The following is a 56116-nucleotide window of genomic DNA, read 5'->3' on the forward strand; positions in this document are numbered from 1 at the left end:
CTGAAGTATGGCCGTACGCGCCGTATGTCCCGTCCGGCCCGTTCATGACCCGGCCGACGGCCCGGTCACGCGGTTCGGCAAGGAGGTACCCCACCATGGCTCCCGCGACGCGTTGGCTGACAGTGCTTCCCACCGGACACAGCGAACTCCTGATGCGACAGGCCCGCTATGTCTCCTTCCGCCAGGACACCAGGATCTTCGAGGAGGGCGATCCGGCGGACCGGTTCTGGGTGATCCGCTCGGGCGCCGTCTCCCTGGACATGTACGTACCCGGCCGCCGGCGGGTGATGGTCGAGACGCTCGGGGTCGGGGACCTGCTCGGCTGGTCCTGGCTCTTCCCGCCGCACCGCTGGCACTTCGGGGCGGAGGCGTTCAGCCCGGTGCGCACCCTGGAGTTCGACGGGCACGCGGTACGGGCCATGTGCGAGGACGATCCGGCCCTCGGCTACGCGCTGACCCGCTCCATCGCGGAGATCCTCGCCCGCCGTCTTGAGGTGGCGCGTACGAAACTGCTCGACCAGTACATGCGACACGGCGGCCCCGGGCTGTGAGCCGCCGGCCCCGGGCTGTGAGCCGCCGCCGTACCCGCGCGCGGCAGGGCCCGTCCGGGCCCGGGGCGGCGCCTCGCGCGCCGTGGCGCTAGCCTGGGAGCCGGTGGTGGCCCGGCGGGCGACCACGCGGCGGTGGGGCCCGCCGTACCCGAACCGCGGAGACCTGCCGCCAACGGTCCCTACTTGCGAAGGAGCGCGCCCGCGTACGGGCGCCCGGCGAGTAGGAGACGTATGTCCAGGGAAAGCCCGCCGCCCCGAGTGATGGACGAGCCCGACGAACCCACCGGACCCGGTTCGGATCCCGCCGTGTCCGGGGCCGGCGCCGGGCCCCTGTCCAGGGGCGCGTCCACGGCCGGGGCCGGGCGGCGGCGCCCGCGGGCCGGCGCGCTGTGGCCGGTGGTGGCCGTCGTGTCGCTCGGCGGTGCGATCGGCGCGGCGGCCCGCTACGGGGCGTCTCTCCTGTGGCCCGCCGCGGCCGGCACCTTTCCGTGGACGACGCTGATTGTGAACGTGGCGGGGTGCGCGGTGATCGGCGTCTTCATGGTGGTGATCAGCGATGTGTGGGCCGCGCACCGGCTGGTGAGGCCGTTCTTCGGGACCGGTGTGCTGGGCGGGTTCACCACGTTCTCCACCTACGCGGTGGACATCCGGCTCCTGGTGGGCGCCGGCCGGCCCGCCGCGGGCATGGCGTATCTGGGACTGACGCTGGTGGCGGCCCTCGCCTCGGTGTGGAGTGCGGTGTGGCTGACGCGCCGCGTAGTCGCGTGGAGGCAGACATGAACGGGCTGATGGGCAGCGCCCTGCGGCTGACGGTCCTCATCGGCGAATCCGATGTGTGGCACCACAAGCCCCTCTACACCGAGATCGTGCACCGCGCGCACCGGGCGGGGCTGGCGGGCGCGAGTGTGTTCCGCGGGATCGAGGGGTTCGGCGCGTCCTCGCTGATCCATACGCAGCGGCTGCTGTCGCTGAGCGAGGACCTGCCGGTCGCGATCGTGATCGTGGACTCGGAGGAGAAGATCCGGGACTTCCTCCCACGGCTGGACGAGCTGGTCCGCGAGGGGCTGATCACGCTGGAGAACTGCGAGGTCGTCCGGCACGCCGGCCGGCGGGAGGCGCGGTGAACTGGCTGCTGGTCGTGGCCGGGGCCGCCATCGGCGCCCCGCTGCGTTTTCTGACCGACTGGAGCGTGCAGCGCAGATACGACAGCGTCTTCCCGTGGGGGACGTTCGCGGTCAACGTCGCGGGCTGTCTGATCCTCGGGCTGCTGACGGGCGCGGTCGCCGCCGGAGCCGCCTCCTCGCGGACCCAGCTGTTCGTCGGCACCGGTCTGTGCGGCGCGCTGACGACGTACTCGACCTTCAGTTACGAGACGCTGCGGCTCGCCGAGGACGGTGCGAAGCTCTACGCCGCGGTGAACGTCGTCGGCAGCGTGGTGGCCGGGCTGGGCGCGGCCTTCGCCGGGGTCGCCCTCGCCGGGGCGCTGTGGGCGTGAGCGGCCACCGGTACGGTGCGGTGGTGATCCCCGGGACGGCCGACGACGACGGCCCGACGGGTCCGCTCCGGACGGCCGATCGAGGAGTACGTACAGGCGATGCGCACAGCAGACGACACGGCGCCCCCCACGGTGGACGACGCACCGGTGATCCTGGGCGACGAGCCCGGCTCGTTCGCCCGGGGAGTACTGACCGACCGCCATCCGGCGCTGATCCAGCAGGTACGCGACGCCTTCCCGTGCACCCCCGCGCAGCACAGGGCGCTCGACGCGCTGCTGCGCTCGGTCACCGACGGGGTGATGGAGCCGCTCGCCCCGGACGCGCACGACCGCGCCCAGTGGGAGATCTGGGGGCGTGACGACGCCGGGGGCTCCTGGTTCGGCCGGTCCTGGTTCGACGTGCCGTTCCTGTGGGCCGAGAGCTACTTCTACCGCGTACTCCTCGACGCCATGGGCTACTTCGGCGACGGCCCCTGGCGGGGCGTCGACCCGTTCGCCCCCTTCAAGGACGCCGAGCTGCGCGGCCCGGCGGTGGACGACGAACTCGCCGCTCTCGACGCTCTCGCCGGACGGCCCGCCGACGAGCGGGCGCTCGCGCTGGCGCACGCCTCGCTCTGGGGAAACCGCGCGGACCTCGGCTTCCGGATCGCCTCGGGAGCCGTCGCCGCCGACAGCGGTACGGACCCGCGCCTCGTCGCGGACGACGGCCCGCTGCTGTGGTCGCTGCTGCCCGTCGGCGCGGCGGGCACGGTGCATCTGATCGCCGACAACGCGGGGCGGGAACTCATCCCCGATCTCGTGCTCCTCGACCATCTGCTCCACACCGAACGCGCCTCCCGCGCCGTCCTGCACGTCAAGCCGTATCCGTACTACGTCTCCGACGCGACGATGACGGACGTCATCGAGGGTCTGCGGCGGCTGCGCGCGGCGTCCGGCTACGCGGCCGGGACCGGCGAACGGCTCCGGGCCGCGATGGCGGACGGGCGGCTCGCGGTGCGCGCGCACAGCTTCTTCAGCGCGCCGCTGCCGTACAGCGCGATGCCCGGCGATCTGCGCCGGGAACTCGCGGGCGCCACCGTGACGATCCTCAAGGGCGACCTCAACTACCGGCGTCTGGTGGGCGACCGGTACTGGGCGCCGACGTCCTCGTTCGCCCGCCGCACCGCGTACTTCCCCGGCCCCGTGGCCGCGCTGCGCACCCTCAAGTCCGATGTGATCGTCGGCCTCGACGCCCGCACGCTGGACGGCCTGGAGGCGAGCGGGAAGCCGTGGCGTACCAGCGGCACGCACGCGCTCGTCCAGGCCCGTCGCTGACCGTCGCGCCGCCCTGTCCTGGTGGCGGGAAAGGGCCGCCGACGGTGTCGGCGGCCCTTCTGACGGCCGGTCCTGCGTCAGCCGCGACGAGCGTCCCGTCGCTCGTCAGCGTGGCGGACCGGTACGGCGCGGGGTGGCCGTCACTGTTCCCAGACCGGCAGCCAGATGTCGTTGTCGGCGCCGGCGCAGGTGTACTGGATCAGGGCGTTCCCCTTGCCGACACCGCCCTTGACGTTCAGACACTTCTGGCTGGACTTGACGACCAGCTCGTAGCCGATGCCCTTCCGTACGAACTTCCACAGGGCGTTGGCGTCGTCGCCGCAGGTCCACTGGATGACCTCGGTGCCGTTGGCGTTGCCACCGCCCTTGACGTTCAGGCACTTTCCGCTTTCCTTCGACGCGAACGTGTAGTAGCCGCCGCCCTTGGCGGTGGCCTCCCAGCGTTCGTTCGGGGTCCCCGACCAGGGCCACTGGATGACTGGCGTGCCGTTCGCGCTGCCGCCGCCCTTGACGTTGGCGACCTGGCTGGGGTTGGCGGCCAGACGCAGGCTGAGCTGCTGGACGGTGACCGCTCTGTCGCTTTCGGGCTGTGCCGAGGCGGTCGGTGTCATCGAGGCGACAAGCATCGTTCCCGCGAGAGCGGCGGCCGCGGCGGCCCAGTTCAGCTTGTATACCGACATGGCTTCTCCTGACACGATTCGGGCCGGACTGTCCGGCCCGGGGAGGAGACTGCCGGATGCCATCGCCGCGGAAGTGGGGCGGCAACGCCAAACCACCTCTTCGGGTGCTCGGCGTGGGCCGGACGAGTGAGACGACCGCATACACCCGCCCCAACCGCCCCAATCCGAACGCGCGTTGCGGGGTTCCCGTCAGGAAGTTCGCCGACCGCCGGTCAGCCGGGCCCTCATGACGGGGTACGCGGTGGACCGGCCGGCCGTCGGAGTGTCCCGGCGCCGCACTCGCCCGCGGGACCGGCGCGCGCACGCGTCCAGGCCTGGCCTGGCGTCAGGTACGGACCTTTGGCTCCATGCGCCCTTGACCGGCCATGACACAGCTCCTACGGTCCCTCGGGAGCCCGAAGCCATTGTCAGGTGCTCGTCAGTCGCGGCCGGGCCTCGCCCGGCCCGCGTGACGTTCCCGCCGTACCCACTCCATCAGGAGGGCCGTCCCATGGCACGCCACCCCCACACCGCCCGAAGGCTCCTGCCCCCCACTCTGACCGCCGTCGCCGCCGCGACCGCGGTGACCGCCGGTCTGCTCGCCTCCGCCGGCACAGGTAACGCCACGGCACAGACCGACAGCGGTATCGCGTCCGTCCCGTCGGCCATCCGGACGGTCTCGTCCGGCTGGACCGTGCCCTGGGGCCTCAGCTGGCTGCCCGACGGGGCGGCGCTCGTCACCGAGCGGGACTCGTTCAAGGTCTTCAAGCTCACGCAGTCCGGCACCCGGACCCAGGCCGGCACCGTGCCCAACGTCGTGACCACCGGCGGCGAGGGCGGGCTCCTCGGCATCGCGGTCTCGCCGAACTGGAACACCGATCACTACATCTATCTGATGCACACCTCGTCCAGCGACAACCGCATCGTCCGGATGACGTACGACGGCTCCTCGCTCGGCGGCTACACCGTGCTGGTCAGCGGCATAGCGAAGAACCGCTATCACAACGGCGGGCGGATCAAGTTCGGCCCGGACGGCTATCTCTACGCCACCACCGGCGACGCGCAGAACGCGAACCTCTCGCAGGACGCGAACTCCCTCAGCGGGAAGATCCTGCGGATGACGCCCGAGGGCAGGCCCGCGCCGGGCAACCCGTTCGGCACGCTCGTCTACTCCCTCGGCCACCGCAACCCCCAAGGGCTCACCTGGGACGCGCAAGGCAGGCTGTGGGAGGCCGAGTTCGGCAACACCCGGTTCGACGAGCTGAATCTGATCGAGCCCGGCAAGAACTACGGCTGGCCGGTCTGCGAGGGCAATTGCGGCACCGCCGGCATGACCAACCCCGCCCGGCAGTGGCCCACGAACGAGGCGTCCCCGAGCGCGGTCGCGTACGCAGACGGCGCGCTCTACCTGGCCGCGCTGCGCGGTGAGCGACTGTGGCGGATCCCGGTGACCGGTACGAGTACGGGCACGCCCGTCGCGTACTACGCCAGTCAGTACGGCCGGCTGCGGACGGTGGAGCAGATCCCCGGCAAGAACGCCCTGTGGCTGGCGACGACCAACGCCGACGCCAACGGCGGCGAGCCGGCCGGCGCGGACAAGGTGTTCCAGATCGACCTGCGGTAGCGGCACGGGCATAAGCGCCTCCCTCGGCCGGGCATCGGGCCGGGGGAGGCGCCCACGCCGTGATCACACGTGTGCTCCGTGCCGCTCGCGGGCCGGAGGGCCCGGCCCGAAGGTGGGAGGACAGCCCGACGGTGAAGGGAGCGCGGTGTGGCCACCAGGGCCGACGAGCCTGCGGATCCGGACGGCACCCGGGCACGCTGGCCGTCGAACGGCGCCGTACTGCTGTGGGTCGTGGGGCTGACCGCGCTGATCCTGGTGATCGGCCTGCTGACCGGCACCGGCGTACGCCTGGTCAGCCTGCTCGTCTTCCTCCCCGCGTTCGCCGCCGCCTTCTGCAACGTCCAGCAGACCGTGTTCTCCGCGTGCTGGTCCACCGCCGCGATGGCACTGTCCCTGGCCTACCATCCGGCGCCCGACCAGGGCGACGACATCGCGGCACTGACACTCACCGTGGTCTTCGGCGTGCTGAGTGTGCTGGGATGCCGGTACCGGATCGGGCACGAGAGCGAGATGCTGCGGCTGCGGTCGACCGCCACCGCCATGCAGCGGAGCATCCTCCGGCCGCTCCCGCTGCTCACCGACCAGGTGCTGATGGACGGTGTGTACGAGCCGATCCAGGAGGACAAACTCGTCGGCGGCGACATCTACGACCTGGCGGCCTCGCCCTACGGCACGCGCGTGCTGATCGGTGACGTCCAGGGCAAGGGGCTGCCCGCCATAGGCACGGCCTTCGCCGTGATCGGCGCGTTCCGCGAGGCGGCGTACCGGGAGACGACGCTTCCCGGTCTCGTGGACGCCCTGGAGCAGGCCGTCGTACGGCACAACGCCATCGCCGCCGAAGCCCGCGAGCCGGAACGGTTCGTGACCGCGCTCGTCCTCTGTATCGACGACACCCCGACCGTGCAGGCCATCTGCTGCGGACACCCCCGCCCGTATCTCCTCGGACCGGGCCCGGCCGTCTCCGTACTCCTCGACGAGGCCGATCTCCCGCTCGGCCTCGGCTCGCTGGCGTCCGCGGCCCGCACCGTCGGCCGGTTCGACTTCCCCTTCGACACCACACTGCTGCTCTGCACCGACGGCCTGACCGAGGCCCGCGCCCCCGACGGCACGTTCTTCCCGCTGAGGAAGCGTCTCGCCGAGGACGCGGAGCTGCCCCCGAAACGGCTCGCGCGCTCCCTCCACACGGTGTCCCGGGCCTTCGCCGCCGGGCATCAGCAGGACGACATCGCCGTGCTCGCGCTGCGCCGCGCCCCCGCGGCGGGCCGGTTCCCGGCGGGGTGACGCCGCGGGGCGTCCGGGGCGGGTCAGGCCGGCCGGCCTCCCGAGGCCGCTTGCGCGGGCTCGGCCGCCGGGGCCGCCGCCACCGGTCCCGTACGCAGGATCCGCGCGGCCGACGCCGCGATCGCGCAGAAGACCACGGGCAGGAAGAAGGCGAGGTTCAGCGGAATGAAATGGGTCATCGGCCCGATGATCGCGGGCCCGGCGAGCATGCCCAGATAGCCGAGCCCTGCGACGCGGGAGACATTCGCTCCGGCGTTCCCCTGGTCCGCGTGGCCCGCTGCGCTGAAGAGCTGCGGTACGGAACCGGACAGCCCGATGCCGAAGACCGTCCAGCCGGCCAGGGCGAGGGGAATCCAGGGGGAGAGCGCGACGACCGTCAGCCCGAGCGCCCCCAGGGCCGTGCCGTAACGGACGATCGCGACCGGGCCGAAGCGCGCGGCCACCCGGTCGGTGAGCAGCCGTCCGATCGTCATGGCGGTGGAGAACGCGCCGTAGGCGAGGGCGGCGGTGGCGGCGGGCGCGTCGAGGACCTCCCGCAGCCCGAGCACGCTCCAGTCGTTGGCGACGCCCTCGCAGAGCATCAGCATGAAGGCGAGCACGGCCAGCGCCCAGATCCGCGAGGGGGTCTTGGCGCGCGGAGGCTTCTGGTCCGCCGGGGACGGCTGCCGGTCCGCCGGGAACGGCTGCCGGTCCGCCGGGGACGGCTCACGCCCGGCACCGGCCTCGTCGGCCGTGGTCTCCGGGGCGTGGGCGGGCTCGGGCCGCAGCAGGGCCGGGGTGAAGAGTACGGTGACGGCCAGCCCGAAGACGCTGATGGAGGTGAGGGTCAGCGCCGCGCTCCAGTCCCAGCTGAGGGTCCGGGCGCCGACCAGCGCGGCCAGCACCCCGCCGACCGAGAAGAAGGCGTGGAAGGCGGACATGATGGGCCGTTCGTAGCGGCGTTCGACCTGGACGGCATGGGTGTTCATGCTGACGTCCAGACAGCCGTTGCCGAAGCCGAACACCAGCATGGCGAGGGCCAGCGTCCATGCCTCGGTGGCGAGGCCGGGCAGGATCAGCGCGGCGCTGCACAGCGCCGCGCTCGCGGGCACCACCTTCCGCGCGCCGAGACGGTCGGTGAGCGGCCCGACCAGTTGCATTCCGGCGAACGCGCCGCCGCCGAGCAGCAGCAGGAGCCAGCCGAGCACGGCATGGCTGATCCCCGCGCGGTGCTCCACGGTCGGGATGTGGACGACCCACATACCCATCACGAACCCGTTGAGGGTGAAGAAGCCGAAGGTGGCGATCCGGGCGGCGCGCAGTGATTTCTCCATGCGTGTTCTCTCCATGCGAGCGAACATAGCAAACACGGAATACGTTCGAAACATTGCCCAACAGTCGCTGATCATGTTCAATATGCGGTATGGCGAGCACAGAACGACTGAGGCGGATCACCGATGCCGTACGCGAGGCCGGGCAGCTGAGCGTGGCCGAACTGGCGGAACTCACCGGGGCCTCCGAGATGACCATCCGCCGCGATCTGGAGGCCCTGGGCGCCCAGGGTGTACTGGAGCGCTACCGCGGCGGCGCCAGAAGCCTGCTGCTGCGGGGCGAGGAGCCGCCCTTCGCGTTCCGGGCGGGGGAGGACACGGAGACGAAGCGGCGCATCGCCGCCGCGGTCGCCGGACTGATCGCCGACGGCGAGTCGGTGCTCATCGACAGCGGCACGACCTGCCTGGAGGTGGCCCGCGCCCTGGAACACCGGAGGCTGACCGTCATGCCGCTCTCCCTGCACGCCGCGAACGCGCTGACCGGTGCCCCCCGGCTGAAACTGCTGCTGCCCGGCGGTGAACCGCGTCCGGGCGAGCTGGCGTTGACCGGCCCGCTGACCGAGGCATCGCTCGCCGCGCTGCGTTTCGACACCGCCGTCATCGGCTGCTGCGGACTCACCTCCAAGGACGGTCTGACCGCGTACGACCTGGCCGACGCCGCCGTCAAGCGCGCCGCGATCGCCTCGTCCCGCCGGGTGATCGCCGTGGCGGAGGCCGCCAAGTTCTCCCGTACGGCGCTCGCCTTCGTCGCGCCGGTCTCCGCGCTCGACGCCATCGTGACGGACGGGACGGCCCCGGAGGAGGAGACGGGCGCGATGACCGCCGCCGGTGTGGTCGTACGGACCGTATGAGGGGCCGCCGGGCATGAGACCCGGCGTGGGCCCCGGCGTGCGGGGCCACCCGCGGCTTCCCCTGGGGAGGGCCCCTGGGCGAGGGCCCCCGGGTTCTCTGCCTAGAGCTGCCTGAGGTGATCGCGCAGGCTTCGGGCGACCTGCGCCATGAGGGCGTCGGCGCCGGGCTGCGTGCCGGCCGGGACGAGCGACTCGGTGAGAACGGCGATGGCGAACGCCTGGCCGTCGGAGTGCTCGACCACACCGATCTCATGACGGAGGTTGAGAAGGGTGCCGGTCTTGGAGGACCAGGTGGTGGCGTCGGAGCTGAAGTCCGGGGTGAGGCGGTGCCGTAGCACGTTGTGGGTCATGAGGCCGCGCACACGCCCGGCCACTTCGGGGTGGATCGCGGAGGGTGTCCACAGGGCCTGGAGCAGTTCGACGTAGGCGCGTGCGCTGCCGGTGTTGGCGCGGGTGGTGTCGAGCTGCGGCACCCGGTGGCCGCGCCCGCTGGTACCGGCGTCGATGGCGAGGGAGTGGGCGAGATGGGCCTCGGCGGCGTCGAAGCGTTCCACGGGGGTGTCGGACAGTTCGAGCATGCCGTGCCGGACGGTGAGGCCGCGGAGGCCGAGTTCGTGGAGGATGCCGGCGACCCGCGAGGGCGGGGTGAGGGCGAACAGCGCGTCGGCGGCCGTTCCGTCGCTCACGCAGGTGCTCAGATAGAGCAGGTCGTCGATCGCGATCCGGGCGGGGTGACGGAACCGGCTCAGCCCGGTGGGGCCCGGCGTGGTGATCCGTCCGGGCTGTACGTCGAGCGTCGTCGCCCCGTCGAGCTCGCCCCGCCGTACGCGCTCCGCCGTCGCCAGCGCGAGCGGCACCTTGACGAGGGAGGCGGCGGGCAGCTGGGTGTCCGGGTCGATGCCCAGCTCCTCCCCCGTGTGCAGATCCCGCACGAGCAGGCAGCCGTGCAGGCCGCCGTCACGCAGTTCCCGGCGCAGCTCGCCGAGCAGCGCCTCGGTGTTCACGCCGCCGCCCCCGCCGCGGCGCCCGCCCTGGTGCCCGCGCCCAGGAGACGGGCGAGAGCGTCGCCCAGGCGCGCTTCGATGTGCTGTGGATTGCCGTCCGCCGCGGCGGCGAGGGCGAACCCCCGGCTGAGCGCGATCTCACCGATGGGCCGCCAGTGCAGGGCGAGTTCCCCGGCCTGCGCGGGGGAACACAGCAACAGGTCGTGTGCGCAGAGGACTTCCGCCGCGGCGGTCGTCAGGTCGGCCGCGGCGACGAGCTGCGCGGGCCGCAGGCCCACGGCGTCGCGCAGTCGCGTCAGCGGGTCACGGATGTGCGGCACGTCGTCCTCCGGCTGGATCCAGATACGGCGGGCCGGGCCGGCGGAGGCCCGCCCCATCCGCAGCGTCTCGACGTACACGCGCTTGACGCCGGGATCCCGCGCACCGGCGAGCCCGAGCGGAACGGACCATGTCGCCTCGTCCGCGGGCACCGCGAGCACGGCGGCACGCACCTGCTGGGCGTGGATCAGCTCCCTGCGCTCCGCGGGCGCGGCGACGCGGAGATCGAGCGTGACACCGTACCCCCGCGCTTCGGCGACGAGACGGGCGAGACCGGCCGTGGAGCAGATGCCCGGCACCGCGAGCCGCCAGGGTTTGCGCTTGGCGGCGGCCGCCTCGTTCAGCAGCACCTCGGCCGACTGTACGAGCTGCCGGGCCGCCGGCAGCATGTCCCGGCCGAAGGGGGTCAGGACGGCGCGCCGTGACGTGCGCTCGAACAGCTGCTCGCCGAAGCGTTCCTCCAGCGCGGCGACACGACGGCTGGCCACCGACTGGGACATCCGGGCAGCCGCCGCTCCGACGGTGAAACTGCCGTGCTCGCTGACGCTGACAAACGCGTGACACGCTCCCACCAGATCCACAGGCCGCACTCTATGCCAGATCGGCATGGAACCGCGCATGAGCGTATTGGACCGCATGACAGTCCGGAGGTGAGGGTGGTCCCGGCACCGATGACCACGACCACGCACCGCGATGGGGCCGTGTCACCCCATCCCCTACGCCGTCCCCACGCGCCCAGCCGCGCGCGGGCCGGCCCCGGAGGTTTGGACCATGCAGTACACCCGTGCCCGGCGCGCCGTTCTCGGCGCGCTCTCCGCGCTCGCACTCGTCCCGCTCGTGGCCTGTGGCCAGGAGAGTTCCGCGGCCTCGTCGTCTTCGTCCGCCACGTCGTCCCCGTCCGCCACGGCGACAGGGCCGGGCGCGGCCACGAAGCCGTTCGCCGGCGAACTCAAGGAGCTTGAGCGCACGTTCGACGCGCGGCTCGGTGTGTACGCCATCGACACCGGCACCGGGCGCGAGGTCGCGTACAGGGACGGCGAGCGGTTCCCCTACGCCTCCACGTTCAAGGCGCTGGCAGCCGGTGCGGTGCTGCGGAAGTACTCCCTGGGCGGCATGGACCGGGTGATCAGGTACTCCAAGGACGATCTGGTCGCCAACTCTCCCGTGACCGAGCAGCACGTCGAGACCGGGATGAGCCTGAAGGAGCTGTGTGACGCCACCGTCCGCTACAGCGACAACACCGCGGCCAACCTGCTCTTCGACGAGCTGGGCGGCCCCAAGGGCCTGCAGGCCGTCCTCAGGGGGATCGGCGACGACGTCACCCTGATGGAGCGCCGCGAGCCCGAGCTGAGCCGGTGGGTCCCGGGCGACACGCGGGATACGAGCACGCCGCGGGCGCTGGCCGGGGATCTGCGCGCGTTCGTTCTCGGAGATGTCCTCGGCAAGGGCGAACGCGCCCGGCTCACGGAATGGCTGCGGACCAACACCACCGGGGACGAACTCATCCGCGCCGGAGTACCCAAGGGCTGGGTGGTCGGCGACAAGACCGGATCCGGCAGCTACCACGGCGCCCGCAACGACATCGCCGTGGTGTGGCCCCCCGACTCCGCCCCCATCGTCATGGCGATCATGTCGAACCGCCCCGGCAAGGACGCGCGGTACGACAACAAGCTGATCGCTGAAGCGACGTCCGTGGTTGTCGGCGCGCTGTCGTAGCGGGAGGCGCACGCCGCGGGCGCGTCGTCCCCGGGGCACTGCCGTACGGGCCCCCGTGCGCCGGTCATGCCGCGGATCGCGGGTCGGTGGCCCTCCGCCGCGCTCAGCCGGGGGCGCCGAGCCCGGCGTCCCTGGCCAGCAGAGCGGCCTGGACGCGGTTTCCGGCGTCGAGTGCCGTGAGGATCCGGCTGATGTGCGCCTTGACGGTGCTCTCCCGCATACCGAGCGCCGCCGCGATCTCCGCGTTGGAGCAGCCCAGCGCGAGCCGTGCCAGTACGTCCGTCTCGCGCAGGGTAAGACGGGCGAGCTTGGCGCGCGCCGCCAGCGCCGCGGGCCGTTCGGAGTGGTGGTAACGGTCGATCAGCCGGCGGGCGGCGGCGGGATGCAGCATGCCCTGGCCCGCGGCCACCACATGGACCGCGCGGATGATCTCCAGCGGATCGGTGTCCTTGAGCAGGAAGCCGTCCGCGCCCGCGGCGAGCGCGTCGTAGACGTACTCGTCCAGGTCGAAGGTGGTCAGCGTGATCACCCGCGGCGGGGACGGGAGCGCGCGCAGCCGGCGGGTCGCGGCGATCCCGTCCATACGCGGCATCCGGATGTCGACGAGCGCGACGTCGACATGGTGCCGGCCCGCCTGCTCGACGGCCGCCAGCCCGTCCGCCGCCTCGCCGACGACGGTCAGCTCCGGGTCGGTGGTCAGCAGATCGACGAGACCGAGCCGCACCAGGGCGTCGTCGTCGGCCACCAGGACATTGATCATGACGCCGCCGAGGACAGGTCGGCGGAGGCCACGGGCAGCCGGGCGGACAGCCGCCAGCCGCCCGCCGTGGCACCTGTGTGCAGATGGCCGCCCAGCGCGGCGACCCGCTCCGCCAGACCGATCAGACCGTACCCGCCGGGCGACGGCGTCGCGGGGGCCTCGGGTGCCTTGGGTGCGTCGGGTGCCTCGGGTGCCTCGGATTCCGGGCGGGCCTCCCCCGCGGGCCCGTTGACCACCTCGACCGTGGTGGCCGGCGGCCCGTAGTGCACACGCACCGCGACCGGCGCCGCGTACGCGTGCTTGCGGGCGTTGGTGAGGGCTTCCCGTACGAGCCGGTCCACCGCCAGCCGGTGGGTGGTGGAGGTGCTGCCCGCGTCGCCGGACACCGTCGACTCGATCCGCTGTCCCGCGGCCCGCGCCTCGGCGAGCAGCTCGGCCAGATCCTGGAGCGCCGGGGCGGCGACGGCCGCCCCACGGGTGCCGTCGCCGCCGGCCGCCCCGTCCGGTCCGGCGGGACGCTCGTCGGCGCGCATCGCCCCGAGCACCTCGCGCAGATCGTCCAGCGCCTGCCCGGCGGTGCTCCGCAGCAGGGCGATCCGCTCCACGGTGGCCGGGGGCATCCCCTCCCCGCGCAGCTGGAGCACCCCGGCGTGCAGCATGAGCAGGCTCAGCCGGTGGGCGAGTACGTCGTGCATCTCGCGAGCGATCCTGGACCGTTCGGCCAGTCTCGCCTGCTCCGCGCGGAGTTCGCGCTCCACGCGCAGTTGTTCCACCTGGTCCGTGAGCGCCTCCAGCAGCCGGCGCCTGCTGCCCAGCCACATGCCGAGCGCCAGGGCGAGACCGATGAGCACGGAATTGCCGAAGCTCGCGTTGGTCCAGTTGCTCAGCCGCCCTCCGGAGAGCGGCTGTCCCCTGGTCAGCGCGACGGCGAGCCACGGCAGCCCGGCGGTCAGGACGATTCCCAGACACACCCACACCTCGCGCAGCCTGCCGCGCGAGGAGAAGTGATAGAGCGTCACCAGCAACGGCAGCAGGGCGCCGAGAACCGCCGACACGAGCGCCGCGCCCGCCGCCGCGCGGGGATACCGGTGGCGGCCGAGGGCCGCGAACGACGCGATCACGGCCACCCACGGCGCGGGGTCGGCCAGCGTGTCGCCGGCCGACCGGTAGCCCTCCAGTACGGACATCAGGGCGAGCGCCACCGCCGACGGTGCCTCCACCCACAGCGGCATTCTGCGTCCGGGCTCGGATTTCACCTCGTCATCGTAGAGACGTCCGTACGCGGGGCGCCCCCGCCTGACAGCCATCGCCACCCCCGACTTTCGTCGGGGACCGCCGTCGCACAACAGCCGATTCCCCGGCGCCTGCCGCTGCCTAGCGTCGCCGGCATGGCTCTTCCATCGCCCCGTACCCCGCTGGTCCGCACCTCGCCGGCCGACACCGCACCCTCTGGCGCCGCACGCACCGGCGCGCCCCCGGCCGGGGGCGCGCGGGCCCGGCGAACGCCCGCCCGGCGGCTCGCCGACCGGGGGCTGTTCTTCGCGGAGACACTGCGGACGTTCCGTACGACCGGCGCCGTGACACCCAGCGGGCGCCCTCTCGCGCAGGCCCTCGCCGCGCCGCTGGCGGAGCGTACCGGGCGGCCCCGCGCCGTACTGGAGGTCGGGGCCGGCACCGGCGCGGTCTCCCGGGTGCTCGCCGGTCTGCTCGGGCCCGAGGACACCTTGGACCTGGTCGAGTCCAACCCGCGCTTCGCCCGCGTGCTCGCGGCCGATCTGCGTGCCGATCCCCGGTTCGCGAACCTGGGGGAACGGGTCGGGCTGATAGCCGCGCCGGTCCAGGAGCTGGACCCCGCGGCGCGGTACGACGTGATCGTGTCGGGGCTGCCGTTCACCAACTTCCACCCCGACGAGGTGTCCGAGCTGCTCGCGCGCTATCTGACCGCGCTCGGCCCCGGCGGCAGGCTGACGTACTTCGGCTACCGCGGCACCACGAGGCTGCGTGCGGTGTTCGGCAGCTCCCGGAGCCTGGCCCGGCACAGCGGAGTCGTGCATGTGCTCGACACCTTCCAGCGGGCGCATTCCGTCGGCTGCCGCACCGTCTGGTGCAATGTGCCCCCGGCGCGCGTCTGGCAGCTGAGAGCACCGGCGGACGGGATCCCGGGACCGGACAGGACCGAGCGACCCTAGCTCCGCGGGACGTCCTTGACGAACACGATGCCTTCACTGTCCGCCAGGTGGGCCGGGTCGAGCGGGGCGTAGCCGAACCAGGGGGATACGCGGGGCGCGGGCGGTGTGCCGCCGAGCGCGGCGGCCAGCCGGGGGGCGTCGATGACGCAGCGGTCCTCCGGGAGCGCGTACAGGAGTCCCTCGACGGTGTCCGGCGGCGGCGCGCCCACTCCCTGGTGCCGGATCGTGCCGAGGGCCGTGGCCACGACGGCGTACTCCTCACCGAGCTGTGCGCTCACCAGGGCACCGGCGCTCCACCACTCCAGCGGCATCGCGCCCATCCGCACCGAGCTCTTGGCCCGTTGGAGATGGCTGTTGTGGGCGTGGACCAGTGCCGGGCCCCGGGCGGCGAGGGCGAGGAGGTTGTCGGCCATCATCCGGCCCCGCAGACCCACCAGCCGGGTCATGCGGGCCGGTGAGGTGTCGGCCATCCAGTGGTGGTAGCGCAGCAGGCCGGTGGCGGTGCGCCCGTACAGGCGCGCCCGGTCCCAGGCGTCCCGCGATGTCGCCGTGATCAGGTGCGGCGTCTGCTCGTCGAGCAGCTCCACCAGATCGTCGGCGAGCAGCCGCAGTTGGCCGGCCTCGGCCGACTGCCCCGTGGACCGGGACGGGTCCATCATCGCGTCGGGATCGGTCCACCGGTCGTCGGCGCCGAGCAGCCGGTCGAGTGTGTCCGCGGTACAGGGGAGCAGGTGCGCGTCCACCCGGGCCGCGAGGTAGCCGTGGAGTGCGGTGAGGGCCTGCCGGGGACTCGCCGCGTGGGTCATCTCCAGCGGGCCGTCGAACCCGGCGAAGCGGAGCCGCTCGGACGCGGGCCGGCCGTCTTCCTCGGCGCGGACGTTGTAGGCGCGCATCCAGCGTACGAGCTCGCGGTTGGCCGCGGAGGCGCCCCAGCCGTGGCTGATTCCCCGCTCCATGACCTCGTCCAGGGTGCCCGTGCCCGAGGTGACGTACTCGTCCACGACCAGGCCCATCAGGCAGTCGCTCTCGATCGCGATCGTCCGGTAGCCCTCCCTCTCGACGAACTGCCGGAAGAGCTCGTTGCGCACGTCGAGCAGCGTGTCCTCGCCGTGCGTGGGCTCGCCCAGGGCGAGCAGCCGCGGCCGGGCCGGAAGCAGTTTCAGGACGGCGACGGCCTCGACGGCGTGGGCGGCGTCCTTGATGTCGGTAACCATGCCTTCAACGGTATCGTTGAACCTTCGGTGGAAACTTTTCCGCGATATTGTCGGTCCTGTGGCACGAAAGCTTCAAAACGAGGGTCAGCTCAGGCCGATCGACCTGGCGCGCGGGCACGGTCTGTCCACGCAGGCGGTCAGGAACTACGAGGAAGCCGGCATCCTGCCGGTCGCCGGTCGCACGGCCCACGGCTACCGCACCTACACCCCGCTGCACGCGCGGGCCCTGGGCGCGTTCCTCGCGCTGGTGCCCGGCCACAGCCACCGGACGGCGACGTCGATCATGCGGGCCGTGCACCGTGGCGCGGTCGACGAGGCGTTCCGTCTCATCGACGAGAGCCACGCCCAGCTGCTCGACGACCGGCGGACGCTTCAGGCCGTGGAGACCGCCCTCCGCGACCTGGCGCACACCGCCGTGTCCGAACCCGGCGCGGCGGTGTCCCGGCCCGGCGGCACGTTCATCGGGCCGCTGGCGCGGGAGCTCGGAATCCGGCCCGCGACGCTGCGGAAATGGGAGCGCGCCGGGCTGGTGCGCCCGCGCCGCGACCCGGTGACCGGGTACCGCGTCTACGACGAGGCCGACGTACGGGACGCGCGGCTGGCCCACCAGCTCAGGCGGGGCGGCTATCCACTGGAGCGGATCGCCCCGCTGATCGCCCAGGTGCGGGCGGCCGGCGGGCTGGAGCCGCTGGAGGCCGCGCTGCACGACTGGCACGGCCGGCTGTCCGCTCGCGCGCGGGCGATGCTGGCCGGGGCCGCCGAGCTGGAGTCGTACCTCCGCGAGCGCGAGTAAACGCGAATAAAGGGGACGATACGCCGGTCGCCGGCCCAGGAGACGTGCGCGGGCCGCCGACCCGGGAGGGTACGCCCGGAACACGTACGCCCGGGACACGTACGCCCGGGACACGTACGTACGTCGTCGAGTCCCGCTCGGGTGCCCGCTTGCCGCGGGTCGGCGTGCGCCGCAGGCTGGGGTTATGGCTGTTCCCGCGTCCGCCGCCCCCGCCACGGAGACCTACGGCGGCTGGGCCGTCGGGACCCCGGGGCCGGTGAGCACCGGGCGGCCACTGGTCCGTGTCAGCCGTCCCGTGCCCGCCCCCGGGCCCGGCGAACTGCTGCTGCGGGTGGAGGCGTGCGGCGTCTGCCGTACGGATCTGCATCTGACCGAGGGCGATCTCGCCCCGCACCGCCCGGCGAGCATCCCCGGCCATGAGATCGTCGGCCGCGTGGCCGCCGCCGGCGAGGACGTGACGAGGTTCCGCACCGGCGACCGGGCCGGCGGGGCCTGGCTGCGCGGGACCTGCGGCACCTGCCGCTACTGCCGGGCGGGACAGGAGAATCTCTGCCCGCGCTCCCTCTATACGGGATGGGACGCGGACGGCGGCTTCGCCGAACTGGCCATCGTCCCCGAGGCGTTCGCCTACCGGCTGCCGGAGAACCAGGACGCCGCGCACCTCGCGCCGCTTCTGTGCGCCGGGATCATCGGCTACCGCGCGCTGCGCCGCGGCGCGCTGCCGCGCGGCGGGCGTCTGGGGCTCTACGGATTCGGCGCCTCCGCCCATCTGGCCGCACAGGTGGCGCTGGCCGAGGGCGCCACGGTCCATGTCCTGACCCGGTCGGCGGCGGCACGCGAACTCGCCATGGAACTGGGCGCCTCCTCGGCCGGTGACGCCCGGGACCGGCCGCCGGAGCCGCTGGACTCGGCGATCCTGTTCGCTCCGGTGGGTGACCTCGTACCGGTGGCGCTGGAGGCCCTGGACCGGTCGGGCACGCTCTCGATCGCCGGAATCCATCTCTCCGACATTCCGGTGCTCAACTACCAGCGCCATCTCTTCCAGGAACGGAATCTGCGCAGCGTCACCTCCAACACCCGGCAGGACGGGCGCGACTTCCTCGCCCTGGCCGAGCGCATCGGCATCCACGTCACCGTCAGCCGCTATCCGCTGAGCCAGGCCGACCGGGCGCTCACCGACCTCGCGGCCGACCGGGTGAACGGCGCCGCGGTGCTCGTACCCGACTGACGCCGCCCACGGCCTGCCGCCGCCCGGCCGCCGCCCGTACCAGGCCGGGGCGCACCGCCGCCCCCCCAGCCGCCCTGCCCCGCTCACCTGTCGGGCAGTTCGAGCCGGCGCACGGTGCCGGGAGCGATGACGGACTCGACCCCGCCGAGCACCACACGTACCGGACCGCCGCTCGCGTCCGGCACGGCGATCCGTACCCGCTGGGCGCGGATCCGCAGATCCACGTCCCAGTGGCTGCGGTAGCGGATGCCGACCCCGAACTTCGACAGCTGGGGCAGCGGCGCCGGATCCAGCCACAGCGCGTTGTCACGGGTCTCCAGACCGGTCAGCCCGCGCTGTACGAAGTCCAGGGTGCCCGCCATCGCGCCGAGATGGATGCCCTCCGCCGTGGTGCCGCCCTGGACATCCGCCACGTCCCCGGCGAGCGCCTCCTCGGCGAAGGCCCAGGCGTCCGCACGGCGGACCCGGGCCAGCACCCACGCGTGGACGAGGGAGCTGAGCGTGGACCCGTGGCTGGTGCGGGCGAGGTAGTAGTCGACGGTGGCCCGCCAGGTGTCGTCGTCGAGGCGGTGACCGAGCTGCCGGAAGAGCCCGGCGAGTTCCCTGGGCGAGAAGAGGTAGCCGAGCATCAGCACATCGGCCTGCTTGGACGCCTGATAGCGGTTGGCCGTGTCGCCCTCCGCCTCCAGGATCCGGTCCAGCCGCCGGATGTCGCCGTACCGCTTCCGGTATCCCTGCCAGTCGAGTTCGGCGAGGTCCCCGTATCCGGCGAACTGGCTGATGATCCCCGCGTGGTACGGCACATGGAGCCGATGGGCGATGTCGTCCCAGCCGTCCTGTTCCGACGGCGCGAGCCGGATGCGGTCGAAGAGCTGGTGGCGGTGCGCGAGGGGCAGGGTCCGGCAGAGTTCGAGGGCCCTGGTCAGTACCCACGCGGCGGTGACGTTCGTATAGGCGTTGTCGTCCAGTCCGGGCACCGTGGCGTCCGGGTAGCCGTCGTGGTACTCGTCGGGACCGACGACACCACGGATGCGGTACCGCTCCAGCGCCGGGTCCCAGACCGCGCTGCTCGCCCAGAACCGCGCGATCTGGAGCAGTGTCTCCGCGCCGTCGGTGTGCAGGAACTCCGTGTCACCGCTGGCCTGGCAGTACTGCCACACGTTGTACGCCACCGCCGAGCCGACATGGTGCTGCAGCCGGGAGTGGTCGGGCAGCCAGCGGCCCGAGCGCGGGTTGAGGTGGACCTCCTGGGTCTCCTCGCGCCCGTCGCTGCCGCTCTGCCAGGGGTACATCGCGCCCCGCCGGCCCACGCTGCGCGCCGCGTGGACGGCCGCGGGCAGCCGCCGGTGGCGGTAGCCGAGCAGGGCCCTGGAGACCTCCGGGAAGTGCAGGTTGAGGAACGGCAGGACGAACAGCTCGTCCCAGAAGACATGCCCGCGGTACGCCTCGCCGTGCAGCCCTCTGGCCGGTACGCCGGCGTCCAGTCCCGCCGTGTGCGGGGACAGGGTCTGGAGTACGTGGAAGAGGTGCAGCCGCAGGATCCTGCCCGCCTCGCCCGGCACGTCGAGCGCCGCCTCCCGCCAGACGCGCTCCCAGGCGCGGTGGTGCGAGGCCAGCAGCCGGGGGAAGTCGGCGGCACGCCGTACCTCCTGGACGGCGGTGGTCAGCGGGCCGCTGATCGCCGGGTCCCGGGAGGTGTACAACGCGACGGTCTTGTCGACGGCCACCGTCTCGTCGGGAACCACGGGGATCATGAGGGTCTGGACGGCCTGTCCGGCGGTGAGCCGCGCACGGGGCGGGAGGGCGCGGCGGTCGGTGACGCGGGTACGCGCGGCGAGCGCGATCCTGATGTCGGAGGTGACGGTGCGGCAGCGCAGCCACACCACGGTGTCGTCGTGCTCGGCGCCGGTGCGCACATGGGTCAGATGCCGGTTCGCCAGCTCGCTGTACCGCTCCACTCCCGCGTTGCGCACATCCCCGTCGAGTGCCGACTCCACTTCCACCGTGCCGGCCCAGCCCTCCGCGGTGAACGAGGTGCGCTGCGCCGCGAGATGCGGCTCGCCCATGTGCACCAGCCGGCACTGCTCCACGCGCAGCCGGCGCCCGGCGTCGTCCTCGTACACCGACCAGCGGGTCAGGGTGCCGTGCCGCAGGTCCAGGCTCTGCCGGTGGGTGAGGAGATGGGGGCCGTCGGGTGAGAGCCACGGTCCCGGTGCGGCTCCCTCGGGGCGTACGCGGTAGCGCAGCGGAAGCCAGTTGGGCAGATTGACCATGTCCTCGTTCTCGACCTGCCGACCCGCCACGGTGGAGATCAGCCGGTTGTAGCAGCCCGCCGCGTAGGTGCCCGGGTAGTGCGCCGGTCCCTCGGACGTCTCGGAGGCGGCGCCACGGGTGCCGAAGTAGCCGTTGCCCAGCGTGCAGAGCGCCTCGCGCAGGCGCTCCGTCCCGGGGTCGTACCCCTCGTAGGTCCAGGTCCAGGCGCGTGAGGTCACCCGCTGCTCCTGTTCGCGCTTCTCCCGTTCGCGCTTTTCCCGTTCGCGCCGCTCCCGTTCGCGCCGCTCCGGCATGCCTCCGCGATCAGCAGCTCTCCGGGGTCGGCGACGACCACATCGGCGCCGTGCCCGCGCAGTTCGGCCGCGCTCGTCGGGCCGGCCGTACGGTCGACGCCGATCACCAGGCCGAACCCGCCGCGCCGGCCCGCTTCGACGCCGGCCAGCGCGTCTTCCACAACGGCCGTGTCCCGGGGCGGGTACCCGAGACGGCGGGCGGCCTCCAGGAAGATCGCCGGGGCGGGCTTGCCCGGCAGCCGCAGCCTGTGCGCCTCGTCGCCGTCCACCACGGTCCGCAGCAGACCGAGGACACCGGCCGCCGTCAGCAGTTCCGTCGCGTGCCGGGACGCCGAGACGGCGGCGCACGGCACGCGCGCGGCGCTCAGCGCGTGGAGCAGGCGTACGGTCCCGGGCCAGGCGTCGACGCCGTGCTCGCGCAGCCGCCGTGTGAACAGCTGCTCCTTGCGTGCCGCGACGGCCCGTACGGTGGCCGTTCCCGGTCCGTCGCCGGGGTCGCCGAGGGGCAGATCGAGCCCGCGCGCTTTCAGGAACGCGACCGCCCCGTCCTCGCGGGACCTGCCGTCGACATAGCGGCGGTATTCGTCCACCGCGTCGAAGGGGTCCCGCACGCCCGCGGCGGACAGACACGCGTCGAACGCGCCCTTCCAGGCCGCGGCGTGCACTCCGGCGGAGTCGGTGATGACACCGTCGGTGTCGAAGACCACGGCCCGCACGGAGCGCAGGCACGGTGCCAGGACCGGCGCGCCGGTCATGGCCGGATCCGTTCGCGCCCGGGCCCTGCGAGGAGATGCCCCATGGACCCATGGCACCACGGCTCACGGTCGTGAGCACGGCGGAGCCGGGGTCGTTTCCGCCCGGCACGCCCTACGGCAGGAGCCTCCAGACCCAGGGGAGCCGGGTGAAGCGGATGGTGTCGTGATAGGTCCGCTCTCCCGTCTCGTACAGCAGACCGACGGTCCCGCCACCGGTCTGCACCAGGTCCGAGTAGCCGGCCCGGTCCTCCGACACCGTCCACACGGGGCGCCATGTCCGTCCGCCGTCGCCGCTGGCCCGGACCCGCATCCGGAGCCGTTCCGCGGGGTCGGAGGGGCCGGAGTACAGCAGCGGCTCGTGCCCCGTGAGACCACGGACCTGGAGCACACTGCCCTGCACCACGGGCCCCTCGATCAGCGGCTGCGGCCGGAACGGGACGGAGAGTGTCAGGCCGCCGTCGGCACTGTAGGCGTCGGCCCGGGAGCCCTCGGTCGTACGGTCGTGGTCACGGGCGTTGACGTACACGCGGCCGTCCGGCAGTTCCGTCAGCGTGCTCTCGTTGAGCGCGAGCGGCTCGTCGGCCCCGGGGCTGAGATAGCCGACGCGCCAGCTGTGTCCGCCGTCGTCGCTGACCAGGGAGTGCGCCCCGCTGCGGGCCTTGCGGCCCGCGCTGTGGTTCGCGGGGATCAGCAGGCGTCCCCGCCGCGGGCCGTGCCGCAGCGCCACGGCGTGCCCGGGGCCCACCGCGTACCAGCGCCAGTCCGCGGCCTTGACCGACGCCGTGATGTCCCGCTGTGGCGACCAGCTCAGGCCGCCGTCCGTGCTGCGCTGCACGTACACCCGGCGGACGGACTCGGCGACCGCTCCCACCACCACCTGGCGTTTGGTCGCGCCGCCGATCGTCCGGCAGGTCACGAGCACCACGTCCCCGCTGTACGGGTCGATCACCGGCGCGGGGTTGCCGACGGTGTCCTTCCCCGCGTCGGCCACCACCTGGAGCGGCTGCCAGGTGCACCCGCCGTCCAGCGAGCGCCGGAGGACCAGATCGATGTCGCCGTCGTCCGCGGCCGAGTCACGCCGCCCCTCGGCGAACGCGAGAAGGGCGCCGCCCGGCACCTGGAGAGCGGCCGGGATACGGAAGGTGTGGTAGCCGGAGGTCCCGGACTCGTACGGCACGGAGGGCTCGCAGGAGGCCGGCCGCGCGTGTGCCGGGGCGGCGGGCCACAGCGCTGTCGCCGTACCGATTAGGAGAGCGAGCAGGAGCGCCGGCGACCGGCTGATTCTGACGGCACGGAGTCTCATCGCGTCCCTCGGCCGGCGTGACAGATGCGTGGGCGGTCCGCGAGGAACATAGCGGTACGAACCGCGCGCTTCCCGTATCGCCGCGCGCTTCCCGTATCGCCACGCGTGCCGGGCCGCCCGCCTGTTGGCGATCGCGGCCCGTGCCCCTTACCGCTCCGGCCCCGCTCCCGCTCCTGTTCTCGATGGGGGCCGGCAGGGTGACTCCGCGAGGAATGCCTAAGGCGCCTCCCCCGCCCCGTCCGGGCCGACGGCGGTACGGTCGGCCAGCCGCTCGTACCGCTGCCTCGCCGCCTGCGGAGTGCCGAGGCCCAGCCCGAAGGCGATCTCCTGCCAGGTCATCTCGCGCCCCCGGGCCATCTTGAGGAGTCCGGCCTCCAGTTCGTCCATGTCACCGCGCGCCAGAGGGACGAGGCTCAGCGCGGCGGTGATGTCGGCGTGGTCCACCTCCGGCTCGCCGGCATCGGGCCGCGCGGCGCCACTGAGCAGGAACGACACCAGCCTGATGGCCTCGTGCGGCGCGAGGACGGAGGGATGGATCTGCCGGCGGCGCTGCTCGTCGGTGGCCGCGTGCCGCTCGGCGATGCGGAACAGGGACGCGGCGACGCGATGCGCGCGCGCCTGCTCGGGTTGCGGGGGTGTGAAGGGGTCGGTGGGCCGACCGGACGTCGATGCCATGCGACCACGGTCGGCGACACACAAACCGTTGTCAACTATTCGTTGTAAACAATTCGTTCAATCCTCCATTCAAAACTACGAACTTGTTCGTAACGAACACGTTCGCTATTCTCGGTGCTCAGCACCACGACGTCCGAAAAGGAGTGAACGACTTGCCTTCCAGCCAGAGCCCCCGGACCCACCACCCCATCACCGTCGTCGGCGGCGGACTGGGCGGACTCGCGCTGGCCCGAGTCCTCCAGCTGCACGGGATCGAGGCCGCCGTGTACGAACGGGACGCCTCACCCCACGCCCGGCCGCAGGGCGGCATGCTCGACCTGCACGAGGACTCCGGTCAGGAGGCGCTGCGCGCCGCCGGTCTCTTCGCGGAGTTCCTCGCCGCCGTCCACCCCGGCGGCGAGGCCATGCGCGTCCTCGACAGGCACGCCACCGTCCGCATGGAGGAGAGCGACGAGGACAGCGCCGGCGGCCGGCCCGAGATCAACCGCAACGATCTGCGCGCCCTCCTGCTCGCCTCCCTGCCCGGGGACACCATCCGCTGGGGTGCGAAGGTCACCGCCGCCCGCCCGCTCGGTGCGGGCCGCCACGAGGTCGCTCTCGGCGACGGGACGGCCTTCACCACCGACCTGCTGATCGGCGCGGACGGCGCCTGGTCGACGGTGCGTCCGCTGGTCTCCGACGCCATGCCCGGCTACTCCGGCGTCTCCTTCGTCGAGATGAACCTCCACGACGCCGACACCCGCCACCCCGGCAGCGCCGCCGTCGTCGGAGGGGGCATGCTATTCACCCTGGCCGAGGGGAAGGGCTTCCTCGCCCACCGGGAGACCGACGGCGGACTGCGCATCTACTGCGCGCTCACGGTCCCGGCGGACTGGATCGCCGCCGGCGGTATCGACTTCACCGACACGGAAGCGGCCAAGTCCCGTCTCCTGGAGTACTTCGGCGGCTGGGACGAGAGCTTGCGCGCGTTCATCACCGACGCCGACGGCCCACTCGTACCGCGCCCCCTCCACGCCCTGCCCGTCGGCCACCGGTGGGACCGGATTCCGGGGGTGACCCTGCTCGGTGACGCCGCGCACCTGATGTCGCCCTTCGCCGGCGAGGGCGCCAACCTCGCCCTGCTCGACGGCGCCGAACTGGCCGCCGCGATCGCGGCCCACCCCGGCGACACGGAGAAGGCGCTGACCGTCTACGAGGAGGCGCTGTTCCCCCGCGCCGAGGCCGCCGCCGTGGAATCCGCCGACAGTCTCGCCCGCTGCTTCGGCCCCGGCGCGCCACAGGGCCTGCTCGACCGGTTCGCTCACCGTCACCACCGCGCGGACCGACCAGCGGACCGACCAGCGGGCTGACGGCCGCGGCTGTCAGCCCGTCTTCCCGTCCAGCCGGAACGCGAAGATATCCGTCCCCAGGGCGACGGTGTACACGGCGCCGCCGAGCGTCATCGGGCGGCTCTCACTGGCGCCACCGGCGGTCTTGCCCTTCGGTTTCGTGGTCCACAGCTGGCTGCCCGTGGTCGCGTTGAGCACCGCCACCCTGCCCTCGCCCACGGGTACCAGAAGCCGGTTGCCCGCCGCGGTGGCGGGCGCGGCGCCCCCGACGCCCTCGGGCAGCGGACGTCGCCACATGCGCTTGCCCGTACGCAAGTCGTAGGCGTACGCGGCCGATTCGTCGGAGCCGTAGAAGACATCGTCGGCGAAGGTGCCGGTGCGGAACTTTCCGTCGACGTCGACGCGGTCGGGGTCGGTGCCCTTCGGCTTCTTCAGGTCCCACCGCAGGGCGCGGCGCGGTCCGTCGTCCCCCTCGCCCACCAGGAAGTGGATCACACCCGCCCGCACCTCGCACGCGAGGAGGGAGCCGGCGAAGTTGGTCCGCCGGAGTTCCTCGCCGCTCTCCGCCCCGTACGCCGCGGCGATCGTGCTCTCCCCGTACGCCTCGGTCGTGACGAGGACGCCGTCCCCGGCACACAGCGCCTGTCCCGTACCTGGTGGCGGACCGTCGATGGTCCACTTCTCCTTGCCGGTGGCCGCGTCGAGCGCTCTGAGTACCGTCGGCCGGCCTTCGGGGGCGTCGGCCATGAAGACCGTGTTCCGGCCGTCGTAGGCGGGGATGGCGAACTGCCGGTAGTGCTTGGCCCAGCGCGCCCCGCCGTCGGCGGTGGCGAGGCCCGTGAGCCGGGACATGCCACGGGAGATCCCGACCGAGGTCCAGCCGATCACGGTGTCCCGGCCGGCGCCGGCGATGCCCCGGTAGATGTAGCCATGGCCGTCGGGGTAGTCCTTCTTCCAGCGCTCGGCGCCGGTGGCGGGGTCCAGTTTGACCGCCTGACGGTAGGAGGTCGCGCAGTAGACGCCGCTGCTCACCGTCGCGCAGCTGCCACTGCCCAGCTCGTAGCTGCGCCCGTCGAGCGTGATGCGGCTGGTCCAGCCACGGAATCCGCCGGGCGGGTCGGGGACGGGGCCGAGGGCGTCGGTTCTGGGCGAAGGGGACGGCGTGGCGGGGAGCGAGGCGCCGGGCGAGGCGGATCCGGCCGGCCCTCCGCCTTTGTCGCCGGCCTGTTCGTCCTGGCCGCCGCCCTGGTTCACCACCCAGAGCGTGCCCGCCACGACGGCCGCCAGCGTGACGAGGGCGAGGGCGGTACGCCGCTTGGGGAAGCCGCCCCGTGGTTGTTCCGGGGCGGGCCGCGGCTCTGGGGACGGGGATACGGGGACGACCGCGGGTGCGGCTGCGGACGCGGGAGCGGGAGCGGGCGCGGCGTGTGTCTCGGCCCGCGCGAAGGCGGGGAGCCGCGGCGCCGGTCCGGGCTCGGCGACCGGCGGAGCGGACTGCCGGGTGGCCGGGTGGGCGGACTCGGTGGCCGGCTGAGCGGCGGGTCCGGTGACCGGGCCGGACCCCGGCCGGGCCACCGGCTCGGACTCCCGCGCCGGTGCGTTCGCGGTGGTGATCTCCGTCTCGGGCCGCGCTTCGGGCGGTACGTCGGGCGGTACGTCGGGCCGTAGTACGCCGGGCCGCACCTCGGCCCGCGCCTCCGGCTGCGCCGGGGATTCCGTACCCGCCGCCTCGGTCGACGTCGTCCCCGCCCCGGCCGCCGGGACCGTCTCGGCCGCCGGGACCGTCTCGGCCGCCGGGACCGCCGCGACCGTCGCATCCGCCCCCGACATCGCCGCCTCCGTCCGCTTCAGGAGGTCACCCACCGTGGGGCGCGCGCCCGGCTCCTTCGACAGACAGGGAGCGATCAACTCCCGCAGTTCGTCGGGGAGTCCGGTGAGGTCGGGCTCCTCGTGCGTGACCCGGTAGCCGCACACGAACGGGTCCGTCGCGTCGAAGGGGCCGTGCCCGGTCGCCGCGAACACCAGCACCGAACCCAGCGCGAAGACATCGGTGAAGGGCCCCGTCGCCTCACCCGCGCGGAACTGCTCGGGCGCCATGAAGGGCGGTGTGCCGACCACCAGACCGGTGCGGGTCAGCGGATCGCTGTCGACCGCCCGGGAGATCCCGAAGTCGATGACCCGCAGACCGTCCTCGGCGAGCAGCACATTGGCGGGCTTGAGGTCGCGGTGTACGAGACCGGTGCGGTGGATGTCGCGCAGCGCCTCCGCGAGGCCGGCCGCGAGGATCCGTATCTCCCCCGGGGGCAGCGGACCGTCCTCCGCCACCCGCGCGTGCAGCGTGCGCCCGGGTACGAACAGCGTGGCCAGCCAGGGCTGTTCGGCTTCCGGATCGGCGTCCACCACGGGCGCGGTGAAGGCCCCGCTGACCCGCCGCGCCGCCTCCACCTCACGGCGGAACCTGCTGCGGAACCCGTCGTCCTCGGCGAACTCGGGCCGGATCATCTTCACCGCGACCTGGCGTCCGGAGACGGACCGTCCGAGATAGACGACGCCCATGCCGCCCGCGCCCAGCCGTGACACGAGCCGGTACGCGCCGACGGAGCGTGGATCGTCCCCCCGCAAGGTCACCACTGGCCCCCATGAGTCGTTCGCCGCGGTATCGAGGCCGGTAATGACGGCCGGTCCCAAGCGAAGCCACCCTACCGGTGGGCGAGTCGGACGAGGACGGGAGGAGCGCACCGTCACCGACGGACGGCTCGCCTTGACCCGGTCCGGCCTGTGTCGCACGCGGTGCCGCCGGGGCCAGGGGCGGGCGCCGCCCGTTTGTCCGTCCCTCGTTATCGTACGGACGCGGACAGCCGCCCGCGGAGCGCGGTGTTGCCCGGCCAGGGGCGAGGAGCGAGCGATGGGTACGTCGGCGGGGTCCGCTGGAGCGGGCGAGCTGAAGCGGCGTCTGGGCCTGTTCGACGCCGTGGTGATCGGGCTCGGAGCGATGATCGGCGCGGGCGTCTTCGCCGCGCTCGCACCGGCCGCCTCGGCGGCCGGGTCCGGGCTGCCGCTGAGCCTGGCGGCGGCCGCGGTGGTGGCGTACTGCAACGCCACGTCCTCCGCGCGACTGGCCGCGCGCTACCCGGAGTCCGGCGGCACGTACGTCTACGGCCGCGAGCGGCTCGGGGACTTCTGGGGTTATCTGGCCGGCTGGGGCTTCGTGGCCGGCAAGACCGCCTCCTGCGCGGCGATGGCCCTGACGGTGGGCGCGTACGCGTGGCCCGGCCGGGCGCACGCGGTGGCGGTGGCGGCGGTGGTGGCGCTGACGGCGGTGAACTATGCCGGCGTGCGGAAGTCCGCGTGGCTGACGAGGGTCATCGTCGCGGTCGTGCTGGCCGTCCTGGCCGCCGTGGCCGTGGCCTGTCTGACCGGTGGGACGGCCGAGGCCGCGCGGCTGGACATCGGCGCGGACGCCACCTTCGGCGGGGTGCTGACGGCGGCCGGGCTGCTGTTCTTCGCCTTCGCGGGCTATGCGCGCGTCGCCACGCTCGGTGAAGAGGTCCGCGACCCGGGCCGGACGATTCCCCGGGCGATCCCGCTCGCCCTGGGCGTCACGCTGGCCGTGTACGCGGGCGTCGCCCTCGCGGTCCTCGCGGTGCTCGGGCCCGACGGCCTGGCCGGGGCCGCCGCGCCGCTGGACCAGGCGGTCCGCGCCGCCGGGGTCCCGGGGCTGGCCCCGGTGGTGCGGGCCGGGGCCGCGGTCGCGGCGCTCGGCTCGCTGCTCGCGCTGATCCTCGGTGTCTCCCGTACCACGCTGGCCATGGCCCGTGACCGGCATCTGCCGCACGCCCTGGCCGCCGTCCACCCGCGCTTCGGGGTGCCGCACCGCGCGGAGCTCGCGGTCGGCGCGGTCGTCGCTGTCCTGGCCGCCACCGCCGATGTGCGCGGCGCGATCGGTTTCTCGTCCTTCGGCGTGCTCGCCTACTACGCCGTCGCCAACGCCGCCGCCTGGACGCTCACCCCGGCCGAGGGGCGCCCCGCCAGGATCGTGCCGGTCCTGGGCCTGGCCGGTTGCCGGGTCCTGGCCATCGCCCTGCCGACGGCCTCGGTCGTGTGGGGAACCGTGGTGCTCGCGGCCGGGGCCGCCGCGTACGGCCTGCGCAGGGCGGTCGCCCGCCGCTGACGCCCACCCGCCGCCGAGCCGCGCGCTCCGGCTCCCGCTCCGGTGGGGCCGGGTGGCCGCGGCGACGGTGTCGCCCGTGAGGAGCCGTGCTCCGCGTGCCGGGACGGACCGGAGTGAGCCCGCCAGGCGGCGAGTTCAGTGACCGGATACGCGGGCCCGTGTACGCGGCGGCGTTTCACCGGGGAATCCGCTGGTGCGCCATGACCCGCCGTCCGGTGTCACCGCGAACCCCTCGTAGCCGTCGAGTGATTCCAGCCAGTCCCGTGCCGCCTCCCCCATGGCGAAGGCGGCGGTCGCGTACGCGTCGGTCATGGTGAGCCGGGCACCGACCACCGTGACGGACGCCGGGCCGCACGCCGGCGTGCCGTGGTGGGGGTTGAGGATATGGGCTCCGCGTTCCGTCTCGCCCGAGGTGGCGATGGCCAGGTCGCGGCCGCTGACGACCGTGCAGAACTCCCCCGGGCGCAGGGGGTCCGCGATCCCGACGCGCCACGGGGAGCCCGGCGCCGCCTCTCCTGCGAGCTGCAGGTCCCCGCCGCCGTTGACACAGGTGTTGTACGCGCCCGCCTCGCGCAGGATCCGCGAGGCACGTTCGACCGACCAGCCCTTGACCAGCCCGGACGGGTCGAGGACACCGCCCGCGAGATGGCTGAACCAGCCGCCGGTGTGCCGTACGGCCCGCTTGCAGAGGGTGAGGACCTCGCGCACCTCGGCGGAGCACTCGTCGAGTCCGGTCTCTCCGCGTGCGAGCCGGCAGATGACGCTGTCGGGGCGGTATGTGGAGTACACCTCGTCGACGTGGTGCAGCCAGCGCACCGCCTCGCGCAGCGCGGCCTCGACGGCGGGCGTGCGCGGGTCGCGCATGTCGAAGGAGAAGACGGTGCCCATCGCGTGCTCGACGTGGCGCCACCCGCCGCGCTCCGGCGCCTCGCCCGGACCCGCGCGCGTACCTGTTTCCCGATCCGTCTCGGACACCGTCAGACACCGGCCTTGTCGAGTGCGCTCTGCAGGGACTGGATGTAGCCCTGACTGGTGTAACTGGCGCCCGAGACCGCGTCGATGTGCGCGCTGTGGGCGGTGAGCGCCTCTTGCGTCAGCCGGGGCACCGCGTAGGCGGTGATCTGCTGGTCGCGGCCGGATCCGGACGGCACCTGGACCACCTTGACGTCGGTGAGCCTGCCGCCCTGGACGGTCGCGGCGACCTGCACCGTCCCGTACCGGGTGTCGACGGGGTCACCTGTGTAGGTGCCGTCGACCGGGTGCGAGCCGCTCGCGGCGGGCTCGGACCGCGTCGGCGAGGGGGCCGTCCCGCCCGGCGGTGTGCCCCCGCCGAGCGCGGGGATCGCGGCGGTGTGGTGCGGTTTGAGCGCGAGCAGCAGGACGATCAGGGAGCAGGTCGACGCGGCGGTGAGGACGGCTCGTCGCACGGTGGGTCTCCTCAGAACTCGAACGACTCGTGATGGATATGACGGCGCGGCACCCCGGCGCCGCGCAGCGCGCGTATCGCGGCGCCGGTCATACCGGGCGGGCCGCACAGATACACCTCGTGCGCGGCGAGGCCGGGCACCAGCCGGCTCAGCGCCCGCGCCGTCAGCGGCGAGGAGTACGCGGCCGGTTCGTCGACGATGTAGTGCACGACAGCGCGGCGGGCCGCCGCTATCGCGTCGAGTTCGGCGCGCAGGGCGAGGTCCTCGGGGCGGCGGGCCCGGTAGATCAGCGTCACCTCGCCGGGGAGCGTCTCGAACAGCGCCCTCAACGGTGTGATCCCGACACCGCCCGCCAGCAGCAGCACCTTCCGCGACGCGCTCCGGGCCGCGGTGAAGGAACCGTACGGCCCCTCGGCCCACACCCGGGTCCCCGGCCGCAGCCGCGCCAGCGCGGCGCTGTGACCGCCCGCCTCCTTCACCGTGATCCGCAGCCGGTGGTCGAGTGGCGGCGCGGAGAGTGAGTACGGGTTGGCGGCCCACCACAGGCCCGGTGCCAGGAAGCGCCAGCGGAAGAACTGCCCCGGCCGCGCGCCCAGTTCGTCCAGGCGCTCGCCGCTGAGATGGACGGATACGACGCCGGGCGCCTCGTACCGGAGGCCGGCCACACGCAGCCGGTGGCGCAGCGCCCGCCGTACCGGGACCAGGAAGCGGTACCAGCCGGTGAGCGCGGCGACTCCCAGGTACACCGTGTACCAGGCCGCCTGGGCCGGCCTGTTGGCGACGAAGTCGGCGCCGTTGCTCAGCTGGTGGAAGAAGGCGAGGAAGATGGCCAGATACGTGGCGAAGTGCAGGTAGTGCCAGGTCTCGTAGCGCATCCTGCGCCGCGCGGCCCGCGCCGAGACGATTCCGGTGCCCGCCAGCAGCAGGAAGGCGGCGGTGGCCTTGAGCATGTCCGGGTAGGCGCGCAGGAGTGTGGTCGTCTGGTCCGCCACGCCGGCGTGTGCGGTGAGGGAGTAGCCCCAGATGATCAGCAGGGTGTGGGCGAGGACCAGCGAGAGGGTGTAGCGGCCGCCCATCGCGTGCCAGCGCGCGAGCCGGTCGGTGCCGACGCTGTGGTCGAGGAGCGGTATCCGCGCCATCAGGACCACCAGTACGGCGCAGGCGTACCCCGCCAGGAGTCCGGTGATGCGGCCTGCGTCGGTCAGCCACCCGCCCGCGCCCACGACCGAGGCCGTGTCCCGCCACCACAGGGCGAGGACACCGGCGGCGCCCGCCCAGATCGCTCCGAGCGTCACCGCGGGGACGGCGGAACGCGGCCGCCGCGGCCCCAGCGCGCGGTCCGGGATACGGCGCGCGTGGGTCGCGCTGGTCATGGGTCCCCTTTCCGCCGGTGGCCGCCGGCATCGTTTCCACCGGCCGCCGCCAGCCTGGCAACCCAAGCTCTGAGAACTCTCTGAGCGCCCTCGTTCCGGGCGTATTCAGAGGGAACTCAGAGCAAGCCCTGAAGCACACACCCCGTGCCGCGGGAGATGCTGTAGGGACCATGGAGAGCTACAGCCACCCACCCCGTCTGTACGGCAGCGACGGCGGCCCGGTGCGGGTCCTCGTCGTCGATGACGAGCCGGACCTCACGGAGGTCCTCTCCGGCGTGCTGTCGGGCGAGGGCTGGGAGGTGCGCACCGCGGCCGACGGCGCGTCGGCCGTCGCCACCGCCCGCGCGTTCCGTCCGCACGCCGTCGTCCTGGACTGGATGCTGCCCGACATGGACGGTCTGAGGGTGCTGCACGGGCTGCGCGGAGAGCTGGAGCACGTGTGTGTGCTGTTCCTGACCGCGCGCGACTCCGTCGAGGACCGGATCGCCGGAATCACCGCGGGCGGCGACGACTATGTGACCAAACCCTTCAGTCTGGAAGAGGTGCTGGCCCGGCTGCGCGGGCTGCTGCGGCGGGCGGGCATGGCGCGCGAGACGGACGGCGACCGGCTGCTGGCCGTGGGGGACCTGGTGATGGACGAGGAGGCCAGGGAGGTCACGCGTGGTGGTGATCTCGTGGAGCTGTCCCGCACGGAGTTCGAGCTGCTCAGGTTCCTGATGCGCAACCCCCGCAGGGTGCTGTCGAAGGCGCAGATCCTGGACCGGGTCTGGTCCTACGACTTCGGTGGCCGCGCGCATGTCGTGGAGCTGTACATCAGCTATCTGCGCAAGAAGATCGACACGGGGCGGCCCGCGATGATCCATACCGTGCGCGGCGTGGGCTACGTACTCAAGCCGGAGTCCTGATGCCGACACCACCGCGACGGCTGCTGTCCCGCGCCTCGCTGCTGCCCCGTACGCTGCGCGGTCAGCTGACCACGGGGCTTGTCGTGCTCCTCGCCCTCGCCTGTCTGGCGGTGGGTGTCGGTACGGCCTTCGCGCTCGAAGGTTTCCTCGTCGGCCGTATCGACCAGCAGCTTTCCGCGTCCGGGGGGAGGTTCCCAGCGAGTCTGGAACACGAGGCCGCTCCGGACGGCGACAACCGCGCCGACACCAGGGGCCAGTCGAAGGGCACGTTCGGAGCCCGGCTGCTGCGGGGCACCACCACACAGGCGGCTGTCGTCAGGAACGAGGGCGACTCGGCGGTACGGCTCACGGCGGACGACCGGCGCGCACTCGCCGCGCTGCCCGTCGACGGGGAGGGTCATACGCTCCGGCTGTCCGCGCTGGGGCACTACCGGCTCGCCGCCGTCAAGGGCGACGACGGGGATGTGCTGATCACGGGACTGCCGCTGCGCCCCGTCGAGGAAACCGTGCACCGGCTGGAGTGGGTGGAGGCGGCGGTCTTCGGCGCGGCCCTGATCGTCACGGGAACCCTGGCGGCGCTGTGGGTACGGCTGTCGCTGCGCCCGCTGCGCCGGGTGACGAGCACCGCGGCGAACGTGGCCGAGCGCCCCCTCGCCAGCGGAGAGGTCGCCATGCCGGACCCCGTACCGGTCACGGATCCGCGCACCGAGGTGGGCCAGGTCGGGACCGCGCTCAACCGCATGCTCGGGCATGTGGGCAACGCCCTGGAGCGACGGCAGGCCAGTGAGGAACGCCTGCGCCACTTCGCCGCGGACGCCAGCCATGAACTGCGCACGCCCGTGGCCAACATCCGCGGGCACGCGGAACTCGCGCTCCGGCACAGGGGCCCCGTACCGCGCGAGGTACGGCGGGCGCTGGACCGTATCCAGTCCGAGTCGGAGCGTATGAGCCGGCTGGTGGACGACCTGCTGCTGCTGGCCCGTATCGACGCGGGGCGCGCCCTCGACCGCGGCCCCGTGGACCTCACACGGCTCGTGCTCGACGCCACGGACGACGCGCGGGCCGCCGGCCCCGGCCACCGGTGGGTGCTCGATCTGCCGGAGGAGGCCGTGACCGTGACGGGCGACGAGCACCGACTGCACCAGGCCGTCGGCAACCTCCTCGCCAACGCCCGCGCCCACACACCGCCCGGTACCCGGGTCACCGTCCGGCTGGCGGCCGGCGGGGACGAGATCCGGCTGAGCGTGACCGACGACGGCCCCGGTATTCCGGGGGAACTCCAGCCGGAGATCTTCGGCCGTTTCGTACGCGCGGACGTCAGCCGCTCGCGGGCGGCGGGCAGCACGGGGCTGGGGCTCGCCATCGTGTACGCGGTGGTCACCGCGCACGGCGGCACGGTCGGTGTGGAGAGCGCCCCCGGGCGCACCGTGTTCAGGATGGTTCTCCCCGCGTCGGCTCTCCCCGCGTCGCCGCCCGGGGAGCCCGGCGCGCAGGACCGCGGCCCCGGCGTCTGACGGACGAGCGCGCGATGTGCCCGCACGCACGCGTCGTCGGGGCGCGGCCGGGGCCCGGACAGGGCGCTCCGGGGACCTGGACGGCCCATGCGCGGGCCCCGTTCGGCCCTGGTACGCCCACCGGAGCCCGCGCCACGATGGAGAGGTGGCGCCACGATGGAGGCCCTGGCCGGATACCGGGGCGGGGCCCACGACGGCGCGGAGGTCGGGCATGGACGAGGCACGGGACCTGGACTTCTCGGCGCGCGAGCCGGCGCGCGAACCGGCGCGGGACCCCGCGCGGAAGCCCATCCGGGTGTTCCTGCTGGACGACCACGAGGTCGTCCGGCGCGGGGTGCGGGATCTGCTCGACGCGGAGCCGGACATCGAGGTGGTCGGTGACGCGGGCTCGATGGACCACGCCCTGGCCAGGGGCCCGGCGCTGCGGCCCGACGTCGCCGTTCTCGACGTACGGCTGCCGGACGGCGACGGGATCACGGTCTGCCGGGAGCTGCGGTCGCGGATGCCCGGCCTGGCCTGTCTGATGCTCACGTCGTTCGACGACGACGACGCGCTGCTCGACGCGATCATGGCCGGGGCGGCGGGCTATGTGCTGAAGGAGATCAAGGGCTCGGATCTGGTGGACGCCGTGCGTACGGTCGCCTCGGGCCGCTCCATGCTCGACCCGGCCACGACGACCCGGCTGATGAGCAGTCTGCGCGGCGGGGACGCGGAGGAGGAAGAGCGGCGGGAGCCCGACGCGCTGTCCGGGCTGTCGCCCCGCGAGCGCGAGATCCTCGGGCTGATCGGCGAGGGGCTGACCAACCGGCGGATCGGCGAGCGGCTCTATCTCTCCGAGAAGACGGTCAAGAACCACATCTCGCGGCTGCTGGCCAAGCTCGGTGTCGAACGGCGCATCCAGGCCGCTGTCCTCGCCACCGAGGCCGCCCCGCACGCGGCGGGACCACCGGACCCCGGCCAGGGGAGCCGCTGAGCGGGAGTGGCCGAGCCACGCACGCGGCGGCAGCGGCGGCGCACGGGCTCAGCAGGGGTCGACGGGCACGGTCCATACGAGGCGGGTGCCGCGCCGACCGGCTCCGCCGTGTCCGGCCGCTTCGACCGTCATCCGGCCGCCCAGCGTCTGCGCTCTCCCGGCGAGGTTGTCCAGGCCGCTTCGGGGGCAGTCCGGCGCCAGGCCGACCCCGTTGTCCGAGACGGTCAGGGTCAGCCGGCGCTCGCGGACGACGAGGGACACCTCCGCGCCGGTGGCGCGCGCGTGCCGGGCCACATTGCTGAGCGCCTCGCCCAGGACGGCGACGACATGGTCGGCGACCGCCGACGGCACGTCCGTGTCGATGAGCCCCTCCATGCGCAGCGACGGCGTGAAGCCGAGGGGGCGTACGGCCTGTTCGACCGCCGCGGTGGCGCGGACCCGCAGCCCCTGCCGGGTGCGTCCCGTGTCATGGGCGCGCAGACCGAAGATCGTCGAGCGGATGATCTTGATGGTCTCGTCGAGATCGTCCACGGCGCGCAGCAGCCGCTCGCGCGCCGCGGGGTGGTCCACGAAGCGCAGGGTGCTCTGCAGGGTCATACCGGTGGCGAAGAGCCGCTGAATGGCCAGATCGTGCAGGTCACGGGCGATCCGGTCACGGTCCTCCAGCAGGGTGAGCTGTTCCGCGGAGCGCCGGCGCCCGGCGAGTTCCATGGCGAGCGCCGCCTGTCCCGCGAAGGCCAGCAGCGGCGCCGTCTCGGCCTCGGTGAACGGGGCCTTCCCCCGGAGCCTGGCCAGCAGCAGGACGCCGCGCACGCCGTCCCGCGCCACCATCGGCACCGCGACGGCGGGCCCCAGGCCGTCCCACCCCGGCGGGCCCGCGGTGCTCCGCGGATCGGTCTCGATGTCCAGGCTGATCAGCGGCTTTCCCGCGTGCAGGGCGGCTCCCACGAACGAGCCCTCCCGGGGCAGCACCAGTCCGTCGTGCGCTTCGGCGTCGACTCCGGTGGCGAACGCGACGCGCAGGACGTCCCCGCCCTCGTCGGGCAGTGCCAGCGCCCCGAGGTCGACGGAGAGGACACGGCGCGCGTGGTCGACGACCAGGGGGAGCACCTGGGTCTCGTCCGTACCGGACAGCAGACCGGCGACGATCTCCGCGTTGGCCTCCAGCCAGCGCTGCCGGTCCCGGGCCTTCTCGTACAGCCGCGCGTTCTCGATGGCCACCCCGGCGGCCATGGCGAGGGTGGACAGGACGGTCTCGTCCTCGTCGTCGAAGTCCCTGCCGCCCCTCTTCTCGGTGAGGTAGAGGTTGCCGAACACGGTGTCGCGCACTCTGATCGGCACGCCGAGGAACGAGTGCATGGGCGGATGGCTGGGCGGAAACCCGTACGACTCCGGATGGTCCGAGATCTCGGAGAGCCTCAGGGACTCGGGGTGACGGATCAGTTCGCCCAGGATTCCATGGCCCTCGGGCAGCCGGCCGATGGTGTCCATCTCGTCGGCGGTGAGGCCGACGGGCAGGAAGCGGGAGAGCGTCATCCCCTCGCCGATGACGCCGAGCGCGCCGTACTCGGCGTCCACGAGCACCACCGCGGCCTCCACGATGTGCCGCAGCACCTGCGACAGGTCCAGCTCCCGGCCCACCGACAGCACGGCTTCCAGCAGGCTCTGCATCGATTGCGGCGTCCCGTGCCGGACAGCGTCCAGCCGCGCCTGCAACTCCTCCGGGAGGACGTCCAGCCGTCTCGGGGCCTCCTCGGCCCGCGTGTTCCCGTCGTCGCCCACGGTCCCTCCGTCGCGGCCGGGCTCGGGACCGCTGACCAGCCGCACTTCCACCGTAAGCGCTGCGGGGGAGGTTGGCTCAGGCGGACGACCGGGGGCCGTGGTGCACCTGGATCCGGCGCCCGGTGACCTGTGCCGGGGTGATGGCGATCCACAGACCGCGGTCGCCTCCGGCCCAGGCGGTGGTGTGCGCCAGCTCCTCCAGCCGCAGCACCCGGTCCGGGTCGGTGACCCGCTGTGCCGCGCCGACGACGAGCACGCTCCAGCCCTGGCTGAACGCCTCGTCGATATGGTCCACCTCGAAGGCGACCTCATGGCCGGCGGCCGCCGCGGGCGCGGCGTCCGGAGCGGTCCTGTACGCCACCAGTTCACCGTCGACCGTGTAGTTCACGGGAAAGATCGCGGGCTCGCCGTCCCGCGTCACCGCCACTCTGCCCACTCCGTGGGTGGACAGCAGCGCCCGGGACTCCGCGGTGTCCAGCGGGATCAGCTCGGGGTGATACCCGGCCGCGCCGATTCCGGGCGGGAGGTCCGTCGTGGCGCCGGTCAGCTCCGTGACGGTGGTCTCCAGCGCGTCGGCGAGGCGCAGCAGGAATCCGGTTCCGGGCGACGCCGAGTGCTCCTCCAGATACTGGATGTAGCCGGGCGCCGAGCCGGCCCGTACGGCCACGTCCTCGCGCGTCAGCCCCAGTTCCCGGCGCCGTGCGACGACCCGCCGGCCCAGGTCGGCGCGGTGCGGGACGGGGTCTCCCGGCCGGAAGCCGTCTTCCGGTCCCCCTCCCGTGGTCCCGCCCGTGGTCCCGCCTGTGGTCCCGTCTGTCGTCCTGTCCGTCATGGTGGCTCTCCCACGAGTCGGGGATGGTCCTCGTACGCCCGGGTCCGCGGCACCGGGGACGGCCCGCGCCGGCGTCTCAACGGTCGCTCCGGTGGGACCACTTGGGCTCGACCAGGGACCATTCCTTCTCCCACCGCGCGTCGAGCCGCCGGTCGAGCGACCGGTGGAACCCCGCCCGCGCGCCGCTCACCAGCGCGCCTGCCGTGGCCGCGGCCACGATCCCGGCGGACACTCCGGCGGTGAGGGCCACGGACGAGTTCTCCGGGGGCAGGGTGATCCGGTCCGCCCTGTCCACCCAGATACGGACCGACGTCCCCTTCTTCTGGCCCTCGAAGGCGACGGTCCTGCCGGTGTGTTTCCCGCTCGTGTCGGTCCAGGTGACCGGCGCGCTGCCCACCGAGCCCCCGGGGAGGGCGACCGGCACGAGATGGCTCGTGTCCGCGGTCAGATGGGCCGTGACCTGGTGCTTTCCCAGGTTCTGGGAGTGCGCGATCCCTTGGTAGTGGTCGTAGGTCAGGCTGCCCGCCGCCCATCCCGCGAGCGGGAGGCCGATGATCAGTACGACCATCAGGAGTATGTCGACGCAGAACCGCAGCCGGTCGGCCGGCCGGCGCAGCGGATTGCCGCCCCCGGCGGCGTGCGGATGTCCCGGCCCGTGCTTCCGGTGCCTCCAGTGCTTCCGGTCGTTCCTGGGGTCCCGTGGATCCGGCGTCCGCATGGTCCGGCCTCCTGAGCTCGACTCGATTGAGTTCCCGGGTTCCGCGCGGTGTCATCAGCGCGGTGTCATCGGCGTTGTGTCATCGGCGTGGTGTCATCCGTGCCGTGTCAATGGCCCGCGCGCTGCGCACTCGGGGACAGATGTTCCGTGAGCCATGCGCGGGCCAGGTCCGCCACGGCTCCGAGAGCGCCCGGCTCCTCGAACAGATGGGTCGCCCCGGGCACCACGTCGAGCCGGTGCTCGCAGTGCATACGCTCGGCCGCCCGGCGGTTCAGGTCGAGCACCTGTGTGTCCGCGCCGCCGACGATGAGCAGGGTGGGCGCCCGTACGTCCGCGAGCGCTTCGGCTGCCAGGTCGGGACGGCCGCCGCGGCAGACCACGGCCTTGATGTCCGCGTGCGGCTCGGCGGCGGACAGAAGAGCCGCCGCCGCGCCCGTACTGGCTCCGAAGTAGCAGACCGGCGGGGCGTGTTCGGCTCCCAGCCAGGCGGTGGCCAGCGTGAGCCGCCGGGCCAGCAGCGGGATGTCGAAGACGTTGGCCCGGTCGCGTTCCTCCTCGGGGGTGAGCAGGTCGAACAGCAGCGTGCCGAGGCCCGCCCGGTTCAGCCGCTCGGCCACCGACCGGTTGCGGGGGCTGTGCCGGCTGCTGCCGCTGCCGTGGGCGAAGACCACCACGCCCGGCGCGCCGTCCGGCAGTGTCAGCTGTCCGGGCAGCTCGCGGCCGTCGATGGTCATCTCGACGTCCCGTTCGACGGCCCGGAGGCGGGACGGCGGGTCCGCCGCGCGGCCACCGCCGGCCTCCGTACCCTCCGCGGCACTCGCCGTATCCTCCGTACTGCTCGCCGTACCCTCCGTGGTGCTCCTCGTGGCGCCCCCGGCGGAGGCCAGGCGGTCGTTCAGCAGCTCCACGACCTCGGTGTCACCGGTCTGGGAGAAGTCCGTGTACCACTGGCCCACCGAACCGAAGTAGTCCGGCGAGTACAGGCACACCACCTCGTCGGCCTGCTCGCCCAGCTCCGCCAGCGCTCCCGGCGGGGCCACGGGTACGGCCAGCACCACCCGGGCCGCACCGCGTGCCCGTGCCACCTGGCAGGCGGCGGACGCGGTGGAGCCGGTGGCGATGCCGTCGTCGACGATCACCACCGTCCGCCCGGTGAGCGCGGTGGGCGGTCGCTCCGCGCGGTAGGCACGGAGGCGCCCCTCCAGCGCGGTCCGCTCGGTCAGTTCCACCGCGGCGCGCTCGCGCGGCCCGAGCCGGGCGGCCCGGACCACATCGTCGTTCAGGATGCGTACCTCGCCCTCGCCGATGGCGCCGAACCCGAGCTCGGGCCTGGACGGCACTCCGAGCTTCCGGACGGCGATGACATCCAGCGGCGCGTCGAGCGCGCGGGCGACCTGGTACGCCACCGGGATCCCGCCACGCGGCAGGCCCAGCACCACAGGGTCGTCGAGGCCCAGCCGCGCCACTTCCTCGGCGAGCTGTATCCCGGCGGTCGTTCGGTCGGCGAAGCGCATGCCCGCCTCCTCTCCCGGAGCCCCGCTTCCACCGCACCACGCGGTCCGTACGCGCCGACAGGGGCCAAGAGACCCATGGCGGTACCGTCCGGCCCTATCGCCCCGGGATCCCCGTACCCGTACCCGTACCCGGGCTCCCCGGGACAGCGGTGACCCGCGGTTGCCGATGGGGAACCGCTCCCCGATGCTCGGACTCGGGGTCGCCCGCGCGGCGGGCCGGGCCCGGAGACCTGCCGGAGCGAGCCGTCATGGCGGCAGGAAGGCGGAACGCCATGCACGACACGGACGGGCTGGCGCGGTACCGCGCCAAGCGGCACTTCGACCGTACGGACGAGCCCCCCGGCGAACCCGGGCGGGCCGCGCCCGGTCCCCGGCGGGCACGGTCCGCGCGTACCGGCCGTACTCCCCGCCAGGTGGTCCGGGCAGACGTGCCCGGGTGGGGCGCGCGGTGATGACCGGAATCCTGGAGACGCTGCCGGCCGCCGAGCGCCTGAGGCTGACCGCCGCGCGGCCGGGCGTCGAGCTGGCGTCCCGGCCGATGCTCGCCACCCTGAGCGACCGCCGGGAGTTCGACGACGAGTGGATCTTCGAGCGCAAGCTCGACGGGGTCCGTGTGCTCGCGGTGCGGGACGCGGGCGGCGTACGTCTGCTGTCGCGCAATGGCGTGCGGCTGAACAGCACCTACCCGGAGATCGTGGACGCCCTCGCCGCGCAGGACCGCGCCGACTTCACCGTGGACGGCGAGATCGTCGCCTTCGCTGACGGCCGTACCGACTTCGCCCTGCTCCAGAAGCGGATGGGGATCTCCGACGCCCGCAGGGCCCGTGCCACCGGGGTCGCCGTCACCTACTGCCTCTTCGACCTCCTGCGGCTCGACGGCGCCGATGTCACCGCGCTCCCCCTGCGCTCACGTAAGTCCCTGCTGCGCAGGGCCTTCGTCCTCCGGCCCCCGCTGCGGTTCATCACGCACCGCAACCACGGCGGCCAGGAGTCGCTGGACGAGGCGTGCGCACGGGGCTGGGAGGGGCTGATCGCCAAACGGGCCACCGGCCGCTACCAGCCCCGCCGGTCCCCCGACTGGCTGAAGCTCAAGTGCCTGCGCGCGCAGGAGTTCGTCGTCGGCGGCTTCACGGAACCGTCCGGTTCGCGCACCGGCTTCGGGGCGCTGCTCCTCGGGTACTACGAGGACGGCCGGCTGCGCTACGCGGGCAAGGCGGGTACGGGGTACGACCGCGCGACCCTGCGGGAGCTGCGCCGCCGGCTCGACGAACTGGCCCTGGACCACTCGCCGTTCGCCGACCCGGTCCGTGAACGCGCCCCGCACTGGGCGCGCCCGCGAATCGTCGCCGACATCGAGTTCACGGAATGGACGCGGGACGCGATGCTGCGCCACCCCCGGTTCCGTGGGCTGCGTGACGACAAGGATCCGGCCGAGGTGGTACGGGAGCGAGCCGCGTGACCGGTGGCGCCCCCGCACGCCCGCCGCGCCTCTCCAGTCATGCCCGCCCCACCGGTTCGCCTCACCGCCAGTTCGCCTCACCGCCAGTTCGCCTCACCGCCAGTTCGCCTCACCGCCGGTTCACCTCACCCCCGGTTCACCTCACCGCCGACAGCGGCTCCGCGATGTCCTCCAGCGCCCGGCGTTCGGCCCGTACCGCGAGGAACGCCGCCACCAGCCCCGCCGCGCACATGAGCCCGGCGCCGATCCGGAAGGCCAGCGCCGTGTCCCCGACCACCCCGGACGCCGTGAGGTCCGCGAAGACCAGCGGGCCGCTGATACCGCCCGCCGCCGTACCGAGCGCGTAGAAGAACGCGATCGCCATGGCGCGCGTCTCCATCGGGAAGATCTCGGAGACCGTGAGGTACGCGCTGCTGGCGCCCGCCGACGCGAAGAAGAGCACCACGCACCAGCACGCGGTGAGCGTCGCGGCCGTCAGTGAGCCGCGGTCGAAGAGCCACGCGGTGCCGAAGAGCAGGACGCCCGACAGCAGATAGGTGCCGGAGATCATGATCCGGCGGCCGACCGTGTCGAAGAGCCTGCCGAGCAGCAGCGGGCCGACGAAGTTGCCGGCGGCGATGACCGCGAAGTAGTAGCCGGTGTGTCCCGTCGCGACACCGAAGAACGTGGTCAGGATCGTGCCGAAGCCGAAGGTGATCGCGTTGTAGAGGAACGCCTGCCCGATGAAGAGCGACAGGCTCAGCACGGCCCGCTTGGGGTACCGGCGGAAGACCGTCCTGGCGATGAGGCCGAAGCCGACGCTCTCGCGCTCGTGGATCGTGATCCGAGCGGCCGGCGGAGGGAGTTCCCGTTGTTTCTCCTCCTCGATGCGCCGTTCGACGGAATCGACCAGCTTCTCCGCCTCCTCGCCGTGCCCGTGGATGAGCTGCCAGCGGGGGCTCTCCGGTACGTGCCGTCGTACGAGGAGGATGGCCAGGCCGAGGACGACGCCGAGTCCGAAGGCGAGGCGCCATCCCACGTTCTCGGGGAGGAGTCCGGTGTTGAGCATCACGATGGACAGCAGCGAGCCGCCCACGGCCCCCAGCCAGTAGGTGCCGTTGATGATCAGGTCGACACGTCCCCGGTAGACGGACGGGATCAGCTCGTCGATGGCCGAGTTGATGGCCGCGTACTCACCGCCGATGCCGAATCCGGTGAGGAAGCGGAAGACGAAGAACCACCAGGCGTCGAAGGACAGCGCGGTCATGGCGGTGGCGCTGAGGTAGACCGCGAGGGTCACCATGAACAGCTTCTTGCGGCCGTAACGGTCGGTGAGCCGGCCGAAGAACAGCGCGCCCGCGCACGCGCCCGCCACATAGAGCGCGGCGGCGACGCCCGTGACCTGGGCCGAGGTGATCGCCAGACCGCTGCCCGGCTCGGACAGACGTCCGGCGATATTGCCGACGATCGTGACTTCGAGGCCGTCCAGAATCCAGACCGTGCCGAGACCGATCACGATCATCCAGTGCCAGCGCGACCACGGCAGCCGGTCGAGCCGTGCCGGGACGGCCGTGGTGAGGGTGCCGGGCTCCGGTGCGGCAGGCGGCGTCATCGCATCCCTCCCGCCGTCGCGTTCGTCCGTGCGTCGCCTCGCGTACGTCGCACGGCACCACTATCCGACGGCTCCGCCCGCCGCGCCGGTTCACCTGCGGGCGGACAGCCAGCGCAGGGACGCCAGTCCGAGCCCCGTCATCATGCCCTCCAGCCTCGGGTCCCCGGTGGAGTCCATGGAGCAGGCCGCGGCCAGGAGGAACCCCGCCTGCGCCGAAATGAGTACGTCGACCGCCTCGGGGTCGACGCCGGCCAGCAGCGGATGGCGCGCGGCGTACGGTTCCGGATCGATCCCGGAGAGCGCCACGCTGCCGAGCAGCATCACCACGTCGGCGTACGCGGGCCCCACCCAGGCGTGCGGCCAGTCCACGACGACGACACGGTCGTCGGTGAGCAGCACGTTGAACGGGTACAGGTCTCCGTGCGTGAGGGTGTCTCCGGCGGTCGCCTCGCCGAGCCGTGCCTCCAGCGACAGATGTGTCTCCAGTTCGCGGGCGGCCCGGGGCGCGATCTCGGTCAGCTTCGCCAGCGCGCGGGGATGGTTCGTCAGCCGCTCCCAGCCGCCCAGCCGTGGCGCCGGGAGGGCCACCGCGACAGGTGGCGCCGGGGTGAGCCGTCCGGCCAGGTCGGTGAGGGCGTCGAGGACCCGCTCCAGTTCGGTCTCGCGCCACGGCTGCGCGGGAAGCGTTCCGTCGATGTCCTCGAAGACGAGTGCCACCCACGCGCCGTCGTCGTAGGTGCCCAGCAGCCGTGGCGCGGGCAGCCCGGACGGCAGCCCGGCCGCCACCGCGCCCTCCCGGCGGTGGAAAGCGCCCACCGCGGTCGCGGCGACCGTATCGACGGCCTTGGCGAACGCCCTGCGGCCGTCGGACAGTTCCAGCCGGACCGCGAGGCCGTCGGAGAATCCGCCCTGCTGGCTGATGGCCGCGGCCACCGTCCCCTGGAGTACGTCCTCGATCCCCGCCTTCACCGTGCGCGGCAGTCGCTCCCAGGGAATGCGTCGGCTGCCGGTGTGCGAGGGAAGAGGCACAGGGGTGCCCCAGGAAGTGTGGTTGGTTGGCATGTTCTGAGCTTAGCGGGGCGGCCGATGCTGTCGGGAGGGCCGGGGCGCGGGCGGGCAGGGCGGTCGGAGGTCAGACGGGCCACCGGCTGTTCGCCCGGTGGCGCGACAGGATCGTGGCGATGGCGACCTGGGCCGGTTCCAGCGCGGTTTTGCCGTCCTCGATGTCCCACAACGCGTTCTGCAGTACGCGGCCCAGTGTCCAGCCGGTGGCGCGTTGCCGGTCGAGGCCGAGTGCCTCGGTCAGGAGGTCGAAGCGGCGCAGCACCACGCCCGTGACGTCGCCGGTCGCCACCACCTCGTCCCATCGGTTGTCCAGCCCCGGCAGCAGATCGAACCCGGGGTCGCCGGCCAGTGGTTCGGGGTCGATGGCCAGCCATGGTTCCCGCTCGCCCGCGAGGATGTTGTCGTAGTGCAGGTCCCAGTGCAGCAGGCGGTCGCCGGGCTCGCGGACCAGCTCGGCCACCGCGGACGCGCAGGTCCGTACGAGCCGTCGCTCGGCAGGGTCGCGCAGTGCCGGTGCGGCGCGCGGCGCCTCGTCGACCATGGCGGCGGCGATGTCGGCCAGCCGCCGTACGCCCTCCGGCGCGGGCACCGCGACCAGCCGCGCCAGCAGACCGGCGAGCACGCGCATGGCGGCGGTGTCATCGGCCGCGGACGACAGCGGCCGGGCCGCGTCCAGCCGTTCGAGCAGCATGACGCCGGTGTCCTGGTCGTGGTCGAACAGCCGGACCACACCGTCGCCGTTCCAGACCCGCAGACCGGTCGCGGCATGGGCGTTGTCCTCGCTGACCGGCTGGAGTTTCAGCGCGGCGGGCGTACCGTCCGCACGGGTCACCGGCAGCACGAGACCGGCCATGCCGTGCCCGGCGGGACCGTCGGGCCGGAGCGTCCAGCGGTCCAGGGAGTCCGCGACCAGTCCGGGAAGCGCGGCGATCCAGGCACGGCCGTTCACGTCGCCCGGTTTGCCGTAGGACGCGGCCAGCGCGTCGGGGATGTCGATGCCTCTCATCGAAGTCGAGGCTATGCCACGGCCGTTCGCGGGACGAGGCCCGGTGCCGGTCGCGGAACAGGACATCGGCAGGAGCACCGCGCCAGGTCCGGCCGTACGTCAAACCCTGCGGCAGACCACGCTGATCAGGGTGAAGGAAGCGAAGAACGGCCCTTCGGAGAGGGCGGCGAACCAGCGGCGGCCGCGCGTTTCGTCGATGACACCGTCTTCGATCGCCCGCTGCACGTTGCGGCCCAGACCCAGCGTGTGATCGGCGTCCTGGAAGTCACGGAAGACCGGGGTCGTGGCGAGGACGGTCTCCACGGTGAAACCCGCCCGGACGGCCAGGCGGGCGAGGCCGCGGCCGACCGTGGCGTGCCGGACCACCCGCGAAGTGGTGTACCGCGTGAAGGCGCGGCTGGTGTCGAGGTCCTCCGCGTCGACGGCCAGGGTGTCCCAGTCGGGTTCGGTGAGACCGATCAGTGCTCCCGGCCGGGTGACCAGGTGGAGCTGGGCGAGGACACCGGCGGGTTCGGCGACATGCATCAGCACCCGGTCGGTCTTCACCCGGTCCACTGTGCCCGGTTCCACGGGGAGGGCGTGGGCGTCCCCCTCGCGGGTCTCGACCGCGGGGAGAGCGTCCGTACGCAGCCGGGCCTCGGCGAGCATGGCCGGGTCACGGTCCACGCCGATCACCGTGCCGTCCGGGCCGACGCGTTCCGCCAGTGCCGGCAGGTCGGTGCCCGGGCCGCATCCCACGTCCAGCGCGGTATGGCCCGGCCGTAGGTCCAGCAGATCAAGCACTTCCCGCTTGTACGCGCGGCCCGCGTCGGCGGCGGCGGCGCGCAGCATGTAGGCAGCCTGGTCGGGCCGGGACACACCGAGGTTCATGGACATGGGAGGAGTCAAACACTCCGGTCCGGCGCGCGTCAGCCGGTCGGGTCAGCCGCTCTCCTCGTCCCCCTCCAGCGGCCTCAGTCGCGCCATCTCCGCCGGCGCGAGCCGCTCCACCACCTCCGCCAGCGCCTCGCACGCCTGCTCGATCTTCAGCCGGATGTTCTTCTGCTCGGTGACGACCGCCGCCACCAGCAACGAGGTCAGTGCCACCGATCCGTTGAGCACCTGGAGGCTGATCAGCCGCTCCGTCAGGCTGTGATGGTGGAAGGCACCCTCGCGCTTGGTCGCCTCCAGGACCGCCACGACGGAGACGAACAGCGCGTACGGCGCGCTCCCGGCGAGCTGGAAGCGCAGCGCCGCCCAGATGAGCACCGGGAAGAACAGGAAGATCAGGGTGAGGGACATCGTGATGGCCAGCGGGGTGATGATGATGGCGGCCACCACCACGGCCGTCCCCTCCACCCAGCGGTCGGGCGACAGCGGCAGCCGGATACGGCAGATGAGGAGCAGGAAGGGCGTGACCAGCAGCACCCCCATGGCGTCACCCGCCCACCACGCCAGCCAGGTCGGCCAGAAACCCACCGGGAGTTTGCCGTGGAGCACCAGCATGGCCGTTCCCACCGTGGCGCTGATCAGCATCCCGGCGAGGGCGCCCAGGAACACCAGCGCCACCCCGTCCCGCAGCCGGTCCAGTTCGATACGGAAGCCCACGCGCCGCAGCAGCAGATAGGAGCAGAGCGGTGCGAGGGTGCAGCCCGCCAGGACGCCGGGCGTGACGGCGTTCAACGGGTCGAGCGTCACGACGTGGAAGAGGACGCCCAGGGTGATCCCCGGCCAGATCCCGGGGCCCAGCAGGAACAGACAAGTCAGGGCGATACCGGTGGGCGGCCAGAGGGGTGACACATCCGCGCCCTCGACGCGCACGACGCCCTCCATCGCGCCGATGCGCGCGCCCGCGTAGTAGGCGACGGCGACGCCAAGGATCCGGAGTGAAGCTACGAACAGACCCCGGACCTTCTCGCTGCGTGCCACACAGCCATCAGACAATGCCCGCCGCCCGCTCAGGCCATGACACGCACCGCCGGAGCGCAGACATCACCCTCTCCCGGCGCCGGTCGGACAGCGCGGGCGGCCGGTTCGCCGGGTCAGCTCAGCTCGAAGAGCCGCTCGTCCTCGTAGACGAGACGGTCCGGGTCCGAGTCGGCGCAGGTCGCCACCGTGGCGGTGGACACGACACGCAGCCCCAGCTGCTCGGCGCGCTCGCCCAGTCCGGCGCCGCCGCAGTCCGCGAGCACCAGCGTGAACGCCTGCCGCTCGTTCATGACGTACGGCTCTCCGTATCCCAGTTCGGCCGCGGCCTCGGGGTCGCACCGCGCGATCTGCCACGCGCGGTGCATCAGCAGTCCCGGATCCTCGATCACGAGGTGACGGGTCTCGGTGACGGTGACGGCCAGCCGGGCCACGCCGGAAGCGGCGGTACGGGCAGGACGAACAGCACGGCCAGGAGGGCAGGGGGCGCCGCCGGGGACGGCGGCCGGGGCCGGGCCGGGGCCGGGGGTGACGGCATGGGCGGGGCCGGGAAGGCTGGCTCCCGCATCGGAAACAGAGCGTGACAGAGAGGACATCGGTGGCTCCCGTCGAGGGGAAGAATCAGGTGTCACCCGTGGTGACGGTGGCCCAGGACCGGGCGCGGTACGGGCAGGGGAGCGCGGTCGTCCGCCCGTGGTCGGCCGCCAGCGCGGCGATGACGTCGAGGCCCCTGCCGTGCTCGCCGGCCAGTTCGTGCGGGCGGCTGCTCGTCGCCGGTCCCCCGTCGTCCACGGCGATACGCACGCTGCCGTCCGTACGCCGTTCCAGATGAGCGCGGATGGGGCCGCGGGCGTGCAGTACGGCGTTGGTGACCAGCTCCGACATGACCAGCAGGACGTCATCGGCGACCTCGTCGGCGATGACGTCACCGGCCGGACACGACCAGTCGGCCAGCGTGGCGCGGGTCCACTGCCGGGCGCGCCGGCAGGAGTGGTCGTCGCGGTCGAGGCTCAAGGACGTCCGGAGGGAGGACTCGTTCCGTGAGGTCCGACGGGCGTCGCTCGGCACGATCCGGCATGTGTCGCCGCGAGAGGACTGGCCGTCCCACGGGGCCTGACGGCCGATCCACGCGGTCGGCCGGGCGGTGACACCGTCGAGAAGCCGGACGCTGGTCATGCGGGCCTCCGGGAACGTGGGGGAAGGTTCCCGACGCGCAACCCGCCATGGGCTCCGATCGGTCCCTTCCCGGAGGATGCGGCTCGGGCAGATAGGGACATACTCATCACTGTCGGAGCACTGTGCCCCATATGCAACGTGCGGAGTGTGCACGATGAGCAAGCTGCGCACGGTGTCGCACAGCCACGAGACCGGCACAACGGCAAGACCGGCACGGCGGCGAGATCGGGAGCGTTCCCGGAGAGGCGGCGGATCATGAGACCGAGGTCCGGGCCCACGGTGCACCACGCCGTCCTGGCCGCCCGGCTCCTGTCGCTGCGCGTGGGCGCCGGGCTGTCGCTGACCCAGGCGGCGACGGCGCTGGGCGCGCACCGGACGACGGTCATGAGAATCGAACGGGCCGAGACGGCGCTCGACGCGGGCCAGGTACGGACACTGCTGGAGCGCTACGGGGCCGGCCAGGAGGAGATCAGGCAGTTCCTCGGCGAACTGGCCACCGCCAATCTGCCGGGCTGGTGGCATCCGTGGCGGGATGTGATGGACCCATGGGCCCTGGACCTGATGAACGTGGAATCCGCGGCGCGCATGGTCCGCCTCTGGCATCCGGCACTGGTGCCCCCGCTGCTGCGCACCCCGGCGTACGCCCGCGCGGTGGAGGAGACGCTCGGCGCCGCCGACCGGTCACCCGCCGACCGCGCCAGGCGCGTCGAGCTGCTGACCGAGCGCCGGGCCCGGCTGATGGAGCGGGGGACACGGATCTGGGCCCTGATGACCGAGGCCGCGGTGCGCACACGCGTGGGCGACGGGGGCATCATGGAGGAGCAGCTCGCCGCGCTGCGTGATGCCGCCGCCCACCCGGACGTCACCCTTCAGGTCGCACGGCTGACCGATCCACCGCATCCGCTGACCGGAGTGGCCGGTCTGACCCTGTACCGGGTGGATGTGCCCGAGATCCCGGACCATGTGGTCCGGGAGAGTCCCGTGGGTCCGGCCGACGTCTGGAGCGACACCGCGACCGTGACGGCGTACCGGACGCTCATCGACCAGGCGTGTGCCGCCGCCCCGCACCCGTCCGCCCCGCTCCCCTACCCCGTGCCCCTCGTCTGACCGCCTTTACGTGAAGCCGTTGTCCGACGACGCTTACCTGACAGCCGACCAGTGACCGAAGGGATCCGCCGTGCCGGATGAGACTCCCCGTCGTATCGACACGACCGTGCCGCACTCCGCGCGCATCTGGAACTACTGGCTTGGCGGCAAGGACCATTTCTCGGCCGACCAGGTGGCCGGGGACGCCTACCGCGAGGTCTTTCCCCTGATCGAGACGTTCGCCCGGGAGTCGCGCGGCTTTCTGCGGCGCTCGGTCACCTATCTCGCGGCGGAGGCGGGGATGAGGCAGTTCCTCGACCTCGGAGCCGGACTGCCGACCGTCAACAACACGCACGAGGTCGCGCAGCGCATCGCGCCCACCGCGCGCGTCGTGTACGTGGACCACGACCCGCTGGTCCTGCTGCATGTGCACGCGCTGCTCACCTCCACCGCCGAGGGCGCCACCGCCTACATCGAGGCGGATATGCGGGACACGGACGCGGTGCTGGACGGCGCGGCGGAGACCCTCGACATGTCGCGGCCGGTCGCACTGGTGATCTCGGACGTGCTCGGCCACATCGTCGACCTCGACGAGGCCCTGGCCCTGGTCAGGCGGCTCGTGGACCGGTTGCCTTCCGGCAGCTGTCTGGCCCTGAGCCACGCGGCGGCCGCGGACGAGGGACACGCGGCGGCGCAGGAGACGTACAACGCGTCCGGGGCCGTCCCGTACATCCTCCGCACGCCCGAACAGATCGCGAGGTTCTTCGACGGGCTGGAGCTGGTCGAACCGGGTGTCGTGTCCTGGCCGCACTGGCACCCCGACGCCACCACCACCTCGGTCGCCGAGCGGGGAGGCTGGGGCGGCGTCGCCCGTATCCCCTGACCTCCCCGACCGCCCGACCGCGCACCTCCCGTCGGCCGTGCCCGCGCGTGCGGGCGGGCCGTATCTCGCCGAAGCTGAACGGATGGACAGTGACGGGCTGGTGGCGCGCCGGCTGATCGAGGCGGCGGCACGCTCCGGCGCCTCGCTGATCGCGGAGACCGCCGCCGCGGTCTCCGGATGGGCGGTTCTGGTGGACCCGACCACGGGCGCCGTCTACAGCTCACCGGACCGCGCCGCCGCGGCGGGAATCAGCGCCGCGGCGGAGGCCGGGGGCGTGGCGGGGGGTGTGGCGGGGGCCGGGGGCGTGGCGCGGGCGCGGGCGCGGGCGCGGTCCGGGGATACCGACGGCGGTACGGATACGACGGTCCGGCAGGTGGTGGGAGCCGCGCTCGTGGTCCACGCCGGCCCGGACGTCTCCGCCCACCGGGCCGATCTGGTGACCAGGGCCACGGCCGGACTGCTCGAAGTACGTGCCCGCCGCGCGGAAGAGCTCACGAGCGCGGAGATGCGGCTGCACGCCGTGCTGACGCGCCTGCTGCTGCACGGCGAAACCGGTCTCGCGGCGGAGATCATCGGGGGACTGACCTCGCACGCCACCGTCTACCGGCTCTCCGGCGGCGCGGATCCGCAGGCCGCGTACCAGGCGGTGTGGCGCGCGCTGCTGCCCACCGGCGCCCGGCAGGGCGCGCCCACGCTCATCACCCTCCTCGACGGTGAGCTGGTCGTCGTCGCCCTCCATGACGCGGCACGGGACGACGGGCGGGTCCTGCGGCTCATCGCCCGCTCGGCGGAGCGGTACGGACTGCTCGGCGGTGTCGCGGACCCGGCGCCGCTCGCCATGCTGGCGGCGGCCTTCGCCGAGGCCGGGCAGGCACGCGCCGGGGCGGCGGCGGGCCACCGGCTGGTCCCCGCCGCCGGGCTCGGAGACCGCGCCCTGCTGCGGATCATCCCGCCCGACCGGCTCTCCGCCTGGGCGTCCTCCCTGCTGGGCCCGCTCACACCACCCCAGCGCCAGGCGCTGGAGGGATGGCTGCGCACCGGATCGATCGGAGCCATGGCACAGATGCTGGGGATCTCCCGGGGCACCGCGCGCTCCCGGCTGCGGAGGGCCGCCGAGCGGCTGGGAGGTCTGGAGACGCCTCTCGCCCTGGCGCAGCTCGCCCTCGCGCTGCGTGCCCCGGCGGGCGGCCCCGCGGAGCCGGCCGGGTCCGCCGGCACGGGCCCGCCCGCCGCGCTCCCCACGGAACTCGTGGACGCCGCGCTGGCACGCCGTTGGGCCACCGCGCTGACCGAACCGCTCGACACGGCGCAGCGGATCGCCCTGCGCGTCTGGCTCGGCCATCTCGGCAGCGTCGCCCCGGCCGCCGGGGAACTCGGCCTGCACCGCACGACGCTCCGGCGGTGGCTGGAGGAGATCGGCCGGCTCCTGGACGTGGACCTGTCGTCCGCCGCCGTCCGCGCCGACCTCTATCTGGCGCTGGAGACCCTCGCCGGCGCTGACGACTCCCCCGGCGCGCTGCCACGCCGGGGAGGGCGTACGTACCAGCGGTCCGCGGCCCCCTGAGAACGGCCGAACTCCCGTCCCCGGCGCACTCGCCCGTCGGTTGCGGAGGTGACGAAGCGGCCTGCCACCCGCCAGGACGTTTCATGTCGGACACCGCCGGAATATCCACCGGCGCACGGGAGTTGGCACCGGCGAACTCACCGATTCCCCCGGTCGGCGAGCGGCTCGGGGTCCTTCGGCGCCCGCGGCCCGGGGGTTCCCGAGACCGGAGCAGACATGACCACCGACACGACCCGTGGCGCGGACCGCTCGTTCCTCTTCGTCCTCGGCAGCTCCCGCTCCGACGGCAACACCGAGATCCTCGCGCGGGCCGCCGCCCAGCAGTTACCCGCGAGTGTGCCGCAGCGCTGGGTGGACCTGGCCGACCTGCCGTTGCCCGACTTCCAGGACGGGCGGCACGAGACCGACACCTGGTCGGCCGGGGAGTACGAGGAGACGCTGCGGCAGGCCACGCTGGAGGCGACCGACATCGTCATCGCCTCGCCCCTGTACTGGTACACCCTCTCCGCGCAGATGAAGCGCTACCTCGACTACTGGTCGGGCTGGCTGACGGTGACGGACTCGGACTTCGCGGAGCGGATGGCGGGCCGCACTCTGTGGGGGGTGTCGGTCATGTCGGCCGACGACGAGGCCGTCGGCGCCGGGCTGGTGACCACCCTCAACAACTCGGCGGCGTATCTGCGGATGCGGTTCGGCGGGGTGCTGTTCGGCAACGGCTCCCGGCCGGGTCAGATACGGAACGACGAGCGGGCGGCGCTCCGCGCCAAGACGTTCTTCCAGCAGGAGGCCCCGCTCGCCCAGTTCCCGTGAGGGGCCGGCCCCCGGTGAGAGTCCGGGCCCCCGGCGCCGGCGCGTTCACGCTCGGTGGACCGCCTCCTCAGGGGCCTCTCTGAACGCGTCCGCGGTCGTGGTGACGATACGGGGACTGTCGATCAGCGCCTCGTCGATCACCCTGGCGAGGCGGCGGGGCACCGACGGGCCCCGGTCCCGGACCGGGACGGCGGGCTCCCGCAGCAGTACCGCGAGGGGGTCGACCCCGGGCGGGAAGTCGCGAGGGGTGGCGCCGGTCAGCATGCGGTACAGGGCGGCGGCCGTGGCCCAGACATCGACCTCGGGCTTGGCGTACTTGTAGTCGACGACTTGGGTACGGGGCATGTACGCCACGGTTCCGGCCACCGTACCGGTGCGGGTGAGGCCGGCGTCGGACAGGGTGGTGCGCCGCCCGGCGCCCGTGACGGCCTGCCAGCTGTCGAGCAGCGCCCGGTGGCGCCGGTAGCCCGGGACGGCTCGGGCCCGGCGCAGTTCGTCGGCCGCGGCACCGGCCCGGCCCTCGTTCAGCAGCGCCGTCGTACGGTCGAGAGCGCGGCGCACCACCCCGCTCTCCCGCACGCGTTCCGTCGCCGCGCGCGGAAGCGGGTAGCTCCATGGCGCGGGCGGCCCCGGGGGTGCCAGCTCCCTGAGCGTGAGCCTGCCGTGCGCACCGCCCGTCAGTGCCAGCCGGCCATCGGTGCCGAAGGCGACCGAGTAGCTGCCTTCCCGCCACGACCGGAAGCATCTGCCGACGGGCAGCTCCCACAGTTCGGTGGTGTTCGTGGCGCCGCCGAGGGCACAACGCCCGTCGGCGCTCACGCCGTAGTAGTAGCCCAGTCCGCCGGGGCGGACGATGGCGGAGCGCCGCTCGCGGCCCGTCGCCACGTCCCGGATCCGTACGCCGGAGCCGCCGCTGGTCGTGACCGCGGTCCGTCCGTCGGCGCTCAGCGCCGCATCGCGGAAGCCGGTCTCGATGGTGCGCAGGACCTGGCCGGTGCCGGGATCCCACACCAGCAGGCCGGCGTCCGTTCCGGTCTTCCACCGGTCGCGTGTCAGTGCGACGCGGCCGTCCGCGCCGAGGGCCAGTCCATGGGCGGTCCCGCCGACGCGCGTACCGTCCGGGCCCGCCTTCAGTTCGCGCAGGCAGCGGCCGGTCGTGGTGTCCCACACCTGCATGACGCCGTTGTTGTGCGCGGTCAGCGCGGTCAGGCCGTCCGCGCTCATCGCCACGTCGCCGGGGCCGAACTTCACCGGGTTCGCCCCGTGGTCGAGGGTGTGGAGGAGCCGGCCGGTACGCAGGTCCCAGATCCGCGCGGCGCCGTCGGGCGACGCGGTGACCGCCCGGTGTGCCTCCGCGTCGGCCGCCAGGCCGTAGATCCCCCACTGGCTGTCCGTCGCGGTGGTGACCCGTACGCAGCGGCGGCCGGCGAGGTCCCAGACGCGGACCGTCCGGTCGGTGGCGGCGGAGACGCCGGTGCGGCCGTCCCGGCTCACGGCCACCCCGTACACGATGCCGGTGTGACCGGTCAGCACGGCGTCCTGACCGGTCCGTGGTGCGCGGTCGGCGCGTCCGAGCGCGTCGGTGATCTCCGGGTTGCCGGGCGCGCGCTCCGCGGCGGCCCGCAGCAGCTCCGCCGCGGACTCGGCGTCGCCGCGCTCCAGGTCCACCAGGCCCAGCAGATACGCGGCACGCCAGCCTTCCGGCTGAGCCGCGCGTACCCCTTCCAGATCGACGATCACCTGAGCGTCGGTCAGCCGCCCGGCCCGCCACAGGTACAGGCTCCGGTTGTACACCGCGTGCGGGTTGTGGGGATCGGCCTCCGCGGCGCGCTGCCACAGGGCCTCGGCTTCGTCCGGCCGCCCGAGGTCCAGCAGGGAGAGTGCCTGGTTGGACAGCCCGTCGGCGAGCCGTACCGCGGTCAGCGGTTCCGGCCTCGGGTACGGCTCCCCCAGGGCCGCCGCGTGGATCCCGGCCAGTTCGCCGGCGAGTTCGCCCATGTCCTCGGGCCGGTCCGCCGGGACCCAGGCGAGGCAGCGCTCCAGCAGGGTCGCCAGGCCGGCGGGGAGGGCCGGGGTGGCCGGGATCCGTTCGTCGCCGGCCTCCTCCGCGACGAACGCGGCGAGCACCTCGGCCCCCGTCTGCCCGTACTGGCACGGCGGGTGGCCGACGAACATCTCCAGCACGGTCAGGGCCCACGACCAGGTGTCGGTCGCCCGGGTGAGCCGGGTCCTCGGCCGCCCGGAGTCCTCCGTCCATAAGGCGGCCTCCGCCTGCTCGGGGGAGCAGAAGGCCGGTGTCATGCCGCCGTACCCGGCCAGTAGGCTCGCGCCGGGCGGCACCACGGTGCTCTCCCCCGCCGCGGCGGGGGCCTTGGCCAGTCCGAAATCGGTCACCTTGGTGGTGCCGTCGCGGGCGAGCAGCACATTGGCGGGCTTGACGTCCTGGTGGATCAGCCCGTGCCGGTGTGCGTGCTGCAGCCCCCACGCGGTCTGGACGGCGATGTCGAGGATGCGGCGCAGGGCCTCGCGGTGACCGCCGGTGTAGAGGTGTCCGTCGCGCACGGCCCCGGCGAGGCTGCCCCCGTCCAGCCATTCGGCGAACACCGCGGGCACGCCGCCGGGCGTGCGCACGTACACGCGGTTCACCGTGTGCGGATGCTCGCCGAGACCGACCCAGGTCGCGGCCTCGGCCTCGAAGTCCCGCAGTCCCTTCTCCGTGGTGGCCAGGGCGGGCCGGGGTACCTTCACCGCCAGCTCCACGTTCCAGTCGCGGTGCAGGACCCGGTAGACCAGTCCCATCCCGCCGCCGCGGATCACGTCCCTGACCTCGTAGAGGTCCAGGATCACGGCACCGGGACGCCACTCGTCGGGTACGTGCCTCGCCACTCGCCCACTTCTCCGTCCGGAGCCCACTACAGGACACGTCACAGTGTGCCCAACCACTCACGGACGGACCAGTGTTCACGGACCGGCGCAGGGGATTACCAGGGCAGCGGGCCTGCGGCGTCGAAGTAGCCCCCGGTGGGGCCGTCGGGGCGCACCCGCGCCATGCGGACGATGATCTCGGCGCCCTCCTCGACGGTCTGCGTGCCGCTGTGGCCGTTCAGGTCCGTCGCGGTGTAGCCGGGTTCCACCGCGTTGATCCGCATGTCCGGGAACGCCTTCGCGTACTGCACGGTGATCATGTTGAGCGCGGCCTTCGACGCCGGGTAGGCGACCCCCGGGTACGCGTAGGTCGGCGTGCCCACCGTGGAGACCAGGGTCTTCGAGGCCAGGCCGCTGCTGACGTTGACCACGACGGGGGCGGCGGACCGGCGCAGCAGCGGGAGGAACGCGTGGGTGACACGCACGACGCCGAAGACGTTCGTGTCGAACGTGGTCCGCAGCGTATCGGCGGTCACCTCCGCAGCACCGGACTCGTTCCTCT

General features: G+C 73.2%; 51 protein-coding genes (1 of these 51 running past the window's edge). 23 read left to right on the forward strand and 28 right to left on the reverse strand.

The features are described from left to right. The first annotated feature begins 95 nt into the window (after positions 1-95). The 5 genes from ACZ7LS_RS26410 (at position 96) to ACZ7LS_RS26430 (ending at position 3360) form a co-directional block, all read left to right on the forward strand. Complete coding sequence (locus ACZ7LS_RS26410) at positions 96-551, forward strand: cyclic nucleotide-binding domain-containing protein (RefSeq protein WP_382525929.1); 456 nt, start codon at positions 96-98, stop codon at positions 549-551. Positions 552-782: 231 nt separating this feature from the next. Then, a complete protein-coding gene (locus ACZ7LS_RS26415) occupies positions 783-1331 on the forward strand; it encodes a fluoride efflux transporter FluC (protein ID WP_385134139.1) in 549 nt (182 codons plus the stop codon). Then, on the forward strand, positions 1328-1675 hold the full coding sequence (locus ACZ7LS_RS26420) for a DUF190 domain-containing protein (protein ID WP_382525924.1): 348 nt from the start codon (positions 1328-1330) through the stop codon (positions 1673-1675). The genes ACZ7LS_RS26415 and ACZ7LS_RS26420 overlap by 4 nt, the downstream gene beginning before the upstream one ends. Beyond that, positions 1672-2046 (forward strand): fluoride efflux transporter CrcB, encoded by a 375-nt coding sequence (gene crcB, locus ACZ7LS_RS26425; RefSeq protein ID WP_382525922.1) that lies wholly within the window; start codon positions 1672-1674, stop codon positions 2044-2046. Before ACZ7LS_RS26420 ends, crcB begins: the two co-directional genes overlap by 4 nt. Positions 2047-2145: 99 nt before the next feature. Then, positions 2146-3360: a damage-control phosphatase ARMT1 family protein gene (locus tag ACZ7LS_RS26430; protein ID WP_385134143.1), complete on the forward strand. Its 1215-nt coding sequence runs from the start codon at positions 2146-2148 to the stop codon at positions 3358-3360. Between the two features lie 140 nt (positions 3361-3500). Here ACZ7LS_RS26430 and ACZ7LS_RS26435 read toward each other — a convergent pair whose 3' ends face one another. Continuing rightward, a complete protein-coding gene (locus tag ACZ7LS_RS26435; RefSeq protein WP_382673228.1) occupies positions 3501-4040 on the reverse strand; it encodes an RICIN domain-containing protein in 540 nt (179 codons plus the stop codon). Positions 4041-4530: 490 nt separating this feature from the next. On the opposite strand from ACZ7LS_RS26435, the gene ACZ7LS_RS26440 reads away from it, so the two are divergent. Continuing rightward, positions 4531-5643, forward strand: coding sequence for a PQQ-dependent sugar dehydrogenase (locus tag ACZ7LS_RS26440; RefSeq protein ID WP_382875270.1), 1113 nt, complete (start codon positions 4531-4533; stop codon positions 5641-5643). A gap of 147 nt (positions 5644-5790) precedes the next feature. Continuing rightward, positions 5791-6924, forward strand: a complete 1134-nt coding sequence (locus tag ACZ7LS_RS26445) for a PP2C family protein-serine/threonine phosphatase (RefSeq protein ID WP_382525913.1) — start codon at positions 5791-5793, stop codon at positions 6922-6924. A gap of 23 nt (positions 6925-6947) precedes the next feature. Here ACZ7LS_RS26445 and ACZ7LS_RS26450 read toward each other — a convergent pair whose 3' ends face one another. After that, on the reverse strand, positions 6948-8237 hold the full coding sequence (locus ACZ7LS_RS26450; protein ID WP_385134215.1) for an MFS transporter: 1290 nt from the start codon (positions 8235-8237) through the stop codon (positions 6948-6950). Between the two features lie 89 nt (positions 8238-8326). Between ACZ7LS_RS26450 and ACZ7LS_RS26455 the strand changes: the two genes are divergently transcribed. Then, complete coding sequence (locus ACZ7LS_RS26455; protein WP_382525911.1) at positions 8327-9085, forward strand: DeoR/GlpR family DNA-binding transcription regulator; 759 nt, start codon at positions 8327-8329, stop codon at positions 9083-9085. A gap of 101 nt (positions 9086-9186) precedes the next feature. Here ACZ7LS_RS26455 and ACZ7LS_RS26460 read toward each other — a convergent pair whose 3' ends face one another. Next, positions 9187-10089, reverse strand: a complete 903-nt coding sequence (locus ACZ7LS_RS26460; protein ID WP_382525909.1) for a serine hydrolase — start codon at positions 10087-10089, stop codon at positions 9187-9189. Continuing rightward, positions 10086-10988 carry a LysR family transcriptional regulator gene (locus ACZ7LS_RS26465; protein ID WP_382525907.1) on the reverse strand — a complete coding sequence of 301 codons (903 nt, stop codon included), beginning with the start codon at positions 10986-10988 and terminating at the stop codon, positions 10086-10088. Before ACZ7LS_RS26465 ends, ACZ7LS_RS26460 begins: the two co-directional genes overlap by 4 nt. Positions 10989-11178: 190 nt before the next feature. Here ACZ7LS_RS26465 and bla point away from each other — a divergent pair, with 190 nt between their 5' ends. Continuing rightward, entirely contained in the window at positions 11179-12123 is a 945-nt protein-coding gene (gene bla / locus ACZ7LS_RS26470; protein WP_382525904.1) for a class A beta-lactamase, read from the forward strand. A gap of 103 nt (positions 12124-12226) precedes the next feature. Here bla and ACZ7LS_RS26475 read toward each other — a convergent pair whose 3' ends face one another. After that, complete coding sequence (locus tag ACZ7LS_RS26475) at positions 12227-12883, reverse strand: response regulator (RefSeq protein ID WP_385134148.1); 657 nt, start codon at positions 12881-12883, stop codon at positions 12227-12229. Next, positions 12880-14139 (reverse strand): sensor histidine kinase, encoded by a 1260-nt coding sequence (locus tag ACZ7LS_RS26480; protein ID WP_385134151.1) that lies wholly within the window; start codon positions 14137-14139, stop codon positions 12880-12882. The genes ACZ7LS_RS26475 and ACZ7LS_RS26480 overlap by 4 nt, the downstream gene beginning before the upstream one ends. Positions 14140-14271: 132 nt before the next feature. On the opposite strand from ACZ7LS_RS26480, the gene ACZ7LS_RS26485 reads away from it, so the two are divergent. Next, on the forward strand, positions 14272-15072 hold the full coding sequence (locus tag ACZ7LS_RS26485) for a class I SAM-dependent methyltransferase (protein ID WP_385134154.1): 801 nt from the start codon (positions 14272-14274) through the stop codon (positions 15070-15072). Here the strand turns inward: ACZ7LS_RS26485 and ACZ7LS_RS26490 are convergent. Next, complete coding sequence (locus ACZ7LS_RS26490) at positions 15069-16286, reverse strand: erythromycin esterase family protein (RefSeq protein ID WP_382673251.1); 1218 nt, start codon at positions 16284-16286, stop codon at positions 15069-15071. The genes ACZ7LS_RS26485 and ACZ7LS_RS26490 overlap by 4 nt on opposite strands. Before the next feature lie 58 nt (positions 16287-16344). Between ACZ7LS_RS26490 and ACZ7LS_RS26495 the strand changes: the two genes are divergently transcribed. Then, entirely contained in the window at positions 16345-17079 is a 735-nt protein-coding gene (locus ACZ7LS_RS26495) for a TioE family transcriptional regulator (protein ID WP_382525895.1), read from the forward strand. A 184-nt stretch (positions 17080-17263) separates the two neighbouring features. Further along, a complete protein-coding gene (locus tag ACZ7LS_RS26500) occupies positions 17264-18307 on the forward strand; it encodes a zinc-dependent alcohol dehydrogenase family protein (protein WP_382673255.1) in 1044 nt (347 codons plus the stop codon). A gap of 83 nt (positions 18308-18390) precedes the next feature. Here ACZ7LS_RS26500 and ACZ7LS_RS26505 read toward each other — a convergent pair whose 3' ends face one another. The 4 genes from ACZ7LS_RS26505 to ACZ7LS_RS26520 all read right to left on the reverse strand — a co-directional run bounded on the left by ACZ7LS_RS26505 (position 18391) and on the right by ACZ7LS_RS26520 (position 23607). Next, on the reverse strand, positions 18391-20874 hold the full coding sequence (locus ACZ7LS_RS26505) for a glycoside hydrolase family 65 protein (RefSeq protein ID WP_385134159.1): 2484 nt from the start codon (positions 20872-20874) through the stop codon (positions 18391-18393). Then, positions 20796-21629, reverse strand: a complete 834-nt coding sequence (locus tag ACZ7LS_RS26510) for an HAD family hydrolase (RefSeq protein ID WP_385134162.1) — start codon at positions 21627-21629, stop codon at positions 20796-20798. Before ACZ7LS_RS26510 ends, ACZ7LS_RS26505 begins: the two co-directional genes overlap by 79 nt. 112 nt (positions 21630-21741) lie before the next feature. Continuing rightward, positions 21742-22806: a sialidase family protein gene (locus tag ACZ7LS_RS26515; protein ID WP_385134165.1), complete on the reverse strand. Its 1065-nt coding sequence runs from the start codon at positions 22804-22806 to the stop codon at positions 21742-21744. 342 nt (positions 22807-23148) lie between these two features. Next, positions 23149-23607 (reverse strand): DNA-binding protein, encoded by a 459-nt coding sequence (locus ACZ7LS_RS26520; RefSeq protein ID WP_385134168.1) that lies wholly within the window; start codon positions 23605-23607, stop codon positions 23149-23151. 152 nt (positions 23608-23759) lie between these two features. On the opposite strand from ACZ7LS_RS26520, the gene ACZ7LS_RS26525 reads away from it, so the two are divergent. Then, complete coding sequence (locus ACZ7LS_RS26525; RefSeq protein ID WP_385134171.1) at positions 23760-24956, forward strand: FAD-dependent oxidoreductase; 1197 nt, start codon at positions 23760-23762, stop codon at positions 24954-24956. Positions 24957-24968: 12 nt separating this feature from the next. On the opposite strand, the gene ACZ7LS_RS26530 is transcribed toward ACZ7LS_RS26525, so the two are convergent. After that, the gene (locus ACZ7LS_RS26530) at positions 24969-27563 is read right to left on the reverse strand and encodes a protein kinase domain-containing protein (protein WP_385134174.1); all 2595 of its coding nucleotides are present in this window, start codon (positions 27561-27563) and stop codon (positions 24969-24971) included. 277 nt (positions 27564-27840) lie between these two features. Between ACZ7LS_RS26530 and ACZ7LS_RS26535 the strand changes: the two genes are divergently transcribed. Continuing rightward, positions 27841-29106 (forward strand): APC family permease, encoded by a 1266-nt coding sequence (locus tag ACZ7LS_RS26535; protein WP_385134177.1) that lies wholly within the window; start codon positions 27841-27843, stop codon positions 29104-29106. A gap of 135 nt (positions 29107-29241) precedes the next feature. Here ACZ7LS_RS26535 and ACZ7LS_RS26540 read toward each other — a convergent pair whose 3' ends face one another. The 3 genes from ACZ7LS_RS26540 to ACZ7LS_RS26550 all read right to left on the reverse strand — a co-directional run bounded on the left by ACZ7LS_RS26540 (position 29242) and on the right by ACZ7LS_RS26550 (position 31906). After that, positions 29242-29994 (reverse strand): FAD:protein FMN transferase, encoded by a 753-nt coding sequence (locus ACZ7LS_RS26540; RefSeq protein ID WP_385134217.1) that lies wholly within the window; start codon positions 29992-29994, stop codon positions 29242-29244. Between the two features lie 89 nt (positions 29995-30083). Further along, on the reverse strand, positions 30084-30533 hold the full coding sequence (locus ACZ7LS_RS26545; protein ID WP_382525878.1) for an FMN-binding protein: 450 nt from the start codon (positions 30531-30533) through the stop codon (positions 30084-30086). Between the two features lie 11 nt (positions 30534-30544). After that, positions 30545-31906: a ferredoxin reductase family protein gene (locus ACZ7LS_RS26550; protein WP_385134180.1), complete on the reverse strand. Its 1362-nt coding sequence runs from the start codon at positions 31904-31906 to the stop codon at positions 30545-30547. A 170-nt stretch (positions 31907-32076) separates the two neighbouring features. Between ACZ7LS_RS26550 and ACZ7LS_RS26555 the strand changes: the two genes are divergently transcribed. The 3 genes from ACZ7LS_RS26555 (at position 32077) to ACZ7LS_RS26565 (ending at position 35298) form a co-directional block, all read left to right on the forward strand. Further along, positions 32077-32811: a response regulator transcription factor gene (locus ACZ7LS_RS26555; protein ID WP_382525874.1), complete on the forward strand. Its 735-nt coding sequence runs from the start codon at positions 32077-32079 to the stop codon at positions 32809-32811. Beyond that, positions 32811-34325: a sensor histidine kinase gene (locus ACZ7LS_RS26560; protein ID WP_385134183.1), complete on the forward strand. Its 1515-nt coding sequence runs from the start codon at positions 32811-32813 to the stop codon at positions 34323-34325. The genes ACZ7LS_RS26555 and ACZ7LS_RS26560 overlap by 1 nt, the downstream gene beginning before the upstream one ends. A 211-nt stretch (positions 34326-34536) precedes the next feature. Then, entirely contained in the window at positions 34537-35298 is a 762-nt protein-coding gene (locus ACZ7LS_RS26565) for a response regulator (protein ID WP_382525870.1), read from the forward strand. Positions 35299-35346: 48 nt separating this feature from the next. Here the strand turns inward: ACZ7LS_RS26565 and ACZ7LS_RS26570 are convergent, their stop codons facing one another. From ACZ7LS_RS26570 to ACZ7LS_RS26585, 4 genes are all read right to left on the reverse strand, one after another. After that, positions 35347-37080 (reverse strand): sensor histidine kinase, encoded by a 1734-nt coding sequence (locus ACZ7LS_RS26570; RefSeq protein WP_382872436.1) that lies wholly within the window; start codon positions 37078-37080, stop codon positions 35347-35349. Between the two features lie 76 nt (positions 37081-37156). Continuing rightward, the gene (locus ACZ7LS_RS26575) at positions 37157-37912 is read right to left on the reverse strand and encodes a helix-turn-helix domain-containing protein (RefSeq protein ID WP_382525867.1); all 756 of its coding nucleotides are present in this window, start codon (positions 37910-37912) and stop codon (positions 37157-37159) included. A gap of 76 nt (positions 37913-37988) precedes the next feature. Next, positions 37989-38630 carry an Rv1733c family protein gene (locus ACZ7LS_RS26580; protein WP_382525865.1) on the reverse strand — a complete coding sequence of 214 codons (642 nt, stop codon included), beginning with the start codon at positions 38628-38630 and terminating at the stop codon, positions 37989-37991. Positions 38631-38737: 107 nt separating this feature from the next. After that, positions 38738-40144 (reverse strand): alpha/beta family hydrolase, encoded by a 1407-nt coding sequence (locus tag ACZ7LS_RS26585; protein WP_385134188.1) that lies wholly within the window; start codon positions 40142-40144, stop codon positions 38738-38740. A gap of 272 nt (positions 40145-40416) precedes the next feature. On the opposite strand from ACZ7LS_RS26585, the gene ACZ7LS_RS26590 reads away from it, so the two are divergent. Further along, complete coding sequence (locus ACZ7LS_RS26590; RefSeq protein WP_385134191.1) at positions 40417-40596, forward strand: hypothetical protein; 180 nt, start codon at positions 40417-40419, stop codon at positions 40594-40596. Next, positions 40596-41603 carry a non-homologous end-joining DNA ligase gene (ligD, locus tag ACZ7LS_RS26595; protein WP_385134194.1) on the forward strand — a complete coding sequence of 336 codons (1008 nt, stop codon included), beginning with the start codon at positions 40596-40598 and terminating at the stop codon, positions 41601-41603. The genes ACZ7LS_RS26590 and ligD overlap by 1 nt, the downstream gene beginning before the upstream one ends. Positions 41604-41739: 136 nt before the next feature. Here the strand turns inward: ligD and ACZ7LS_RS26600 are convergent, their stop codons facing one another. The 7 genes from ACZ7LS_RS26600 to ACZ7LS_RS26630 all read right to left on the reverse strand — a co-directional run bounded on the left by ACZ7LS_RS26600 (position 41740) and on the right by ACZ7LS_RS26630 (position 48346). Beyond that, the gene (locus ACZ7LS_RS26600) at positions 41740-43194 is read right to left on the reverse strand and encodes an MFS transporter (RefSeq protein ID WP_382673302.1); all 1455 of its coding nucleotides are present in this window, start codon (positions 43192-43194) and stop codon (positions 41740-41742) included. Positions 43195-43284: 90 nt separating this feature from the next. Then, entirely contained in the window at positions 43285-44256 is a 972-nt protein-coding gene (locus ACZ7LS_RS26605; protein WP_382673305.1) for an aminoglycoside phosphotransferase family protein, read from the reverse strand. Positions 44257-44326: 70 nt separating this feature from the next. After that, positions 44327-45265 (reverse strand): aminoglycoside phosphotransferase family protein, encoded by a 939-nt coding sequence (locus ACZ7LS_RS26610; RefSeq protein ID WP_385134198.1) that lies wholly within the window; start codon positions 45263-45265, stop codon positions 44327-44329. Positions 45266-45364: 99 nt separating this feature from the next. Continuing rightward, entirely contained in the window at positions 45365-46141 is a 777-nt protein-coding gene (locus ACZ7LS_RS26615) for a methyltransferase domain-containing protein (protein ID WP_382525852.1), read from the reverse strand. A gap of 45 nt (positions 46142-46186) precedes the next feature. Continuing rightward, complete coding sequence (locus ACZ7LS_RS26620) at positions 46187-47173, reverse strand: MASE1 domain-containing protein (protein WP_382525850.1); 987 nt, start codon at positions 47171-47173, stop codon at positions 46187-46189. 113 nt (positions 47174-47286) lie between these two features. Beyond that, positions 47287-47604, reverse strand: a complete 318-nt coding sequence (locus ACZ7LS_RS26625) for a hypothetical protein (protein ID WP_382525848.1) — start codon at positions 47602-47604, stop codon at positions 47287-47289. Between the two features lie 187 nt (positions 47605-47791). Continuing rightward, on the reverse strand, positions 47792-48346 hold the full coding sequence (locus ACZ7LS_RS26630; RefSeq protein ID WP_382525846.1) for an ATP-binding protein: 555 nt from the start codon (positions 48344-48346) through the stop codon (positions 47792-47794). Between the two features lie 252 nt (positions 48347-48598). On the opposite strand from ACZ7LS_RS26630, the gene ACZ7LS_RS26635 reads away from it, so the two are divergent. From ACZ7LS_RS26635 to ACZ7LS_RS26650, 4 genes are all read left to right on the forward strand, one after another. Next, positions 48599-49453 carry a helix-turn-helix domain-containing protein gene (locus tag ACZ7LS_RS26635; protein ID WP_385134220.1) on the forward strand — a complete coding sequence of 285 codons (855 nt, stop codon included), beginning with the start codon at positions 48599-48601 and terminating at the stop codon, positions 49451-49453. Between the two features lie 70 nt (positions 49454-49523). Then, on the forward strand, positions 49524-50315 hold the full coding sequence (locus ACZ7LS_RS26640; protein WP_382525844.1) for an SAM-dependent methyltransferase: 792 nt from the start codon (positions 49524-49526) through the stop codon (positions 50313-50315). 82 nt (positions 50316-50397) lie between these two features. Then, positions 50398-51879: a helix-turn-helix domain-containing protein gene (locus tag ACZ7LS_RS26645; protein ID WP_385134203.1), complete on the forward strand. Its 1482-nt coding sequence runs from the start codon at positions 50398-50400 to the stop codon at positions 51877-51879. Positions 51880-52095: 216 nt separating this feature from the next. Further along, a complete protein-coding gene (locus ACZ7LS_RS26650; protein ID WP_382673320.1) occupies positions 52096-52689 on the forward strand; it encodes a flavodoxin family protein in 594 nt (197 codons plus the stop codon). Positions 52690-52734: 45 nt separating this feature from the next. Here the strand turns inward: ACZ7LS_RS26650 and ACZ7LS_RS26655 are convergent, their stop codons facing one another. Both ACZ7LS_RS26655 and ACZ7LS_RS26660 read right to left on the reverse strand, forming a co-directional pair. Further along, positions 52735-55575, reverse strand: a complete 2841-nt coding sequence (locus ACZ7LS_RS26655; RefSeq protein ID WP_385134206.1) for a protein kinase domain-containing protein — start codon at positions 55573-55575, stop codon at positions 52735-52737. Positions 55576-55670: 95 nt separating this feature from the next. Continuing rightward, positions 55671-56116 carry the 3' portion of an SDR family NAD(P)-dependent oxidoreductase gene (locus ACZ7LS_RS26660; RefSeq protein WP_382525834.1) on the reverse strand. 247 nt of this gene lie beyond the right edge of the window, so the window shows 446 of its 693 coding nt (coding positions 248-693); its start codon lies off the right edge, out of view; its stop codon occupies positions 55671-55673.

The organism is Streptomyces sp. NPDC039430, from assembly GCF_055639435.1.

Coding starts and splice junctions, on each gene's coding strand:
- ACZ7LS_RS26410 (WP_382525929.1), top strand. CDS start 96: ATGGCTCCCGCGACGCGTTGGCTGACAGTGCTTCCCACCGGACACAGC.
- ACZ7LS_RS26415 (WP_385134139.1), top strand. CDS start 783: ATGTCCAGGGAAAGCCCGCCGCCCCGAGTGATGGACGAGCCCGACGAA.
- ACZ7LS_RS26420 (WP_382525924.1), top strand. CDS start 1,328: ATGAACGGGCTGATGGGCAGCGCCCTGCGGCTGACGGTCCTCATCGGC.
- ACZ7LS_RS26430 (WP_385134143.1), top strand. CDS start 2,146: ATGCGCACAGCAGACGACACGGCGCCCCCCACGGTGGACGACGCACCG.
- ACZ7LS_RS26435 (WP_382673228.1), bottom strand. CDS start 4,040: ATGTCGGTATACAAGCTGAACTGGGCCGCCGCGGCCGCCGCTCTCGCG.
- ACZ7LS_RS26440 (WP_382875270.1), top strand. CDS start 4,531: ATGGCACGCCACCCCCACACCGCCCGAAGGCTCCTGCCCCCCACTCTG.
- ACZ7LS_RS26450 (WP_385134215.1), bottom strand. CDS start 8,237: ATGGAGAAATCACTGCGCGCCGCCCGGATCGCCACCTTCGGCTTCTTC.
- ACZ7LS_RS26455 (WP_382525911.1), top strand. CDS start 8,327: ATGGCGAGCACAGAACGACTGAGGCGGATCACCGATGCCGTACGCGAG.
- bla (WP_382525904.1), top strand. CDS start 11,179: ATGCAGTACACCCGTGCCCGGCGCGCCGTTCTCGGCGCGCTCTCCGCG.
- ACZ7LS_RS26475 (WP_385134148.1), bottom strand. CDS start 12,883: ATGATCAATGTCCTGGTGGCCGACGACGACGCCCTGGTGCGGCTCGGT.
- ACZ7LS_RS26485 (WP_385134154.1), top strand. CDS start 14,272: ATGGCTCTTCCATCGCCCCGTACCCCGCTGGTCCGCACCTCGCCGGCC.
- ACZ7LS_RS26490 (WP_382673251.1), bottom strand. CDS start 16,286: ATGGTTACCGACATCAAGGACGCCGCCCACGCCGTCGAGGCCGTCGCC.
- ACZ7LS_RS26500 (WP_382673255.1), top strand. CDS start 17,264: ATGGCTGTTCCCGCGTCCGCCGCCCCCGCCACGGAGACCTACGGCGGC.
- ACZ7LS_RS26505 (WP_385134159.1), bottom strand. CDS start 20,874: ATGCCGGAGCGGCGCGAACGGGAGCGGCGCGAACGGGAAAAGCGCGAA.
- ACZ7LS_RS26510 (WP_385134162.1), bottom strand. CDS start 21,629: ATGACCGGCGCGCCGGTCCTGGCACCGTGCCTGCGCTCCGTGCGGGCC.
- ACZ7LS_RS26520 (WP_385134168.1), bottom strand. CDS start 23,607: ATGGCATCGACGTCCGGTCGGCCCACCGACCCCTTCACACCCCCGCAA.
- ACZ7LS_RS26535 (WP_385134177.1), top strand. CDS start 27,841: ATGGGTACGTCGGCGGGGTCCGCTGGAGCGGGCGAGCTGAAGCGGCGT.
- ACZ7LS_RS26540 (WP_385134217.1), bottom strand. CDS start 29,994: ATGGGCACCGTCTTCTCCTTCGACATGCGCGACCCGCGCACGCCCGCC.
- ACZ7LS_RS26550 (WP_385134180.1), bottom strand. CDS start 31,906: ATGACCAGCGCGACCCACGCGCGCCGTATCCCGGACCGCGCGCTGGGG.
- ACZ7LS_RS26555 (WP_382525874.1), top strand. CDS start 32,077: ATGGAGAGCTACAGCCACCCACCCCGTCTGTACGGCAGCGACGGCGGC.
- ACZ7LS_RS26560 (WP_385134183.1), top strand. CDS start 32,811: ATGCCGACACCACCGCGACGGCTGCTGTCCCGCGCCTCGCTGCTGCCC.
- ACZ7LS_RS26565 (WP_382525870.1), top strand. CDS start 34,537: ATGGACGAGGCACGGGACCTGGACTTCTCGGCGCGCGAGCCGGCGCGC.
- ACZ7LS_RS26575 (WP_382525867.1), bottom strand. CDS start 37,912: ATGACGGACAGGACGACAGACGGGACCACAGGCGGGACCACGGGCGGG.
- ACZ7LS_RS26580 (WP_382525865.1), bottom strand. CDS start 38,630: ATGCGGACGCCGGATCCACGGGACCCCAGGAACGACCGGAAGCACTGG.
- ACZ7LS_RS26585 (WP_385134188.1), bottom strand. CDS start 40,144: ATGCGCTTCGCCGACCGAACGACCGCCGGGATACAGCTCGCCGAGGAA.
- ACZ7LS_RS26590 (WP_385134191.1), top strand. CDS start 40,417: ATGCACGACACGGACGGGCTGGCGCGGTACCGCGCCAAGCGGCACTTC.
- ligD (WP_385134194.1), top strand. CDS start 40,596: ATGACCGGAATCCTGGAGACGCTGCCGGCCGCCGAGCGCCTGAGGCTG.
- ACZ7LS_RS26600 (WP_382673302.1), bottom strand. CDS start 43,194: ATGACGCCGCCTGCCGCACCGGAGCCCGGCACCCTCACCACGGCCGTC.
- ACZ7LS_RS26605 (WP_382673305.1), bottom strand. CDS start 44,256: ATGCCAACCAACCACACTTCCTGGGGCACCCCTGTGCCTCTTCCCTCG.
- ACZ7LS_RS26610 (WP_385134198.1), bottom strand. CDS start 45,265: ATGAGAGGCATCGACATCCCCGACGCGCTGGCCGCGTCCTACGGCAAA.
- ACZ7LS_RS26615 (WP_382525852.1), bottom strand. CDS start 46,141: ATGTCCATGAACCTCGGTGTGTCCCGGCCCGACCAGGCTGCCTACATG.
- ACZ7LS_RS26630 (WP_382525846.1), bottom strand. CDS start 48,346: ATGACCAGCGTCCGGCTTCTCGACGGTGTCACCGCCCGGCCGACCGCG.
- ACZ7LS_RS26645 (WP_385134203.1), top strand. CDS start 50,398: ATGGACAGTGACGGGCTGGTGGCGCGCCGGCTGATCGAGGCGGCGGCA.
- ACZ7LS_RS26650 (WP_382673320.1), top strand. CDS start 52,096: ATGACCACCGACACGACCCGTGGCGCGGACCGCTCGTTCCTCTTCGTC.